Source organism: Bacteroides sp. 3_1_23 (genome assembly GCF_000162555.1).
In the GTDB taxonomy this organism is placed as follows: Bacteria; Bacteroidota; Bacteroidia; order Bacteroidales; family Bacteroidaceae; genus Bacteroides; species Bacteroides ovatus.
In genome coordinates, this window is sequence record NZ_GG774949.1 from 104695 (window position 1) to 162365 (window position 57671).

Sequence of the window (57671 nt, forward strand, 5' to 3'; positions counted from 1 at the left end):
CTTTAACAATAGCACGATATCTTTCGATATCTCTTGCTTTCAGGTAATCAAGTAAGCGACGACGCTTACCTACCAACATTGTTAACGCTCTTTCAGTACTATAATCTTTTCTGTTGAGCTTCATGTGCTCAGTCAGGTGAGAAATACGGTAGGAAAACAATGCCACTTGGGCCTCAGCTGAGCCGGTGTCAGTGTTAGACTTTCCGTACTTTCCGAAGATTTCTTGCTTTTTAGCAGCGTCTAAATACATAATTCTTAGAATTTTAATTGATAAATTATTCTTTTGAGCGTGCAAAGATAGGCATTATCTTTATATCACACAACGATTTACAAGAAAAAATTGCTATCATTGCGCATATTTCTAATCCTATTTTCGTACCTTTGCAGCCAAATAATAGGTATTATATGCAAAATATTCGAAACATTGCAATCATTGCCCATGTTGACCATGGGAAAACAACGCTGGTTGACAAGATGCTATTGGCCGGAAATTTATTCCGCAGCAACCAAAATAGTGGTGAACTTATCCTGGATAACAACGATTTGGAACGTGAACGTGGTATAACGATTCTCTCCAAAAATGTATCCATCAATTACAACGGTACAAAGATTAATATTATTGATACTCCGGGACACAGCGACTTCGGTGGTGAGGTAGAACGTGTATTGAATATGGCCGACGGTTGTATTCTGTTGGTAGACGCCTTTGAAGGTCCGATGCCCCAGACTCGTTTCGTACTGCAAAAGGCACTGGAAATCGGTTTGAAACCTATCGTGGTAGTTAATAAGGTAGATAAACCTAACTGCCGTCCGGAAGAAGTTTACGAAATGGTTTTCGATTTGATGTTCAGCCTGAATGCAACGGAGGACCAACTGGACTTCCCCGTAATCTACGGTTCCGCCAAGAACAACTGGATGAGCACCGACTGGAAGCAACAGACTGACAGTATTACTCCGCTACTGGATTGTATCATCGAAAATATTCCGGCACCCAAACAATTGGAAGGTACTCCCCAGATGTTGATTACTTCTCTGGATTATTCTTCTTATACCGGTCGTATCGCTGTAGGCCGCGTACATCGCGGTACATTAAAAGAAGGTATGAATATAACGCTTGCGAAACGTAACGGTGATATGCTCAAGAGCAAAATCAAAGAGCTCCATGTTTTCGAAGGTTTAGGCCGCGTGAAAACAAACGAAGTTTCTTCCGGTGACATCTGCGCACTGGTAGGTATCGACGGTTTCGAAATTGGAGATACTGTTTGTGATTTCGAGAACCCGGAAGCATTGCCGCCAATCGCAATCGACGAACCGACCATGAGTATGCTGTTTGCTATCAACGATTCTCCTTTCTTCGGTAAAGATGGCAAGTTTGTGACTTCACGTCATATCCACGACCGTCTGATGAAGGAGCTCGACAAGAATCTGGCTCTCCGCGTAAGAAAAAGTGAAGAAGACGGTAAATGGATTGTTTCCGGCCGTGGCGTACTCCACCTTTCTGTATTAATTGAAACAATGCGCCGAGAGGGATATGAATTGCAGGTAGGTCAGCCGCAGGTTATCTTCAGAGAAATCGACGGTGTGAAATGCGAGCCGATTGAAGAACTGACCATCAACGTACCGGAAGAATATTCCAGCAAAATTATAGATATGGTTACTCGCCGTAAAGGTGAAATGGTCAAGATGGAAAATACAGGTGAACGTATCAATCTTGAGTTCAATATGCCTTCACGCGGTATCATCGGTTTGCGTACCAATGTACTGACTGCCTCTGCCGGCGAAGCCATCATGGCACACCGCTTCAAAGAATATCAACCGCACAAAGGAGAAATCGAACGTCGTACGAACGGTTCTATGATTGCTATGGAAAGCGGAACAGCTTTTGCTTATGCCATCGACAAATTGCAGGATCGCGGTAAATTCTTTATCTTCCCGCAGGACGAAGTTTATGCAGGACAAGTAGTAGGCGAACACTCTCATGACAACGACCTGGTTATCAACGTAACCAAATCGAAGAAATTGACGAATATGCGTGCTTCCGGTTCGGATGATAAAGTACGCCTGATTCCACCTATCCAGTTCTCACTTGAAGAAGCACTGGAATATATTAAGGAAGATGAATATGTAGAAGTTACTCCTAAAGCAATGCGTATGCGTAAAGTGATTTTGGACGAAATCGAACGTAAACGTGCAAACAAGAACTAACCATTCTTTCATAATATTATAAAAGAGCCCCCCGGTTAAACGCAGTGTTCAACCGGGGGGCTCTTTTTCCCATAAGTATTACTAATACAACAGTAATCCTACCACACCCGCCAGACAAATCAACAGAATAGGATGAAGATTCCATTTCCATGTAACCAAAAAGGCGGCTGCGAAAATACCGATACTTTTATAGTCTATAAAATTCTCTCTATTCATCATAAGTAATGCAGCCGAAGCAATCAGCGCGACCGACATAGGAAGCAGTCCAGACATAGCCGCTTTAATATACTTATTATCCTTACACTTCGCAAAGAAATAAGAAATGAGCAACACCAAAATAAAAGAAGGCAAGCAAACGGCTACAGTGGCCAACACAGCTCCCCAAACACTTTGTGTTACCGCATAACCTACGTAAGTAGCACTATTTATGCCAATCGGTCCCGGAGTCATCTGCGAAATTGCGACCACATCCGTAAACTGTTGAGGAGTCAGCCAATGATGAAGATCCACTATTTCATGTTGAATCAGGGAAAGCATCGCATATCCACCCCCAAAACCGAACATACCTATTTTAAGATACACCCAAAGTAATTGCCAATATATCATACCTGTTTATTCGCTATTTTTTCTTTCAACCATAATGTATATACCAATCCCCCTATAATTCCGGCCACCACAATATAAATAGGTGATAAGCCGAACTGCCAGATCAACACGGTAGCTATGGCAGGAGCAATCAACTGAAAACACTTCAGTTTCAAAGCTCTAACAGCAGAAATGCAAGGAAACAGAATCAATGCTACCACGGCAGGACGTATTCCATTAAAGATACGAATCATCACTTCATTATCCTGAAACTGTGCAAAAAACATGGCTATCAGCATCATGATAACGAAAGAGGGAAGAATCGTAGCCAATGCACACACCAGGCTACCACCCACCTTATACAACTTATATCCTACAAAAATAGAAATATTCACTGCAAACACACCCGGAAGCGACTGCGTCAAAGCAAACATCTCCATAAATTCTTCTTTATTCATCCATTGCTTGTTAACAATCTCCCGTTCAATCAACGGAATCATGGCATAACCGCCACCAATAGTAAACATTCCAATCTTCGCAAATGTCACGAATAATTTTAAATACTCCAGTACCATCCTTTCTTTCTAATTTTCCGATATTTTGTGTTTATTTTTTAATGAGCCCTTTGGCTGCATCATATCCAATCTGATAACTGCGTCCTTTCACAGTTTTAAAGGAGATAGTCTGATCCGCATACTTTATGACACAGTCGCCTCCTGCATTAGAGCGTACAACAGCTTCTTTCAATTGATGATTCTCCCAGATCACATCCACCTCAAAATTTCCTTTTGCACAGATACCACTGATAGAACCGTCTTTCCATGCATCCGGCAAAGCCGGTAATAATTGAATAAAGCCCATGTGACTTTGGAGCAGCATTTCGATGATTCCCGCTGTCCCACCAAAGTTCCCATCAATTTGGAAAGGCGGATGCGTATCCCACAAATTATCCATGGTTCCGTTCTTCAATAAATTGCCGAATAAAGTATAAGCATGATTACCATCCTGCAAACGCGCCCACTGATTCAACTTCCAACCCATACTCCAACCGGTAGCACCATCACCACGATGCACCAATACCACTTTAGCAGCTTTCGCCAGTTCGGGAGTAGTGACCGGAGAAACAGTATGTCCCGGATGCAGGCCGAACAGATGATTCACATGACGATGTTCATCTTTCGGATCATCAATATCCACCGACCATTCCATCAACTGACCATAACGACCTATTTGATAGGGAACGAGATTGGCAAGCACATGCTCCCATTGCTTACGTTCTTTCTTATCTACACCCAACACTTTACTTGCTTCAATCGCATCCATCAGAATTTCACGCACTACGGCATGCACAAAAGTAGCTCCCTGATCGATAGGACCATGCTCGGGCGAAGTGGACGGAGCAGCCGTATAGGTTCCATCCGGCTTATGCCACAGGTAATCGACTACAAAATCCGCACTACTCTTAATTAGTTCATAGCCGGTTTCTTTCAGAAATTTCAAGTCTCTTGTATAGTCGTAATACTCCCATATATGAGTAGCCAGCCAGGGACCTGCCATCGGATTGAAGTTCCACGACATATCCTGACTTTCCAACGGAGTGGTAAAGCCGAAAATATTGCCGGAGATAGATGCCGTCCATCCTCTTGCTCCGAAATAAGCTTGTGCAGTCTTCTCCCCCGGTTTCACCAGTGTACGGATAAAGTCAATCAACGGAAGCACGCACTCATTCAAGTTGGTAGAACAAGCAGGCCAATAATTCATCTGGATATTGATGTTATTATGATAATCCACACGCCACGGTCCATCGACATTATTGTGCCAAATCCCCTGTAGATTAGCAGGCATATTGCCCGGACGGGAACTGGCAATCAGAAGATAACGTCCAAATTGATAATACAACTCTTCCAGATAATAATCCGGCTGTCCTTTCCGATAATTTTTCAGACGTTGGGAAGTAGGCAGATTCACTCCTTTCACCGCTGGGTTCAGATTCAGCCGAACCCGGTTGAACAGAGTAGCATAATCATTATAATGTTGATTGAATAAAGCTGTATATCCCTGCGCCACTGCATTATTCATCCACTGCTTTGTCGTTTCTTCGGGATTAACGCCTATATATGTTTTCGGATCTTTGAAATCCGGATCAAAGTTAATCTTATAGTCAGTGTCCGCTGTGATATAAAATACAACTTCGTCTGCATCCTTCACCGTCAACTTTCCATCTGCATTAGACAGTGTTCCTCCTTTTGTTTCTGCCTGGATGCGCACAACATACTTCATTCCATTATTATCCAAAGAAGCTGTGTAAACCAGTCCTTTATTTCCATCAGAAACCATGCTGCCGGTAGACAGGGGATTGGGCGCATAACTGAAAACCAGATTTTGTTTCCCCGATTGATCCGCGCTGAAACGTACCACCATTACATTGGCGGGGTAAGAGATAAAAAAATTGCGTTGATAAGCCACACGATCCTTTTTGAATTGTACGACTGCCATAGCCGAATCCAAAGAAAGAATGCGCTTATAATCGCTCATTCCTATCATATTCAGTCCGGTTTCTACATAAAACTCTCCCATTGTAGTAAAGCTACCGAAACGGAAAGGATTTTCTCCGTCAGCTTCATACGACACTTCACTATTGAAGTTCTGTCGCGTTAGCATTTCAGCCTTTTTCTGATCTCCCTCTGTAAATGCTTTGCGTATTTCATCTAAAAGATGGGCCGATTGTTTATTGACATTCCAATAATAGTCCGCACCTTTCGCTGTGTTCGGACCACCGCGCCAAAGCGTTTTTTCATTGAAAGTGATACGTTCGGCTTCCACCGATCCCATAATATTTGCGCCGAGGCTACCGTTACCAATAGGCAATGACTGTGACTCCCAACTGGCATCCAGATTATGTCCGCTTCCTGCTGTTACCGGTTTATTTTCATCTTTCCACAAATCCGGTCTTCCGCCATACCAGGCAGCATATCCCTGCAAAGTATTCGGAGTATCAAACCAGATGGAAAGTCCTTGAGTATAATCTGTTTCTCCCGCATAAAGCCCGGAGGTAAGGAATAGGGAACTAATAAGAAGGAAATAAAAATTCTTCATGGTCGTCGCGTCGTTATTTAAGATTAATAACCTATTTATAGTCTGTACAAAAGTAGTCAAAATATATATCTAATAAAAATAAAACAGAATCTCAACAACCTCTATAATGAGGTAAAATTACATCAAACCATCCGACAGTATTTTTTTCACGACCCAATACCCGACTCTGGCCTCTGAAATCCCTGACAACAACCGATGAGGACAGACAAACGCATCATCAATAATTTCTGCTTCCATATAATAAAAGCAACAGGAAGAATCCTTTTCAAAGGCTTTCGCATATTCCAAAATATGTGTCGATATCAAGAAATGACAATGAAAGAAGCTTTTCAGTAATTCATTGACGGCAACGGAGGCTTCAAACGCATCTTTAGCATTCGTCCCGCGAAACATCTCATCTAATACCACCAAACAGCGTTTTCCGGTCACAGCTTTTTGCATCACTTCTTTAATACGGAGTACTTCCGCCATAAAATGACTTCGTCCGTCCCGCAAAGAATCCGGCAGATTAATAGAGGTATAAATCCCCTCGTAAAGAGGACAAATCATTGATTTCACAGGAACAGGCAAACCGCAATGTGCCAACCAGACAGCCAAGGTCAATGCTTTTAAAGTTGTTGACTTTCCCGCCATATTAGAGCCTGTAAAAATGCATATATTTCCCCGGGACATCTGCCAACTGTTTGGCTGCGCATCTTTCACAAAAGGATGAACGACTCCCTCCACCGAGAAGTCCATTGTCGGTACCATTATCGGCATACAACAGAAGTTCTTCTCTTTTGCCACCCGGTGAGCTGTACGGCAGACATCAAGTAGATATATAACAGACAGAAGTTCCTTCAAAGATAACAACCGAGTACACCGGAACAGATAATCGAATTTGTCTATGACAAAGTTAGATAGTCGTTTTTCCTCATCAGAGGTCTGCTCCAATACTTCCTCCAATTCACTTCCATGGAGAATATTATCAATCATAGCAGCAGATTCTTTCATGAGTTGCGGGGCGCCCTGTGGTAGTTCTGTCGCCCATTCCTTCAGACAATGCAAGAGATGAACCACTAATTTCACCCCTCTGCAGATCACATAACGGGTCGAATCATATCGCACCAGACGGTCGATAACAGTAGCACATGAAAGTAAAATATGAGCTTCCCGTATCTGGTCACGATAAGCCAGGTAATACTCAATAAAATCCAGCTCTTCTTCATTCAAAAGAAGTTCGGGCAAAGCATCCCAGACAATAGCCTCCTGTCTTTTACGGATTTCCCCCAAATCACTTAGCGGATACATAATCCAGTTCAACATCAGCGCTTTTCCTTCTTTTGTCTCTGTTTTGGAAAACAAAGAGAAAAGAAATTGCTCATTATTAGCAGTCTCTGTAATGCTTAGATCCGCATAGGTCTGTTTGTCAGTAGCTAGATATACCATAACCGCCTTTAAAGGTTAGTACTCCTGTTTTGGCAAATATAGGGAAAAGTTTTAAACAAACAGCATTTATTCTCATAGAAAGGCACAGGCATAAACAAAAAAGGCGGTTCGAAATCGAACCGCCTTCCATATTATATCTGATTCTCCAATTAGAGTTTCGGACCAGCAGCAACCAAAGCCTTACCAGCTTCGTTACCAGTAAATTTAGCGAAGTTCTTGATGAAACGTCCAGCCAAATCTTTAGCTTTTTCTTCCCATTGGCAAGCACATTCGTAAGTGTCGCGTGGGTCAAGGATCTTCGGATCAACACCCGGAAGTTCTGTAGGAACAACAAAGTCGAAGAAAGGAATAACCTTAGTAGGAGCTTTGTCAATAGAACCATCAAGGATAGCATCGATGATACCACGAGTATCTTTGATAGAGATACGTTTGCCGGAACCATTCCATCCAGTGTTAACCAAGTATGCTTTAGCACCAGTCATCTCCATCTTCTTAACCAGTTCTTCTGCATATTTAGTCGGATGCAATGACAAGAAAGCAGCACCGAAGCAAGCAGAGAATGTCGGAGTCGGTTCAGTGATACCACGTTCTGTACCAGCCAATTTAGCTGTAAATCCGGACAAGAAGTAGTATTGAGCCTGTTCCGGGTTCAGGATAGATACTGGAGGCAATACACCGAATGCATCAGCAGACAAGAAGATAACTTGTTTTGCGTGAGGACCTTTAGAAACCGGTTTAACGATGTTTTCGATGTGATAGATAGGATAAGAAACACGAGTGTTTTCAGTCACGCTCTTGTCAGTGAAATCAATCTTACCGTTAGCGTCAACAGTTACGTTTTCAAGTAAAGCGTCACGTTTGATAGCATTGTAGATATCCGGTTCACTTTCTTTATCCAGGTTGATAACCTTAGCGTAGCAACCACCTTCGTAGTTGAATACGCCTTCGTTATCCCATCCGTGTTCGTCGTCACCGATCAATTTACGTTTCGGGTCAGTAGACAAAGTAGTCTTACCTGTACCAGACAATCCGAAGAAGATAGCAGAGCTAGTTCCTTCCATATCAGTGTTAGCAGAACAGTGCATAGAAGCGATACCACGAAGCGGGTTCATGTAGTTCATGATAGAGAACATACCTTTCTTCATTTCACCACCGTACCAAGTATTCAGAATTACTTGTTCTTTAGTCTTCAGGTTGAATACTGTAGCAGTTTCAGAGTTCAAGCCCAGTTCTTTGTAGTTGTCAACTTTTGCTTTAGAAGCGTTGAAACATACGAAATCAGGTTCTCCGTAGTTAGCAAGTTCTTCAGCAGTCGGGCGGATGAACATGTTAGTTACGAAGTGAGCCTGCCAAGCTACTTCCATGATGAAACGTACTTTCATACGAGTAGCTTCGTTAGCACCACAGAAAGTATCAACAACGAACAAACGTTTGCCGGAAAGTTGTTTTACAGCTTTAGCTTTCAAGTCAGCCCAAGCTTCTTCAGTACATGGTTTGTTGTCGTTTTTGTAATCTTCAGAAGTCCACCATACAGAATCAGCAGAAGCTTCATTCTTAACGAAGAATTTATCTTTAGGAGAACGACCGGTATAGATACCTGTCATCACGTTCACAGCGCCTAATTCAGTTACTTGACCTTTTTCAAAGCCTTCCAGACTCGGTTTTGTTTCTTCAGCGAACAAAACATCATAAGACGGATTGTGCAAAATCTCGGTCACACCTGTGATGCCGTACTTGCTTAAATCTAAATTTGCCATTTTCTTTGAATTAATTAAAATTGGTATTTTGTTTTCTATCTCTTTTCACCTTAACATGGGGAGCTTTGGATAGCCCCTTGTAAATCCGGCTACAAAAGTAATACTTTCTTTGGAAAGGAAGAAGGTATTAGAGAAATTTTTCCCTAATTGAAACTCTTTTATAAATTCCTAACAATATCTGCAAACTGAATATTGCAATTTGAAAGATTATCGTTTACTTTGCAAGTCAGTATGCTAGCAATGCTGTGAAAATGAGATTAAAATCTGATTAAAATATAATATGAAAGTAATTGATTTTGGCCAAACTAATTCGATTCTAAACCAGTACATATCCGAAATTAGAAATGTAGAAGTTCAGAACGACCGCCTGCGTTTCCGCCGTAACATAGAACGGATCGGAGAAATCATGGCTTATGAAATGAGTAAAGAGTTTAAATACTCGGTAAAGAACATCCAGACACCACTGGGAATCGCTCCGGTCAGTACGCCGGACAACAATTTAGTAATCAGTACGATCCTGCGTGCTGGTCTGCCTTTCCATCAAGGTTTCCTTAGTTATTTTGACGGAGCGGAAAATGCGTTTGTTTCCGCTTACCGCAAATATAAAGATACGCTAAAATTCGATATACACATAGAATATATCGCTTCTCCCCGCATTGATGACAAAACGCTGATTATCACCGACCCTATGTTAGCAACAGGAGGCAGTATGGAACTAAGTTACCAGGCAATGTTGACGAAAGGTCATCCCGCTGAAATTCACGTTGCTTCCATTATTGCCAGCCAAAAGGCCATTGACCATATAAAGAATGTATTTCCTGAAGACAAGACAACCATTTGGTGCGCTGCCATTGATCCGGAAATCAATGAACATTCTTATATTGTTCCGGGATTGGGTGACGCAGGCGACCTTGCCTATGGTGAAAAAGAATAAACGCTTAAAGATTCTTCCGATATTGCTGCGGTGAAACCCCAACCTGTTTCTTAAAGAACGTACCGAAATAAGAGGCATTGGGGAAGCCGAAGGCATTTGAAATCTCCTGAATATCCTTCTGCGTATTTTTAAGTAACGAAATACTCTTACGAATGATCGCTTTGAATACAAGTTCCTGCACGGTATATCCGCAAATACTCTTAGAAACGGCAGAAAGATATTTAGGAGACAAACACAATTTATCCGCATAAAACTCAACGCCGCGTTCCTGCATATAATATTTTTCGATCAACTGGATCAAATGAATAAAGACTTCGTTTTTGCGTCCTCCCACTTCCCGCCCGTCATTAACGAGTTTGCGGTTATAAATGGAACAAATCCTGTACGTCAATGCAAGTAGAAGTAATTTCTGCTCATAAAGTTTAAATGAATTCTCCTCCGACTGCAACACATTGTCCAATAAAGACATATACTTTACTATTTCTTCTTCCTCACCAGTAGACCAGACACAAGAAGGTTCTTCGGGAGTAAGGCGGGAATACATATACATGGAAACAACCAGATTCCCCATAATATCCCGGATAGGTTCTATCTGATAGATCAAAATCTGCACCTCCATGTCTTCCGATTCTTGCAAAACCTGAAACTCGCCATCTTCGGGAATAAACAAACTTTCGCCCGCTTCAGCGAAATGCTTTTTCTGATTAAGCGAAAACTGGAAATTACCCTGGCGGCAAATAACCAGCCCCAGTCCTTTCATTTGGAAAGGTTTCTTCAGTGAGGGTGGAAAATTTACAAATATCCCTTCGGAGCTACATATATTTTTCCCACTTAACAAATCGCGATCAAACTGCAATAAACGATCTTGTCCGCTATCCATCATACTAATATATTAACAGATCATTATCAAAAACGACGCTAAGTTAGCAATTTTCGTTTAGGATAAGGAACAACGAGCACAAATATCATACAAATTAACCCACCATAAATTGTCCATCCCGCCATCTCTTTGAGTGCAGAGAGCGTGGCCTGCACCTGAATACGCCCTTTGGTAGATATAGCAGCCATGTTACGGGCTTCCGTCTCACTCTTTCCCTGATATTTCATACCTTGTACCGTACCAAGGAAGGAAGTGGAAGCATCCGGATTAAGCAGGTCCACATTTTGCGCATAACGGGTTATATAGTGTTGTTGGCGCTCCTGCAAAACATTTGTATAAATTGCTCCGCCAATACTCGGTCCCACAACCATACGCACAGTAAGCATAATACAGATCCAGGTGGAAAGATATTTAAAAGGCATACGTTGATTGGCATAAGCAGCCGTCAGCGCATACAGAATCATCATGCCTGTGGCACGGATGATAACTGCATATTTCAGACGCTCGTAAACTCCTGCTGTCTGTACCTCGAAATACATGAAAACAGCTGATAAAGACAGGAAGAAGAATCCCATCGCAAACAGATACTTAAAATGTAACCCTTTACCTCCCAACACCATAGCAATCACGGCGCCAATAGCATAACCTACCATACACCAACTACCTAATGAAGCATTTTGCAGATTATCGAGATGCATCCCCACTCCTGCAAACACATTGACAAACATAGCACTGGAGTTTATCACCATCAATAATAAGTAAAGTAATGCTCCCATACGTATAGTACGCAGTTTGAACGCATCCAGCAAAACATAAGGCGACCGGCGCGTTACGTCCATATATAGAAAAATTCCCGCAAAAAGAATACTTACAGCTGTCGCCCAACGGATAGATTCGTCATCATACCAGTCGAGCACTTTTCCATAAACCAGCACATACGTGAGACAAGTCAGCGAGATGCAAAATGCAGTGACATTGCCGAACTTACGGAAATTAATAGGAAACCTTCCGGGAAACTTATAATTCGGCATGGTAATAAACAAGAGCAAAATAGAGATCAGGAGAATCCCCATCATAAAGTAATACACATATTTCCACTCATATTCAAAGGACAGCCAAGCCGTCAATGCTGTGCCCGACTGTCCCAGAATCATAAAAAACAGATAAACAGCCGGCTGACTCACACATCTTTCAATGTCCAATTTATTCCAACCGGCAGTATCTTTCGGCTCCAACCCCGGAGTAATATTGCGGGTAGCTTCCATTCCACCCGCATACCAAATGAGTGTGAACAGATTGACCATCATCAGTACCATACGCAAGAAACCCGTCAGAAGACTACAAAGCGCCAACAGAAAAACGCTGTCTGTCTTTGCACAGATATAACTGAATATATACATGAACGCAAACCCGACAATACACATCATCTTCTCCCGCCGCACACACACCAACTGATATAGGAAAGGAGCAAAGGCTGCCATACCAATAGAAGTAACAAAGTTGGCAAACTGGATATGCTCGGATATAATGCCAAGCCCGCTCATCATTTCGGTGCTATTCACCGAATAAACCCCGCCTACCGTAAGAATCGGCAGAAAGAAAAATAACAGAATGATAATACCCAACGGCTTGGGCATCCAACTATAGAAAGGATAATTTTTAGGATAAGAGGGCATCGGACTAATTAAAAATATAAATTAAAAATTATAAGGCACTGTATATAGACAGAAGAGGCGGAGGGATTAGAGTCTGGCTTTCACTACTACCATCATGCCTGCTGCTAATCGTTCGTTATCTTCTTTCGATAAATCGGTGAAATCGATTCGTACGGGAATACGTTGCTGAATCTTCACAAAATTACCTGCCGAATTATCCGTCGGCACTAATGAATATTTAGACCCGGTAGCTCCTGATATAGAGGTGACTTTGCCTTTAAACTCTTTATCGCTAATGGCATCTACTGTGACAAATACTTCCTGTCCGATATGCAGGTTCTCGATTTGTGTCTCCTTATAATTGGCAACGATCCATTTCTGGGTATCGGGAAGAATATAGGTGATGGTCTGCCCTGCCGAAATAAACTGTCCTTCCTCTAATGAGCGACGACCGAGCTTTCCGTCACAAGGAGCTATTACAACCGTATAGGAAAGATTCAACCGAGCCATTTCAAGCGCAGCTGTTGCTCTTTGAATAGCCGCTTCGGTATTCATGCGACGGTAAGACACTTCATCTACACCGGAAAGAGCTGCTTTTTTCTGCCTTTTCGTAGCTTCCAGTTTCTTACGCGTAGCGTCATAATCAGTGACGATCTGCTCTAGTTGGATAGGAGTAGCCGCATTTCGTTTCACGAGGTTCTCATACCGTTTCCGGTCTTTTTCCAGTTTCGTCAACCGTACTTCAATCTCGGCAATAGACGCATCATAAACAGATGCTGTTGTCTGCGTGGTATTGAGTGTTGCATTGATGACTGTCGCACCGGCTTGCGCATCCTTCAAGGCAGCTTCAGCTTCCATTACGCGGATTTTATATTCACGATCATCCAGTATCAGCAAAGTATCTCCTTTATGTACCTCCTGATGTTCTGTAAAGTAGATTTTGTCAATGTAACCTGAGGCACGCAGATTGATAGGAGACACATATTGTTCTATTTGTGCATCGTTACTAGTCTCCGTCTGGCTATAACTCAAAAAAAGGCAGATCACTTCAATCACTCCCCAAACAATAATAGCCACTCCGAGAAGACTGATAGCAATCTGCCAGCGACGAAGTTTCTTCATTTTTTTTGCTTTCTCCTGATGAGTAGCGGAAGGAATGTTATTTTCCATTGTTTCCATATTTATGATTGTTATTTGACTAATGATTCTATTTGTCCGGTCAGTTTAAGCAACATCAGGTTAGTCACCCGATAGTTATAATGTGCGCTGATATAGTTGTTTTGAGCTTCGCTCATCTGCATTTCATCTTGCAGCACTTCCGTCATAGAAGCAATGCCTTCCCGGTAACGGTCGGAAGTGACTGCGTACACATCTTCGGCAAGCAAGTAGTTATCCTTCTGTTTCTTAAAGTTACGCTGATTGTTCATCAGGTCGTTCACAGCATTCAGATATTGAGTTTGCAGATTCTTCCGGGCATCTTCCCATGCCAGTCTTTTGTTCTTTATATCGATCATCGCCTTCTTTATTTTATAGGTTTTATCCAGTCCGTCGAAAATCGGAATACGCAAGGTTAGCCCCACTCCATAGGAACGAAACCATTGATTGGACGGACCGGAGTGAAACCAATGATAACCTTTATCCGTATATGCAGCATATCGCCAGCTGCCTGTCAGACTAAGAGAAGGGATATATCCATTAGCAATGATCTTCTTTTGCCGTTCCGCCAGTTGCACTTGCGATTGTGAGAGTTGAAGTTCATAGATATTTTCCGACAAGCCGGTCAGGGCTACCGTAGTAATGCTATCGGTATTTACCGGTGTCAACGCGATTTCCTTTTCAGCCGGATAATCCATAATGTATTTCAGCATATTCAATTGCTGTTTCATCATTGCTTGTGCATTGTCATATTGCACCTTCAGATTTTCCAAATTGATATTGACTCTTTTCAGATCGACTTCCATAGACATTCCGTTATCGAAGAAAGCCTGTGTAATATCTCTCAATTCTTCCAGACGGGTGATATTTGCTTTTATCAGCATGATTTGTTCGGCCGTGACCTGTCCGAGATAATACATCTTACTGATTTGAAGAATAACATCTTCCCTGGCTTTTCCATAAGACAGACGACTGATTTCTTCCATCACTTTAGCTATGGACATAGAAGTATAAAGAGTCTGATTGAAAAGCGGCATCTGCATTTCCAGTCCTGCATTAGCAGAATGTTGCAGCGTCTGCGTTATATTATAAGGAACACCGTAAGATGATCCGTCTGTGACGGACACCGGAGGATCAAAATTGTTACTATAACCGGCTATCGCATTTATTTGCGGCAACAGCTTCGAACGGTTTTCAGATACGCCATACTTACTTCTTTGTATTTCTTTACGTTTTCCTTCTAGCGACAAGTTATTGTCAATACCAATGCGGAGGCAATCCTCTAATGTCAGAATCTCTACCTCCTGTGTTTTTCCGTTTAACACGAACAAGAAAAAAAAGGAAAAAATGAATAGTAGTCTTTTCATAATATATGCTCTATTATTGGCTACAAATTTAGCAGCTTATAGCATAATGAGACTATCCACAAACTATTTGTTTATATTCATATTTTCCTTTTTCAATGGGTAAATGAATGGACAGTCACTCTCATAGATAAAAACAAGAATCCTCTTTCAACCTATCACCTATATTATCAAACCCTTTATTCATCGTATTTTCAGAATGGTGATAGGTTACTGTTGTAGTTTCAAGGTAGGGAACCTTCCTCCACCCCAAAGCATAATAGCATAAACCCATCGGACGAAGAAAAGTCAGGCATTTGATAGACAAATCTCCACCCTTAGTCGATTTTATTTTTATCTGCTCCAGTATCTACTTAGCTTTGAGATATTAAAACTAATAAAAGCAGTAAGAGAAATGAGAAAAAACATGAAATTGATAGGATTGGCAGTCAGCTTAACATGCTGTGCAGGTTTTATAGATGCACAAGAAGCCAATGAGCTGCAAGAAAGGCAGCAACAAGAAAAGCATCTTCCACGCGAAGTTCTGAATCCAGAGAAGGTAGCAACCCAGATGACTGAGCAAATGAATAAGTTGCTCCAACTGACAGATAAACAATATAAGAAAATATATAAGCTGAACCTGAAAGAGCAAAAAGCATTTTTCAAGGCTATGCAAAATTCGGATGACTATCGCCCACCAATGGGAGAAGGTCCCGGTATGCAGGGAGGACGTCCGCCAATGGGTGGAGGACAACCGCCAATGATGGGAGAAGATGGTTTCCCGGGCAGAATGGGAGGTGGTCCGATGATGAGCAGAGATACCAATTCTGCCGACTCACAAAAGAAAGCCGCAGAAACCAAAGAAAAGAAAATAAAAAAGATTCTGACAAAAGAACAGTATGAGAAATGGCAGGCCGAACAAAATTCCGCACGTAAAAAAGCTTCTCAAAGAAGAATGCACAAAGATAATCATCCTGACAAGGGTCCGGACTTTGAACAAAAAAATCTCTAAAACATCACACTTAATATGTTTCTATGAACAGCGTTTGTTTTTCATAATTTTTTAGTGAATGTAAAGTAGCGGCTCTCTTCGTGAGGAAGAGAGCCGCCCTTATTTGATATGAGTTTGAAAAGTCCCTAAAAAGAAAATCACCTTTGCTGCAACATATCGTGCAGTAAAGGTGATTTTTATAAGATCAAGGCTTTTGAACGACCTCTATTACATTTCGCTTAAGACTTCTTCGCAATCTTGTTTCGCTGCGTCCACGCAAGAACCATAACTCCGATCAGCAACAAAGCCAGTGCTGCATAAGCAATACTTTCTGTAACCTGTATGCTTTGTGGATCAAACCACATTTCGATGGTATGTTCCCCTGCCGGTACATTTATCGCACGCAAGATATAGTCTGCACGGGCAATATCCACCGGCTGGCCATCAATAGTCACCTGCCATCCCGGATAATATATTTCAGAGAAAACAACAACTCCGTCTTTAGGAGTGGAGGCCTTATAAACCAAACGATTTGGCTCGTAACTGGTTAACTGGATGGTAGATAGTGAATCTTTATATCCTTCTGTCACATCTTTCAGCTGTTCTTTAAACTTCACATCCACTACGGCTGTTTCCGTTGGAAGAATATCGTTCAAAGCATCTATTTCTTCATTTGCATTATTTACATACTGCACCTTATCTACGAACCATGCATTACCGTATGCATAAGGATTCATGACAGGAACAGCCTGTCCTTGCTCACCGGCAGGGAAAATGAAGTATTTTGTATTCAGCATATTCAGTACACGGAATTTGGAAGCGTCTACACTGTCCATCTGTCCGCCGGCAGTAGCCACCGCCTGATAGGTTTCCTGCATTTCGGGCATGATATGATGATCTATCATTTCCTGATAGCGACGGAGCTTCGCTGCATGATAGCCACCGACACTTTTATGCCAGTATGCTGTATTGTTTTCATTAAACGTATTACCGGGGAAGCCTATAAAGTTCAACACACGATAATTTAAAGTAGTATCCTGAAGGATCATCTCATCCGCCTGTGTTTTAACAAACGCTTCCGTCTGCTTGGATTTCGGCACAAACTGTTCGTCATTCAAATAGCGTTTATTGACGCTCCACATATCTACCAAACACAAAAGCGCAATGCCAGCCAGTGTGAAAGAAGCTTTCAACTTCCGCTGTTGATATAAGAATAAAAACAGGCAACCAATCACGATAATAAAGAAACTGCGCCATGCATCTGAAGCAACAATAGCTTTACGCATTTCGGTCAGATTGGCTACAATCGGCGCAAGATGTTGAGCACGAGATTCGGCAGGAAGCACCTGCTCCAAAGTAGCTATTTCTTGTGCTGTAACAAAGCTGGAGGAGGAGACTCCCGGAGCAACCGCCAGAATCAACGCAACACCGGCAGTCAATACCAGAGTAGCAATCACGCCTCCGCGATTCTCTTTCAATTTCAACGTATCCGGCTTGTTCAAAATCTCTTTCAAGGCAAAAATCGCTAGCAAAGGAATGGTAAATTCAGCAATCACCAGAATGGAAGAAACAGCGCGGAACTTGTTGTACATCGGAACGTAATCGATAAAGAAGTCCGTCAATCCCATGAAATTCTTTCCCCATGAAAGCAGAATCGAAAAGATAGTAGCTCCCAGCAATGCCCATTTGAGAGGACCTTTCACAATGAAACAACCTAATACGAACAGGAACATCACAAATGCCCCCACATATACCGGACCGGCTGTCCATGGCTGTTCACCGAAGTATTGTCGTGGAAACTGTGAATAAATACCGCTATACATTGGATTGGCCTTTGCCATAGCAACTTCGCTTTGCGACATCGTAGATCCTGATCCTCCCCCCTTTACATTCGGAACCAGCAACGTCAACGTTTCACCGATACCATAACTCCAGTTGGTTATATAATCACGATCCAATCCGCTACTAGTCTGACTGGCAGCAGCTCCCTCCTGCTTCAATTCACTCTTGCCGCGCATCGTCTCCTTACTATATTCATACGTATGATACAGATTGGAAATATTGATGCAGACTCCTACCACGGCAGCCAGTGCTAAAACCCCGCTAGCCTTGAAGAAATGAGGCAATTCTTTCTTTTTGTAAGCATCTTCAAAGTAAGCTCCTACAAAAAACAGAATCACAAACATGAAATAATAGCTCATCTGAATGTGATTCGACTGAATCTGAAGGGCGATGAACAGGGCCGTAACGATTCCGCCCAACAGGTATTTCTTCCGGTAAGCCAGAACGACACCTGCAATCGTAGGTGGTATATAAGCCAATGTCACAAACTTCCAAATATGCCCTGACGGTATCAGAATGAAGAAATAGGAAGAGAATGCCCATATCACTCCGCCTAATCCTGCCAGCCAGGCCGATATTCCAAACGCCCGCAAGAGGATATAGAATCCCAGCATCATGATAAAAGTCAGCACTACATAATCCGGGAGAAAGAGGCGATAAACCTTCTCCACCCCTTTCAGGGACGTTGTCGAGTCGTAACTCGGAGACATCTGATAAGTAGGCATACCTCCAAAAATCGAGTTTGTCCAGCGCGTACGTTCTCCGGTACGCTCGAGATACTCTTTCGATTCTTGTCCTGCACCGACTCCGGCAGCCGTGTCATGCTGAAACAAGATACGACCTTCGATATCAGCCGGAAAAAAATAGGCGAAAGAAAGAATGATAAAAGCCAGAATGGCTATTAAGTCAGGAAGAAACTTTTTCATTTACGATGACACGATTTACTATTTACGATTGAAGTTTGAATATAAAAATAAATACGACCGGACAATCTAACATTTACAATTGATAACAGTGGAATATCGATCTCCCTTATTTATCAATCGTAAATGGTAAATCGTCTAATCGTAAATCAAATTAGTATCTATAATGATCTGCTTTATAAGGTCCGTCCACCGATACACCAATATAAGCGGCCTGTTCGGGAGTCAGCTTAGTCAGTTTCACACCGATCTTTTCAAGATGCAGGCGAGCCACTTCCTCGTCCAGATGCTTCGGCAAGCGATATACATTGATATCATATTTCTTGTTGAACAGTTCTATCTGCGCCAATGTCTGATTGGTAAATGAATTACTCATCACGAATGACGGGTGTCCTGTTGCACATCCCAGATTTACCAGACGACCGTCGGCCAACAAGATAATGCTATGTCCATCCGGGAAATAATAACGGTCTACTTGTGGTTTGATGTTCACACATTTGATGCCCGGATAATGTTTCAAAGCATCTACCTGAATTTCATTATCGAAATGGCCGATGTTGCAAACGATAGCCTGGTCTTTCATTTTCTCCATGTGGTCGATACGGATAATATCGATATTACCTGTCGTAGTCACGAAGATGTTACCTTCCAGACAAGCCTCTTCCATCGTCACTACTTCGAAACCTTCCATTGCAGCCTGCAGTGCACAGATCGGGTCTACCTCCGTCACGAGCACCCGCGCTCCATAAGAACGCATGGAGTGAGAACAGCCTTTACCCACATCACCATAACCGCATACCACTACTACTTTTCCGGCAATCATCACATCTGTTGCACGCTTGATTCCGTCGGCCAACGATTCGCGGCAACCGTACAGATTATCAAACTTAGATTTCGTTACCGAGTCGTTTACATTGAATGCCGGGAACAGCAATTTGCCTTCTTCCTGCATCTGATACAAACGGTGTACGCCTGTCGTAGTCTCTTCAGATACGCCACGCACTTCTTCCGCTACGCGATGCCAGCGAGTACTGTCTTCTGCCAACACTTTCTTCAAGATAGCATTCAGTTCTATTTCATCCTCCGCGTGTACTTCCTTATCCAATACGGCAGCATTATTTTCAGCATCATAACCCACGTGGATCATCATTGTCGCGTCACCGCCATCATCTACAATCACATTCGGTCCCTTGCCGCCGTCAAAGCTCAATGCCTGCAACGTGCACCACCAATAATCGGCAAGAGTCTCGCCCTTCCATGCAAATACCGGTACACCGGCAGCAGCTATCGCAGCAGCAGCATGATCCTGCGTTGAATATATATTACAAGAGCACCAACGTACTTCAGCTCCTAAAGCCACTAATGTTTCAATCAGCACAGCCGTTTGAATGGTCATGTGCAACGACCCCATAATGCGGGCACCTTTTAACGGTTTGGATTCTCCATACTTTTCGCGAAGAGCCATCAGGCCGGGCATTTCTTTTTCTGCCAAATCGATTTCCTTGCGTCCGAAATCAGCAAGTGTAATATCTGCCACCTTATAGGGCAGAGTAGAGAATAATTCTGTAGACATATTGTAAATCATTTATATATAATGGATGCAAAGATAGAACATTCTGATTAGTAGGGCAAAAGTTATCCGTTTTTTTTATATTATAATAACTAGGGAGGCTGTCAGCATCTCGGAATATTGTTTTATATTTGCAACAGATAAAACAACTTCTACAACATTCTAATGAATAATAATGAATCTTCTATGAGAAATTACGAAAACAAAACAAAGGAGGATCTTTTAGAAATAATCGAACAATTAGAGAAGAAAATAGATTTCCTTTCCTCTCATTCTTCAGATTCTTCCTCTCCCTCCAAAGGACGTTTTCGTGATAAATATAGTACCCGGATACTGGATGCTCTTCCTGACATGCTCACCGTCTTCGACCATGACGCCAATATTATAGAGCTTGCTTCTTCTCCGGCAACTAATCACGTAGAAGGTATCAGCCCCAACAATATCACTACCACTAACGTAAAAGACATTCTGCCCAAAGAGGCTTATGAAAGTGTCCGCAAGAATATGGATAAGGTGATTCTCACAGGAGAAAGTTCAACAGCCAGACACGATCTTATGTTGAATGGTGTTTTACATCACTACGAAAACCGTATCTTTCCTTTGGATAAAGAGTATCTGTTGTGTATGTGCCGTGATATATCCCAACAATGGGAGGCGGAACAGACGAATGCCCAGCAACAGAAAGAACTAAAGGCTGCCAGAATCAAAGCGGAAGAGTCGGACCGATTGAAATCTGCTTTTCTGGCAAACATGAGTCATGAAATACGTACCCCGCTCAATGCCATTGTAGGATTCTCCAAACTAATCACTTACGCAACATCTGCAGAAGAGAAGAATCAATATTCGGAAATCATCGAACGAAATTCGGAAATGCTGCTGAATCTATTCAATGATATTCTGGATCTGGCATCACTTGAAGCTGATTCTCTAAAATTCAATATCCGCCCGATCAAATTAATAGATATCTGCCTGCAGCTGGAACAACAATTCTGTCATAAGACGCAAAACGGTGTCAAACTTATTCTGGACGACGTAGATACGGACATGTATACTTCGGGAGACTGGAATCGCATCATACAAATTATAAGTAACTTGCTTAGTAACGCTACGAAGTTTACCCCGAAAGGAGAAATTCATTTCGGCTATCGGGAAAAGGAGGATTTTGTAGAGTTCTACGTTAAAGATAGCGGCATCGGCATTCCGGCAGCAAGAATTGCCACAATTTTCCGGCGCTTTGGAAAGGTCGACGATTTTGTTCAGGGAACAGGATTGGGATTAACTCTTTGCAGAATGTTAGTAGAGAAGATGGGTGGACGTATCTGGTTGCGCTCCCAGGAAGGCCAGGGAAGCAGATTCTATTTTACCCTACCTTTGATTCGTCAATAAAGATCGATTAAGGACACAAATATCTGTGTCCAGGCATGACCTTACATGACTATTTACAATTAAATATAGATATACAGAAAACGCGGCTTGTTGGTAACAAAACCGCGTTTTCCGCATATATCTATGTTTGAAATATATTCATTTATTCCTTAGCAGCCGGAGCACTAAGCATTTCTTTATATTTCACCGGATCATTCAGAATTTTCATCGCTTCCTTCAAACCGTCATCATCCTTCAACTGCTGGATGATATTACCACGTTGGTAATAGTAACGCTTGATAATTTCAGTAGCAATCATCTTCTTTATATCAGATGAGAAATAATCCAAGTCGCGGTCAAGATCATGATTTAACTTCTTCTCAAGTGCCTTGAACTCCTCTGAAGCATCATCCATATACCCTTCAAACTCGGCAGCTTCTTTCAACGTTTTCAGAATTTTCTCGCTTTGCTGGTCATATTTGAAATCAGCTTTCTTCACCAACGCTTTAAAATCATTATAATCGGCATCTGTCACCTCAAACTTCTCCGGAGCAACGATGGTAGGATGTTTCAAACAATACTGAGTTGCATAATCAAAAATCAGATTATCACGTACCAGATAGAAGAGGATATTCGGTAATTTCTCCTGTTTGATAACAATATCCGGCATTACACCACCTCCGTCGCGTACTTCACGTCCGGCAGCCGTATGGAATACCTTAGTCAAACTGTCAGGAATGGTTCCTACACTTCCATCTTCATTACGATGCTTGTAGTCAATAGCCTGTACACAACGTCCACTTGGAATATAATATTTGGAGGTAGTCACTTTCATCGTTCCGCCATAAGGCAAAGAGCGGGGAACCTGTACCAGTCCTTTTCCGAAGGTACGGTTACCAACGATAACGGCACGGTCGAGATCCTGCAGAGAACCTGATAAGATTTCGGAAGCAGAAGCGGTTCCACTATTTACCAATACCGCAATCGGAATATCCAAGTCCAACGGCTCGCGCAATGTCTTATAAGTGTTACTAGCTTGTTTGATTTTCCCTTTGGTCGTTACAATCACCTTTCCACGCGGCAAGAAATAATTCGCAATTTCTACTGCTTCATCCAGCAATCCACCGCCATTACTACGGAGGTCTATCACCAACGAAGTAGCTCCCTGTTTCTTCAAATCCAGAAATGCTTTCTTAAACTCTTTGGAAGGGTTGCCGGAAAAAGTGCTAAGGCTAATGTAACCTACATTATTATCCAATACGGCAGTATAAGGAATCGCCGGATTCTGAATAGACTCACGTACAATCGTGAACTCCATCGGCGTACGTCCACCTTTCTCATTCGGGCGCTCAATCTTTAGCTTAAAACTGGTACCTGCCTGTCCGCGTAACATCTGGCTGACTTCCGCATTATTCTTACCGGCAAGATCCTGTCCGTCAATCTCCATCAGTATATCTCCCGCTTTCAGACCGGCTTTTGCAGCAGGCGTTCCCTCAAAAGGTTCAGAAATCATCGAACGTTTTAGTTTCGTATTATAAGCAATGTAAGAACCCATCCCACCAAATGATCCTTTAATCATCTGCTCCAGTTCACTCTGATCTTCTTCCGGGAAATATTCCGTATAAGGATCCAGCGTATAAAGCATATTATCGATTCCTTCCCGAATCGTTTTATTCGGATCAATGGTATCTACATAGAACATATCCAGTTCTTTCACAATCGCATTAAATATATCCAGATTCTTTGCAATCTGGAAATTACGGTCGTCTCCACTCTTGAAACTAAAGAAAGCAACTGTTGCTATCACCGCTACTGCAACAATAGCTATCTGCCTGTTCAGCAATTTTTTCATACCTCTTTCAATCTAAATGAGTCGTAAAAGTAGCTCAATCCTTTGTTATTCCGCCAGAACCCTGTTAATATTTAACTTAATTTCATCCCAGCGTTCCTGTGATATCGTTGTTCCGATTACCTGAATAACATTTCCCGAGAGAATAGAACCTATTTTTGCACATTTATCCAACGAATATCCGCAAGTCAATCCGTATAAGAATCCGGAAGCAAAATAATCACCGGCACCGGTAGTATCTACCACTTTTTGAACCGAAATGGCCGAAACCTTTATTTCTTCTGTCCCTTTGCGGATATAAGAACCATTTGCCCCGACTTTTACAATAGCAATACTGCATTTCTTGGCAATCACTCTCAAAGCTTCCTCCGGCTCCTTGCCGGTAAAGGCTTTCGCTTCCTCTTCGTTTGCAAAGACAATGTCGACATATTTGTTTATTAACAAGGTGAAGAATTCCAGATCATTAGCCACAATGTTATAACTAGCCATATCGAGACAAATCTGCAAACCGGCTTCTTTAGCCAGTTCAATGGCGTGAAGAATCATTTCGTGGTCCTGAACAAGATAGCCTTCTATAAATAGGTACGCGTAACCTTTAAACATATCCAAGGTCAGTTCCTCTGCTCTCAAAGAAGCCGCTGCTCCCAGATAGGTTCCGAAAGTGCGCTCTCCATCCGGTGAAATAAAAGTGGATGCCACACCGGAAGGCAGTCGATCCGAGGTCAATAATTTGTCTTCAATCTTATTTTTCTGCAGATTTTCACGAAAAAATTCTCCATAATTATCATTTCCCACTTTTCCGATAAACCCTGTTCCAGCACCCAAACAAGCCAGTCCGAGGATGGCATTTCCTGCCGATCCGCCTGTTGCCAAGTGAGTTTTCATCTGTGAAAATTTTGTGTTAATCTGCTGTAACTTAGCGTCATCGATGAGCTGCATGCTTCCTTTGGGTAAACCCATTTCATCCAAAAGAGTATCATCCTTCAGGGTTGCGAGTACGTCTACCAGGGCGTTGCCCAATCCTATTATTTTGTCCATTCCTAATATTTTTTTTGCAAAGATATTGCATATTTCAAAAAAACCTAGTACTTTTGCATCGCAATTGAGAAAAACATTCTTCCTTAGCTCAGTCGGTTAGAGCATCTGACTGTTAATCAGAGGGTCCTTGGTTCAAGTCCAAGAGGAAGAGCAAAAGTTGAAATCTTGATTGCAAACATTCTTCCTTAGCTCAGTCGGTTAGAGCATCTGACTGTTAATCAGAGGGTCCTTGGTTCAAGTCCAAGAGGAAGAGCAAAAAAGAAGCCACCTAGAAGGGTGGCTTTTCTATTTATTCACCTTTCTTATCATCCAAAGGACTAATAATATATCTTGTGGGATTTGGCTCAGAACAACCATATCTCTAAAAGTAGGTACATCATATCGGTACAAAAAGGAATTAAATAGTGATTAACTGGTGTGGTATTGAATCACAACAGAATTGAATAAATTCTCTTATTGGATATTTATTTTCCATTTTTCCATGTCCCCCTTCATCTTTTCTCTGTCTCTCCGATGAATAAGGAATTTGCGGGTGAAGGATAACAACTTCACCATCTCTTCTCCTGTAGCGATTAGTTTCAAAAATTGTTTCAAGGCTTGAAACAATCCGTTTCACACCGAGAAACACTTCGTTTCACTGCTTGAAACACTTTGTTTCTCGGCGTGAAACATCTAGTTTCAAATAGGGTTGAAACTAATTACGAAATAGCTTTACTAATCTTGCTTAATGGTGGAATCTGAAAGTAGCAATTTGACTTGATTCACGATGAAGAGAAGGTGAAGGGGCGGCTATTCACCTGCAAACTCCTTGTTTATCGGCAATACAGAAGAAAAGTGAAGGAGCTGGAAGAATTGAACATGTTATAGAAAAGAGCATCGAATTGTTCAAAACCCATATGGAATGAGTCGAATCGTCTATTCATAGGAAATGATTTTAATTGGGCATTTCTATTTATCCGTTTGCCTATCCAGATTCGTTCCACTTGCTATTTTTATTTCGTTCCATTATAGTGGAACGAAGTAAAAGTAGCTAATTGAGATAATCTGACTAGGCAATAAAGATAATTTGTTTGGGCAATTAAAAAAGTCTTATTGGCACACCTAACGGAGATACGGTGGCGAGGCATGCATTCGTTTAGCTCAAAACTGTGCAGGAACGAACTTTTTTGGTATAGGCTGCCCTAAAGCACATTACCCAAACTTTTAAACTGTTCCCCGATTTTTCAAACTAATCTAAAATTTATCCCCGCTGATTTGCTACTACTCCAAAGACAGCGGTTCAGTTTGAAAACGGCGGCTTAGTCTGAATATTGGGGATTTGGGGATCAGTTTGAGAACAAAGACGAAAGAATAAGGGGAACCTCCCGGATAAATCCATTAGTCCCCCTCTGATACTGGTCGTACCTCATCGTTTCTTGATAAAGGCAAGTAGTTACACATAAATGTAATGTTTTCGACCTTTTAACCGTCAGACACCACTCCGTCCCATTTGACTTGCCTTTAAAGTTTAAATAACATTAGATCTTGGCGAAAAATAGCAAACCACAACCAACTGGCTGCTATAGATTCGCCGTGACACTTCATTTGTTTAATGAAAAAATAGACGAGGCAGTCCTACCGTTTGGATATAAACCACCTCGTCTTGGGGTCTTAGCCGAACCTGTTTATTTCTCTATCTTCATTCATTTCAAATCGGTTTAAATACATAAAAGAAGGAAAGAATACCATAAGAGATGTCCAGCCGGATGATTTCTTGATTGTATGGCGATGCAGCCAAGAAGGGTATTCTCAAGCAAATCACACGATTGCTTTGAGGAGAAAGCGGGCATATCTTTTTTGTTCTTTCCATTTATAACAAATGATGGTTTGCGCCCTTTTACAAACCCTGTATATACAAAAAAAGCGGTAGGGCATTTGCCTATCCGCAAGCGAGGGAGTCGAAGCCCTATACGCACAAACAGGAAATACCCCCCGCATATCGCAAGGAGCATTTTACTGTTTCATGTGCGTATTTGAATTTTCGACTTTTCGCTTGCACAGAAATCTGCTAAACGCTTTTTTTCTTCAAAAACATAAAAACATGTCGATCTACGACAGTGCAAATATAAGAAATTATTAATTCATTCGGTTCTCAATCTCGTTTTTTTTATAAAAAGTCATCTTTGAGAAGCCCTTTATACATTCTTGAAACAAATTTAAGCCGTTGCCAACGTCAATATACTAATCCGTATTCCTTCCACATTCACTAGGCAGGAAGCACATGCCAGAGTAGTAGAACCAGTGGTCAACACATCGTCAACTATCAATATGTGTTTTCCGGCAAGTGTTTCGGGATGCTGAAGCTCGAAGATACCTTCCACATTATCCCGACGTTCAAACACAGATTTACGCGTTTGCGTTTCCGTATTTTTCTTACGCAATATGGATTCTGTATCGATGGGTATTCCTGTTACAGCAGCAATACCACGGGCAATCCACTCACTCTGATTATAACCACGGATTTGCTGTTTTTTCTTATGAAGCGGTATGGGGATTATCACATCAATTTCCTGAAAAAAATGGGAAGACAAAAGTTCGGCAGCCATATACCGCCCCATAATTGCACCTATTTCCTTTTGTCCACCATATTTCAACCGATGAAGAATCAACCGGAAGTCGCTTCCTTTCTCATAAAAGAAAAAAGAAGTAGCCCGTTCCAAAGGGATTTGTCCCCAGAAGAGCCGTTCTACCGGATTATCTTTTCGAAGATGATAATTAGTACGGGGTAGATTGATATTACATACTGTACAGATACATTCTTCACCCTTTGCTAACGGCCGGTCGCAAACAACGCAGCAACGGGGAAATAGCAAAGATAAGAAGGAACTAAGCCAGTCTTTGATAAGAAGTGTGTGTTTCATAATAATAGAAATTTGAAGTTGCAATAGCACCTACATATTCAATGGAGGGACTTCTGCTAGGAGCTTCTGAAAGAAAGGATGAAGATTCCCGTTCGTTGCGATAATATGATGTCCTTCTATGAAATGATCCTCACCATAAAAATCAGTCACCTTTCCTCCCGCCTCCTGAACAATCAGTGCTGCCGCAGAATAATCCCATTTTCCGAGAAATGCTTCCATCCAAGCATCAAAACGCCCAATAGCCACATAGCAGATTGCGGCAGCAGCCGAGCCATTCATTCGAATACCGCCCACTACCCCATAAAGCTGATCGATGAGATGAAGAGCAGTCTGTTTATATTGCAGATGATTATAAGGTAATTCTGTAATGACAAATGCATCTTTGATGTCCTCAACGTTCGACACATGAATTTCTTCACCATTCATAAACGCTTTTCCGCCTTTCCAAGCATAAAAACATTCATCCCGGCAAACTTCATAAACGACACCTAAAAGAAGTTCGGTACGGCTACGTAAAGCGATGGACACACAATAAGGAGCCTCATCATGAATATAATTCGTGGTTCCATCCAAGGGGTCAATCACCCAACAGTAGGGTTCATCCTGATAAGTGGCAGAGCCTTCTTCTGTAATGAATCCCGCTTCAGGCAATAAAGCAGTAAGGGCTTTCACCACTCGCACTTCAGATTCTTTATCCACATAAGACACATAATCGTGTGCATGTTTTTCCACCACACGCTCACGACGGAAGTTCTTTCGTTCTTCTTTCAAAAAATATCCAACTTCTGTAGCAATCCGACATACATCAGCTGTAAGTTGTTTTAAATCTAACATTCTATCTTTCATAATTTAGGCAATCCGCAAATCAATGCCAAAATTATTACTTTTTTTGATAGAAATAAGAGTTTTCCCGGAAAAAGATAAGTAATTCCAAGGTATACTCTATTGAATTACTTTTGCACAGTAAATCTATATTCCGTAACGGAATAATATTTCTCATGAGGACGCAACACACAGGATGGAAATTCAGGATGATGTGGCGTGTCCGGATGATGGATGGTTTCCAATATCAGACCACCATATTTCTGTTGTGGACCACCTTTAGCCACTATCTTTTCTGAAAGCCCGATACCGGTATAGATCAACAAGCCGGGCTCTGTAGTGTAAGTTTCTAATTGACGGCCACTTTGAGGTTCCGTGACAGTTGCAGCATAACGCAAATCTCCGTTATAATCACGAAGTATCCAGTTAGCCGAATAACCACCCATAAGTTTCATGTGTTCATTAGGAGAGGTGACACGTTCTGCAAAGCTATGAGGAGTGCGAAAATCTAAAGGTCCTCCTACTACTGATTCAACCGAAACCGGCACATACCACGGAGTATTTACCGTAACTGAATCCGCATTAATTTGTACGATATGATTTAAAACCGAACCTCCGTCATAACCCTGAAGGTTAAAATAGCAATGTTGCGACATATTAACGATAGTCGGCTGATCGGTAACTGCCTCATATTCTATACGCCAAGTATTGTCCGGAGTCCAGTAATAAGTGACTTTACAGTCCAAATTACCAGGATATCCCTCCTCTCCGTCAGGACTGCAACGAGTAAAAACAATGCCAAGCGTATCAGAACAATTGACCGGCATCGCTTTCCACATGACACGATCAAATCCCTTCACACCGCCGTGCAAATGCCCGGGACGTCCGTTTGGAGATTCATTGCACGAAAGTTGATACCGAACAGAATCAATCATAAAATTCCCGCCGGCAATACGGTTAGCATAACGTCCTAATAAAGCCCCGAAAAACCGCTCGGCTCCAGTCTCATAATCCTTTAGGTTTTCATATCCAAGCACTACATCTGCCATTTTTCCTTCCCGGTCCGGCACCATAATATTCGTCACACGACACCCATAGTCAATGACCTTGAATTGAGCTCCTGAAGCATTAGTCAGGATATATTGAGTAACGGTATCACCACCTTGAGTAACACCATAAAATGCTGTTTTCACTCCAGGAATGACCTCACATTCCGCACAAGCACTAACAAGTACGGCTAAATACAAACAAGCAAAAAATCTATTCATCTGACATTCAATAGTAAAGAATAAATATTTTATCGAATAAACAGCCACAAAAATGCAAATGCAGAAGAAGATAAGATCTCTCTTATTCGTTTGAGCGCAATGCTTATTTGTGTCTCTACTGTTTTTACAGAAATCCCGAGACGTTCGGCAATCTGCCTATAAGAAAGTCCCTCCTTCCGGCTCAAGGAAAATATCTCCCTACATCTCTCCGGAAGCTGTTCAATTGCCCGATTCACCACTTTTGTCAAGGCATCAATGTCAAAACAATCTTTATATTTCCTTTCTTCCAGTTGCTGGTTAAACCAATTCTCTAACAACTGATGCCTGTTTTCCTCATCACGAAGATAGTTTAATACCCGATTTTTGGCAGCCCGGAAAAGATAGGTTTTTATATAGGTTATTTCAATACAATCTTTATTCTCCCATAGTTTGAGAAACACCTCCTGAATAACATCTTCTATGACTGCTACATCATGCGTATAGAAGTTGAGAAAACAACAAAGTTGTTCATAGTATGTATCGTAATAATTTCGAAAGGCTTGAATATCCATCGTTCCCGGAATTGTGTTTATCAGTCTCACAAATCTACAAAAAATAATCTTCTTTCGGAATATATTTTCGTAAAGAGAACCATACCTTCAAAACACTTTCTAATACTAAAACCGAAATTACATTAATTGCACTAAACAAAGATGCTGATAATGAAGCGGATCATACAGATTCTTTCTAAATATAAATCTGTATGAATCCGCGTCCAAATGAGCTTTACAAGATCGTTCAGAATTGTCTTTCTGCAAAAATATTCAGAGCATAAGGATCACTCACCGCTGCCTGCTCAATATATTTCTGTGCCAGCTTCGTATCACCGGTGTAGCGATAAGCCAGCGCTAGTAAATAACTATAATAAGCACTCCTTTGCTGTACGGCACGATCGCAGAAACTTATAAAGAAAGGAGTAGTGGCAAAATAACCCGCATCAACAGTCTTCATGCCTTCTTTCCAATCTTGCAGTTTATAATTGATGAGCATATCCCCCTTGAAAGGCATACCCGTTTCACGATAACAAAGTGCCTGATAAAATGGCAATTCCGGTAAGTTCATATTACTAAAATAATCTACCTCAATACCCGTTATAAAATCAAAATTCTCATTGGCCTTGTCTTCCTGCCCCAAAGATTTCAAACAGATTGCTTCATAATATTTAAATGGAACCAATCTAACGATATTCCACAAACCTGCTCCCAGATTTTGAGGCAGAGTTTGCGCAGCCTTAAAACAATCAACCGCTTCTTGCATTTTATTTTCTTTCATTAATCTACGCCCTTTCAGGAAATAAGCAAACATATACTGTTCTGCTACGGCATGTTCTCCACCTTCAGCCGGGACAAAGTTACGTCCCCTAAGAAGTTCTATTGCCTTATCCTCCTGTCCTGCCATGTTATAAGCTCGTGCCCATTCAAGCATAATATCATCGCGGCTAATTACAGACTTATGATTATTCAGGAAAGAAATACGTTCAATAGGAGCAACTCCTAACTTACCCATTACATAGACCGTTTCAAAAATCAACTGTTCGTCATTCGGCTTCAAGGATAATGCCTGCTTCAATAAGGGTAACACTTCATTTTTACGATCCATGTGTGAATAGTAAGCGACAGCCAGATTTCGTGCAGCACGATAATCAGTACCGGACAAGCCTTCCCAAAGAGCGACTGCCTTCTCATAATGTCCTTTGGCGTAGAGGGCACATCCCAACAGCAACTGCGCCTTCCGACTTCCCTGTTTTGCCCAATGAGACAAACTGTTCATTTCAATTCGCCGACTTGGGAAAGCAATCCCTTCCGTTGCCGAATCATTCGGAGAACCGCCTTTTATATCTGCATATATGGCAGACAGACTAAAAATCAGAGGTTCGTGTGTTTGCAACATCTCTATCAGGGAAACAGTCTCTTTCTGCAGATTAGCGACAAGCAAAGTTTCTATAAGATCGAGACATACCTGATTCTTATCCGTCTGTATCTTTTCCATAAAATCCCGGGCACTAACTTTACCGGTCAACACACCGAAATAACGTGCCAAATGATTAAGTTTATCATTCGCTTCTACAGACAAATATTGACGTTCCGATGCTTTTTTATCTCCCTGCAAATAAGAAGCATATATCATCAACGCATTGGCTACAGCATTATCTTTATGATAAGTAATGGCAGTAGTAAGATGTTGAACAGCCTTGTCATACTCCAGCTTACGTATGTCAAGCATAGCCGCATAAGTCATGGCTGAAGAAACATAAGCACTGCTCCATGCCGCTTTCCGGAAATAATCATAGGATTTCTCCTGCTCATCGAGCGCTAAATAAACATGCCCTAACAAATAGTACAGTTTCCCATTTTCAAGACGCGTATTGAACCGTGTCAACACTTTTTCCGCCCTCAAAAGATATTCCAAAGCCTCACTGTAAAAAGCATTGCGTAATTTTGCTTCTCCTAAAGCGATCAATGCAGGAGCAAAATTCGGATCACGTTCAAGAGCTTCTTTATAATAGCTCTCTCCTTTAGTGGCAGGATCACGGTATTGGTCCACATGCAAACCTTCAAGATACAACAAATGCGGACTTTCAACCTTTTTGATATTCGGCATATCCTGTGTTGTATGAGGAATATTAAAAGTATCGTGTTTCTTCACTGTATAAGACATTAAAACAGTTCCGTCATTAGCGGTGACATCTATTGAATATCCCAACTTCATTCTTACATCCGCAGGTAGCATATATTCTTCTCTGGCTTTGACCGTAGCTTTTCCTGAATACAAAATCTGATTATCACCTTTGACCGTAATCTTCACATTACGAGTCTTGTTCAGTTGCACTTTAATCGTATCCTTGACGTATATAGCTCCTGTCGTGTTCGCAAAATCCGGAACCCCGATTTCTCCGATCGGGAACCAATATTGCGAGAAGGTTTTAGTCTCCATCGGTTCAAGCCATGTAAAGTCCGGCTGATTGTCAGAATAACTGCCTGCCATTAACTCACAATAGGCTCCATCTGTATCTGTGAGAGCATTTTCCCAAGACTGGGACAACTGATTGTAAGCCCATGTGAACATTTTCTTACCGGGTGACACATGATGATCTCCGATGTGTACAACCCCGCATTTCCTGCCCGTATCATAACCGCCAAAGAAATCATACTGTGATGCCGCACTAAAATAAGAGGTAGGCTGAATCGTATTCTTATGTTTGCTTATATCAACTGCACCGTCATAACGAATACCATTAAATATCCCCGCCGCATTTGTTGCAACCGGATAAGTGGTAACCGAACGTTTGTAATGGAAAAACACATGGCTTACATCGTGCGGAAAGAATATCTCATAATTCTTATTCGAAGGTACCGCCACATTCTCCCACCATAAAAACGAATGTCTTAACGGTGTGATATTCGACAACTTGACTCTCGTTTCAAAGATAGACTCACCAGGATTAAGCACAATACCAACCATGCCTTTCATCCGGTCTGTCGGATCATGTTCCGAAACCCAAACAATCACTCCTCCGCCCGGCAGTTTTTCTATCTCATAATCAGTAGGCATAAAAGACGAAGCCCGATGATGAAAAGGCCAGTTAAACTCCAGTCCACCGGAAATCCATGACCCCAATGCACCGATAAGAGCAGGTTTTATGACATGGTTCTTATAGAAAAAATCATATCCATTCGTTTTATCTTTGGCAGCATATATCTTACCACCAATTTCCGGCAATATTTGAAGTTCCAAATATTCATTCTCCAATTTGATTAGTGTATATTCCTTATCCACTTTTTGTTCCCGATTCACTTTCAGAACGATTTTATTAGGATAAGGATTGCCACTCGACCGTTGGTGTACCCGGTTTTCAGCAAACATCGGCAGTTCTTCACGTTCGGGTTCTGTGTATGTCGGAATACTGACTTTACTTACAGACACCTTGACCGATTGCGCTTTCGCGCTTGTAGTAAGAAACAAAATCAGAAATAAAATATTGAAATATTTCATGAATGCATGTATTATTATGATTAAAAAATATCTTTCATTTTACTCTATCCTGACACAACGGACAGATGCTGCCGAAGCACGGTCCAGACCTGTAAAATTAAGATTTGCATTATTATAATAGAAGTAATAAGCTCCTGTTGTCCCCGGATTACTAGTCCATTGATACCCCCGATATTCCTGATAAGCAATTTTATTAGCTCCCCTATCCAGATAGCCTCCTGTCGGGAAGTAAGAAGTTTGCGAACCATCAATCACAAACAGATGCCCGTAATTATTATCACATTCTGTTTTTGAAGTAAAGATAAATCCCTGATAGCAATTCTGATCGGGCACACAATAACCTTCCGGACAGGGGTCATACACTGTCTTTACATTCTTAGTCAAACCGTCTGAATTTCCCCACAGTCCGTTATTCCGCCATTCATTATGCCAGTCATTCGCAGAAAAGATTCTTGTATCAGGATTGGAGATAGTATAACTCACAGTTCCTACTTCGGCAGAAGTGGTTGCATTGGCAGTTAATTCCTTATCACTCACAGTCGTCGCACTCGAACGGACAATATCAAGCGGACGCGGGAACGGATCTTTGCGCCCCCACTGATACCATGCACCATAAGCATTCTGGTCTTTAGGAGTAACAGAAGTTGCACCCAAATTACGATCCATCATTTTGAACGTTCCCCGTTCCTCGTTAATATAGGTAAGATCCGATGCTTCAGTCACCCAAATATGGAAAGACCATACATTCTTGCCCGATGCATCTCGAATAGCCACAAGGGCATTTCCTTTCACGCCGCTTACAGGGACTTTTAAAGTAGTTCCCTCCAATGCAGGAACAGCAGAAAGAACATCTCCTGATGAAGACGAATTCGTTTGTGTCCACAAAACAGCCGCAGACACAGCCTTATCTACCAATTCCCCATTGACATTCACTCTCGGACGATTTTCATAAGTATAATCTCCTGCCAATGAATAATAAGGTGTAACATCTATTTCAAGTGTTCCTGCAGATGCCGTACGATAACAGTTTGCCTTACCATAATACAACGTCACCGGCAACAATTCCATCGGTTTTACAACTCCGGCTTCAATAGTGAAAGCACCCGGAGTTGCTTGTTCGTAAATCCGTCCGGCAGCATCCGTTATGACGAAAGTCAACCCTTTGGTATAATTTACCGCAGGAAGAAATAAAACAAAGTCTGTATGAGCCGAGGGATTATTATCCGTAGAAAGAGGTACGCTTGTATCACAAGTAACCAATGCAGTAGCCGCAGCAGAAGGAGTGGAAGACTTCCGAAGTGATACGATTCCATCCGCTACATTAACATCAGCTATACCCGACACCTGTTCTCCGTCATTACCGCGTACAGCTACAGACTTAACGCTAATTCCCATTAACTGATAATCAGTCAGTTGTATCCGTACTCCACCACACAGATTCTTAAAAGAGAAGGCTTCACCATCAGAGGCTGCCGCCATCGGCAAAGATGATATTTCACTATCGGCATTAAATGCACCCATCCATTTCTGTCCGGCAAGTGCCGAAAAGTCAACAGCAAGTGTCGTACCTTCAAGTTGGCTGCCTGACGCAGCCGACGCCGGATAAACAGCATATCGGATGGCATCATCTACAGAAGTGTCCACCGGGTCAAAAACAGCGGTACGAACACTACTGGCAGTAGTAGTATAAACAGCTCCATTCGGTGTTGAAGTGCCAAACAGCCGTATCTCATCATTTTGGGTCCAAACCACATTCATGGATGCATTAAGCGACGTGCGTGTTGTGGCGGTAACAGCACAAATGGCCGTAATGGATTTTTCTCCTCCTTTTACGGTCGGTTCCGGAGAAAACGCCTCGTCATCAGTTTGCACACAACTACCCAATGATAAACCAATTACCAGAAGAATCAGAATTTTATTTTTTTTCATGGTCTCGCAAATTTAAAATGTTATCATTATTTCCATGTACCTTCCGTATCGCCATTATTCCAGGACGGTCCGGTACCGGTATCTCCTTCCCCCGGGAGAGGTTCAGGATCCGTAGCAGCTTTCAAAACGATTGGTAACCATTTCTCATAATTCGTAGCAGTCAGTCCAGTGAAGGTATCACTACCATTCTGATCGTATAAGGTAGCATTAAATATCAAACGATCGGCCACCACCCGAAGTAAAGTCCGTGGAATAGCCATTTCGACTACATATCCCTTATCGGCTGCCGTATCACCAAAAGTTCCGTGAACCGCACCCTTACAAGTTACTGAAGAATGACTGCATTTAATGGTATATTGAACTGCATCCGGAATAAGAGAGATTTTAAGAGGAGTTCCGGTAGCATCTCCACCCTGAAAAATCAATTCCATGCTGTCGTCTGTAGTCAAGTCTTTATCAAGACGTTCCACCAGACAATATACATTTTCTGCATCATAAGCAAAGCGGAACACGGCTTGTGTAGTGGACACACTTCCGATAAATAGCGCATCACTGACTGCACTCCAATCCGAGTTGTCGGCGTCTATCACCGGTGTCATTCCGGAGGCATTAATCCGATGATTCAGAACAAACTGTCCAATCTGAATACGGGCAGCATCTTTATTCTCGCTATTGACAAAAGTAGCAGGCATGGCAGCTACAAGAGTATGCGGATCAATAATTTCCGTTGCTCCCCAATATCCTTTTCCACTGAATGGCTGATACGTTTCTCCCCATTGGGAAGCCTCTGCGTTACCCACCTGCATGGTAAAGAGAGAAGAAGCATTGTACGACAAGACAGTCTCTCCCGAGGGGAATTGTACCAGATAAGGTGCTGCAGCCTTCTGCACAAAATTGAGTTTACGGTCCGAAGGCCCTACTTCATCTCCGGTCAATGGAGCCGAAGCCCAGTTGTCGGAGCTCCATGCCATTGAAATATGATAAACGTCGCCTTCATCTCTGAAACGTGTTTCTGTAGCTACTGCAATCTTCGTCGAATTATTTAATTCGCGGGCAGAAGGCATCTGATCCGAATAAATTTGTTTGCCCGAACCATCTATAGCCAGTCCGGTCTTTTGACGGATCACCTTTCCAACGACCGTCCATGTCCGCCCATTATCCATAGAGCGCAGCATGGCAGTCCCCGAATCGGCTGTGAGAGGCTCGCTATCCGTAAAATAGACCTGTATTTCACCCGAACGAAGTTGTAATGCATAAGGTTCCCAAGTCGTTCCCTGATAAATAATCTGGGCAGTCGACCAGGTACGTCCATTATCGGAAGAACGCCTCATCATAATGCCATTACTCTGCGGATCGACCCTGTATCCCTGATTCAAGCGAAAGGAAGCGAATGCCAAAATATCCTTATTTGCCAGAACGACTGCATCACATGATGAGAAACAGCGTGTATCACTGGCACCGGAAGTTTGCCGGGCACTTTCGCTCTGAAACAGAGGACTGGATGCATTCTGCCATGTAATCAGATTAGTACTTAAAGCATAATAGACATTCCAAGCCTGTGGTCCCTGCTGGTATAATAGCAAATAGGTCCCATCACCTAATTTCTTGATACGGGGATAAAGAGCATTCACAGCCGACAGTGCCGGACTTTCCAAAGTCAGCAACCGGCGATAGTCTAATTCGAGAGAACTATTCCCCCATTCATCCGCATGAGAGTTCACTGCTACATTTTCACTTTTATTGAGCGACTGAATAGAGGTAATCTCTCCGGTGACCGGTTCAGGGTCAGGATTTGAATTAGGACGCGGATTGGGCCACTCATCCGTTGAGGTATAAGATGTACAAGCAACGAGAAGCCCCATCACTGTTACCAAAAGGTATCTATGAGTTTTTAACTTTTTCATCATATTCATTCTTTTATTTATTCAATCCGTTATCTATCAGTTTGAAGTCATACTTTTTATAAAATCAATTTCTTGTTGACTATAAGGTGTACCATCCAGACGGAATATATCATGAAACCAGATTTCAGGTTCCGGATCTCCGGCCTTGCTCGACCACTGTAAATGGAAATTACACTTTCCTGCTGTCAATCCCCAACTGATGGCACCTACCTTTTCACGCTTAAGAATCGGCATTATTTCTTCAAAAGTTGAACGGGGACGTCCCATATACTCCTGGCAGATAACCGGACGATCAAACTGCTTCATGAAAGCGATGAATTTTTCCATTTCTTCAGGTCCGTAATAACAGTGAAAGGTCATAACGTCACAATTCTCACCCAGAAAACTGATAATCGGCAAATTACTGCGTGTGCCATGTCCTCCGGGATAAATCCATATCGGAGACGACAGCGGTTGCGAGGGATTCACCTCACGCGCCCAACGGAACACTTCGCGCAACAATGGCATACTGTGTGCTTTCTGCTTGAAGTTTTCCGGTTCGTTATATAAACACCACAATAAAATACGATCATCTGCCTTAAAGGTAGTCATCACATCTTTCACGTAACGTTCCAGACGCGGATACGTTGACGGATCATTGACGGATGGCGCTCCGGGACTCTGTATCCATTGAGAGTTATGAACACCCTGTACAGAAGCCGGTTGTACACCGAGTTTCGGACTCTCAAAACGCCCGCCATTCGTAAAGAAAGTGACGATGGCACGCATGCCATGTTTCTGACAAATACCCAGAAATGTATCCAGTCGTTGTTTAAACCCTGCCGGATCCGCTTCCCACACCATATCATGCAGGAATATGCGTACCGTATTGAATCCGAGTTCCCCGGCACGTCCCAACTCCAACTCCATGGTTTTCGGATCAAAAGTCTCCTCTTGCCACATCTCAAACTGATTGATTGCCGTAGCAGTAACGTAGTTGATACCCACCGGCCATTTTTGAGATGCGTACCATGCGTTTGCTTTTTCCGTCGACCATCTTTCAGCCTGTTGGGCGCAGCCGGTTGTTGTCAATAAAAAGAGAATTGTTACAATCAATATATTCAATCTATTCATAAGAAATCAAATTAATTAAGTTGTTAATACCCAGGATTCTGGTCTTTTGTCTGATCCAATGCCATATTATAATTAAATTCATCGGTAGGGATAGGCCACCAGTAGGCTGCATCTCCCACTTCGGATAAAGCCGAAATACGTCCGGCAGCCAAAGCTGCTTCTGCAAGCTTTCCACAACGCTTCAGGTCATTGTAGCGTTTACCTTCAAAAATCGTTTCGTAGCCACGCTCCTGCAACACCAGTGCAAGGAAAGCATCTTTACTTGCATAATCGGCCAGTTTATAGTCTGAAGAAGATGCTTGTGTCGGTTTCTGTCCGTAAGCACGTCGCCGCACCATATTCAATTTTTCCATGGCATCATCGGTAGGAGCTCCTTTCCAGCGACAAACAGCTTCTGCATAATAAAGCAGAATATCAGCATAACGATATACCGGATTGTCATTGGGGGTTGTACTGCTCCCTGTCCATTCCGAGTCTCTGAATTTCGAGCAAATCATACCCGTTTTAGTCAGTGCATTAAGTGTTCCATTCTGCGTTTGTTTATACAATCCGAACTGATAGCGTAAATCATTCTGGTCCCAATTCTGAATAAATTTATTCTTCTGATAATCGGTATAAATTCCTACAGCTCCCATATTCACGAAAGGATTGGGCTTGCAGAGATACATATAGGCGATGGTCGATCCACTATCGCGGTTGAACTTTATATAGAAAATTTCTTCAGAAGTGGCATTAGCCGTATGACCGTAAAGGTCGAGGAAATCATCCGCTTTGCCAACCTCAACCAGAGAATATCGTTTGGATGAAATAATTAAACCGGCTGCTTCAGCCGCCTCTTCATAGCGACCGGCATAAAGACAAGCTTCTGTTTTCAATGCCAATGCGGCATAACGCGAAGGACGTCCGGCAGATTTAGCCACTTCCGGTAGATTGGATGCAGCATAATCAGCCTCATCAATCACAAACTTCCAGATATCAGCTTCCGGAGTACGGGGTTTATTAAAGTCATTCATGTTCTGTTCATCAAAAAAAGGAACGGCGCCCCAATTTCGTGCCAGCCATGAATAGGCGAATGCACGTAGAAAACGTGTTTCCCCGGTGAGGTTGTTATACTCCTGTTGCGAGAGTGGAGTATTACCTATACCGTCAAGAATATTATTGGCAAAACGAATGGCACGATACAACACCGCCCAGCTATCTTTGGAGAAGCCCACCCCACCACTGGTAAGCCCGGTATCATAAGCTGTGGCATAGTTACCTCTTCCAATACAATAATCCGCCAGTCCTTCTTCCAGAACAATCAGATAACGACTGAATCCCGGATCACGACGGAGTTGGAAATAGATGGAATTGATAACACTCTCCACTTCTTTGGCATTCGCCATAAAAGTCGTTGCATCCACTTTCTTCGGATGTTCTTCCAAAGAGCCCATATCTTCACAGGATGTGTTCATTGCCAGTATCATAGCAAAAGCGGCAATATATATCAATAATTTTTTCATAAGACATCAGTTTTTATATGTTAGAAAGTGAGTCGGCATCCAATCGTATAAGTACGGGCACTAGGATAACAATACGAATCTACCCCCTGAATCATCGAGCTTCCGCCACCATTGGCATTTATATCTGGATCCCAGAAAGGGTAGCTCGTAATAGTAAACAGGTTTTGGGCACTCACATAGACACGGGCGCGCTTGATGAATTTGTTACGGGCACAAGGTACATCGTAGGCCAATTCGAGGTTTTTCAGTCTGACGAAGCTGCCGTCATAAACAAACCGGTCGGACATTTTATAGGAAGTCTGGTCGAGATTGGGATATTTTGCGGTAGGATTTTCGGGTGTCCAATGGTTGTAGTACACCTCGCGCAACGTATTCCCGTTATATCCATAATCATAAGCTTGTGCAGCCATACTAAGCGAATATATATCATTACCTATTGAACTCTGGAAGAAAGCGCTTAGCGTAAACCCTTTATAACTGACTGCTGTAGTTAGATTGACCAGAAAATCAGGATTAGGATCACCGATGATGGTCTTGTCTGCTGCTGTGATGGCAGGATCGTCATCCATATTCTTATATACGATATGACCGTTCTCATCGTATCCATCTTCAACATATCCGTAGAAAACATACATTGGCTCACCCACACGCATCAGATTGAGCTGGTCTTTCAGAATGGTGTTATCCAATTCGCCACCGAAAATATCCTTATCTTCCGAAAGGACTAACACTTTGCTGCGATTGAGCGAGAAGTTGACACCCAAATCCCATTTCACAGCACGATCAATAATCCGCCCGTCGAGTTGCAACTCAAAACCCGAGTTACGGATGGAACCGATGTTACGCAGGGCAGTGGTGTATCCACTTGAACGAGGCATCTCTACATTGTTCAACAAATCAGTCGTTTTCTTCCGATAGTAATCTGCAGTCATGCGGAGGCGATTATTAAACAGGGACAGATCAACCCCCACATTAAACTGTGAGGTTGTTTCCCACTTCAAATCACCGGTGTAGGTATCTGACGGAACATACGCCACTGTTGTATTCTTATCGAATACTACATTTTCCGTCCTCAATGTGTTCTGCGTAGAATACGGTGAGATGGCAGTGCTACCGGTCACTCCGTAACTCAAACGGAACTTTAGATCCGAAAGCCACTCTACATCACGCAGAAAAGACTCTTGCGAAAGACGCCAGGCCGCTGCTGCTGAAGGGAAGTATCCCCATTTGTTTCCTTTACTATAACGTGAGGAACCGTCAGCACGAAGACTGGCAGTCAACAGATAGCGATCAGCATAATTATAGTTGACACGTCCCAGAAATGAGAACAAGCGCCAATCTGAATAAGAAGATGTCGGCAGCCCCTTAACGGTAGCTGCATCCATGTCATAGGTTTCGGTCACATCACTCAAGAAGCCTTCGGCCGTACCCGTTCCCGCAGTTTTCGATGTACTCTGTTCGTAAGTAAAACCGCCCATCACACTCAAATGGTGTTTTTTTAGAAAACTCTTATTATAGGTTATGATATTATTACTTGTGATACCGACTGTCTCTCCAAATGTAATAGAGGCAGCTCCTTGTGAATTAGGGTATTGCAATGACTTGTAATAATCTTTGCGGTTCTGGTTATTGTTAACGTTGGCAGACAACTGAATTGAAAGCCCGTCTATCGGTTTTATTGTCAATGAAGCATTTGCCATAATCCGGTTGGCGTACCATTTATTATCCACTTCTTTCACATAAGCCAACGGATTTACCGGTGCAATCGGTTGTGTTTGGAAGTCATTCCAGGTTCCGTCGTCATAATGAGGTGTCGCTGTTGGCGGCAGAATCAGTGTAGAACCGATAACAGACGTTCCCCGGCTACCTCCCTGCGAATTCATCTGATTATGATTGGAGCGGCTGAAAATCAAGTTGCTCGACACGGTGACATATTTTGATATATGATAATTCAGGCTCGAACGGATAGACATACGTTTATAGCCACTTTCCTTCACGATACCTTGCTGATCGAAATAGCTGGCGCCTAACGTTCCCTGAACTTTTTCTGTACCACCAGAGACATTCACAGAGTGGTCGGTAACAAGTGCATTACGAAACAGTTCACGCTGCCAGTTGGTACTATGCCGAGTAGATTTAATCTCTTCATCGGTATATATCGTCGGCTGATTATTAATCGCTGCTTTTTCATTCAGATAGCTCATATATTCCCAAGCATCGAGTAGCTCAAGTTCTTTAGCCAGACTCTGCACACCGAAGCTGGCATTGTATTCCACCGTAATCTTCCCCTCTTTAGCTTGCTTCGTCGTAATCAAGATGACACCATTGGCACCGCGCGAGCCATAGATAGCAGTTGCGGAAGCATCTTTCATCACTTCAACAGATTCGATATCAGCCGTATTAATCAGATTAATGTCACCCGGAAATCCGTTGATAATCCAAAGCGGTTCATTGTCACCCCGAATAGAATTGGAACCACGTACCCTCACTTGTATTCCGGCTCCCGGCTGGCCATTAGTTTGCTGAATCTGTACGCCTGACACGCGTCCCTGTAATGCTGACGCAACAGAAGTATTTGCATATTCAGTAATGATATCGCCTTTGACGGAAGCTATCGAACCGGAAAGGTCCCGTTTACGTTGTACGCCGTAACCTACCACTACTACTTCATCCAATGTCTCTGTATCTTCTTCAAGAACGAAATTCATTGAACGTACTCCGGCCACCACCTTTTTGCTCTGTGGGGCGTAACCTATAAACGTCACATCAATAGTGGCACTTTCTGGTACATTCTGCAACTCAAACTTTCCGTTAAAATCGGTAACCGTACCGTTGGTGGTACCTTTTACCAATACGCTCGCTCCGATGACCGCTTCTCCCTGCTCATCTTTCACCACACCCGAAATCGTCCGGTTGGTCTTCGTCTGCACCTTTTGTAAAACAATCTGTTTGCCTACTATTTCATACGCAATGTCACTTTTATCAAAGGCCTGTTTCAGCACATCCGAAAGATATTGAGAACCTCCTTTCAGGGAAACAATACGTGACAGAGGGATAGAATTATCGAACACAAAAGTATAATCTGTCTGTTTTTCAACAGCTTGTATCAGATTTTTTAAAGAAATCTGCCTGGCAGCGATATTGACTTTAGTCTCTTTCTGCGCCCATAGCGAAGGGCTGGAAAGCAGGCTGCCCAAAACAAGAATGCTACATAATATTTGTTTTAGCTTCAACATTGTAAACTCATTTAAGGTTAAATAAAGGAATTAATTATTACCTTTGTCTGCATAAAGCAAGGCGATACCTGTGCCATCCGTCTGACGGATAGCATACATACGCAGGTTTTGCTCTTCGGACGTGGAAGATGGCACTCTTCTGCGTCCTTTTTTATTCTTCGATTACTTTCTTCCGGTTATGCTCACCTCCTCTCCGTTAATAGTGTATGTAATCGGAGTCACCCGATTAATGATCTCAAGCATCTCTCGCAAAGATTCTGTTTTAATTGTCATCCAATAACGTTTATTTTCCGGTACATCATGCAATTGAATTTTGATGCCATACCATCGTTCCATTTTTTGAACTATTTCCTGCAGATTCTCATTTTCAATTTTCAGCTTGCCCAATCGCCATACGGATTCTACTTCAGCATCGCAAGCCGCCAATTTACACTTCTCCATTTCACGCAAAGGAATAATGGCTTTCTGATTGGGTTTCATATCTGCCAGCAGCTTGTCCGTTAAAGCCGAGACAACCGTCACGTGCCCTCTAAGCAGTACAACTTCCAATTCTGAATGGTCTCCATATCCATTGACATCGAATGCCGTACCATGAACCAACACTTTCACATCACCCACTGATACATCAAACTGTCTCTTACTGTCTCGCACCACATCAAAAAAGGCCTGTCCGTTCAATTTTACAGAACGGCGGTCTTTGGCATAATCCGTAGAATAGGTCAAAGTAGAACCGGAATTCAACCAAACTTTAGTGCCATCCGGCAAACTGACTTCAGCTTTCTGGCCAACAGGAGCTGTAAATGAGACTAATCCTACTTCTTCCTCTTCCGAAACCAGCAGAGAGAGTGAGAAGCCCAACACCAGTGCCAGCATAGCAGCAATTCCCACTGCCCGATACAACAACCGCCGCGTGTACATCTTCACAGGTTTCACCAGATTCAGATTACTCATTATCTTTCCCCACACACGTTCTTTATCAGGAATTACCGGATGTATTCCCGCATGAGCTATCTGCCAGCTCTCGCACAGTTCCTGAAATTCCTGTTCGTGCCCGGCATCAGCATTCCGCCATTCCATGATTTCTTTCTCCTCCTGCGGAGAAGCAGTTCCCAATAGATATTTAGATATGATAATATAAATGTCTTCCATATTTAAATGTGTTTTATAAGCTCTTTTATTAAATAGACCCGTAACTTTTGAATTACCCTGAAAGCATTCGACATTTTTTTCATAACACTCACTAAACAACTCTATTTTTTCTCATTTAATGCATAAGTCAATGACTTTACCCTAAAAAGAAAAATCACCCTTACTACGATATATTTGTAGTAAAGGTGATTTTAGTAAGCTCAAGGCTTTTCGGACTACTTTAACTATAGCCAATTATTAAGGAAGCATCTCAAATTCAGAGCCAACCCTCTTGATTCTTATATAAAATACATATTTTTTCATTCTTCCATTATAATAACCTTACTTCTGAACCACAATTTTCAACTTACAGGTACGTCCATAGAGTAATGCCACACCGTCATAAGTGAGTCCGGTTATGCCAGCTCCCGAATAGGCTGGCCCCTGGCTTCCTACCACTCCTGTAGGAGTAGCTATTTTACATCCTCCGGCAACTAATGCATCCATATCGTTTGCGGCTTCAATAACATGAATGACACCGTATTTGCCCGCCGCAGTAACAAAGGCAATATAAGAACCGTCTTTTATCTGCAAACTACAAGGATCATTCGGATATCCATCAGACGCATTGACTCTTTGCATTAACATATCGGCACCTCCTTTAGCTATACTTTCCAATACATTCAACGCCTCAAAAGTCTTGACGTCCGAAGCCGCGTTCGCCATCATCACATCAATACCAAGATCAGTAACCTTATCATCAGGTATAAGAGTAAACAACGTTTTGTTGGTAGCAACACCTGCCGGTTTGATCCAGTCATTCACATCATAAGCTCTCCCTATCGGCCCTCCACTAATTCTTGATGCACTGACATAAGAGAAACCTCTGTTTTTAACGGCAACAAAGCTCGGATTTCTCCATATATTGATGAAAGCAAAGTCTACACCATTTGCCTTTGAGCCATATCCTTTAATTTCCTTCAGGCTTAATACATGCTTTTGCACACCTTGTACCATTATTCCCTCTATGGAGAAAATATAAGGTTGATCCGGTTCTGTTGAATGTTCCCATTCGGGTGCCATTTCGATATCGTTGAAAACAAGCGCAACATTATTGTCAACACCCTCAAGACCTTCGATATTGATAATCTTTTCCTCTTTCAACCCCTCTATATCTTCTACCACAATCTTGATTCCATTGGTCTCTTTATTGTCTACAACAGTTTTTAGGATAAATTCCATTTCCAACGGATTGCCTGATACCGGAATAGTCGTATATTCCTTCAGGTCACCCAGTACTTTATTACACAACGTATGTTTTATAGACTTAATGCCCACAGCAGAACGAATCACTACAGAAAGAGAAACCTCTTCATCGGGTACTAAAACAGGGAATTCTGATGGTTCGGTGAATATCTGGGATGGAAGTTTGGTTATCTTTTTAATAGGTATTACCTTTTGTGCCGTTTTTGTCAAAACGTCCGTTGATGTTACCAGTATTCCGGCTGCTTCACGCGTATTGACCTTGACATTCAAGTCAAATTCAAGTGTCATATCAGTTTGCAGAGTATCTATCTTTAAACGTTGGCGTTCAGTCGCGTTTATCTCTTCATATTCTCCATTTTCATCCATCTTCAACAAGGTAGCATATATGCTATGTATACCCACAGCAGAAAAACTTTTAGCAGATACAGTCACCGTCGAGTTATACTCCACCACATCTATTTCGGAAGGAGAAGTGAGTTCTACAGTAGGTGGCGGATACGCGTTGTCGTCCGAATAATCAGACTCACTATCACTACAATTTGTCAACAACAAACCCCATGGAAGGGCAAGTATCAGGATCATTATATTTTTGATATATTGCTTCATGACCGTTCATTTTTTATTTTAAAGATTCGATTTGTAATTGAAAACAATGTAAATCTCCGCTTACACTTGTTTCGGTTACCCCCCTAAAAGCCCATTTGTGTGAAGTCAGGACAAATATACAATACTCGGAGTCTCTATTTCTATTTTCCACTTCTACGAAAGAATAGGTATCAGAAGTTAAGTTAGAAGTAATTGCCGACTCAAGATTAGGCAATAACGCACGTTTAACAGTGCCTACCAGAACCGTCTGTTCGTTTACCTTTTTCTTGAAAACGTCGACAGCCGGAGCTATCAGGTCTTCACTATTTAATGATACAGAACAGAAGAGCATATCTATTCCGTTCACTGCTTCTGTTTTTGTTTCAAGATATCTGCAATCGTTTTTTACTACATATTGTGTCATTTCGGAAATAGTAGAAGGAAAAAGAACCGTACTGCCGATTATCTTTTTCTCTCCGTTACTATAGCTGACAGGTACAAACACCGGCACTTTCTTACTCTCTCTAGCAGTCTCCGTACCCGTATTTATGATTGCAGTTTGCCCATAGACAGCGTTCGTCCTGTCCAACAATGCCACTGAATGAACAGTGTTTCTGATAGATGACGCCACCTCTTTATAACTACAAGAGCTAAATAAATTTTGCTCTGACAAGTGCGCATAAACCAATACGTTAGTTGTTCTGAACCGGTTCCATTCCGGAATATTTTCTCCCTTGTTATCCTCATCACTACACGAAACGAACAGGCAAGAGATGACACATATAAATAGCAGATATAGATAGTTTGATTTCATATTCCATTCATTTTATAAATTCAACTTCAGCAAACAAAGCCCTGTGGTCAGATACTTCCGGATTAGATAAAACTTTAAACGACTTCACTTTCCACTTATTCTGTGGAAGTCCGAATATATAATCAATCTTGATTGTCGGCTGATCTGCCGGATAGGTGAATGTATCATCGCAGATTCTCTGCCAGTTCTTCATTACCTCACAAATCACATTAGAGTCGGTCCGGGCATTAAAATCTCCCCCCCAGCAGTGTCGGGGTATCTCCCGTACCAATCCGTTCATTAATCTGTTCAGCCATTGCGCTCCTTATCAGGTCCGTCGAATGATCCAGGTGAGTCGTTCCTATCCTGATTACGTCTGAAGTTCCCGGTTCCTGAATATCTACATATAATAGTGTCCGGGGTTCTTTGGCTCCGTCTATACCTTCAAAAGTTTTGTTATTGATATAAACAAAAGGATATTTTGAAAGGATAGCTACTCCATATTCTCCACCACCAGTATCCATCGCTTTCCCGAATACGGAAAACAATCCCAACTCCGCAGCCAGTTGAGTGGTGAAATCCTGATTTTTATTCCTTTTTGTGTTGTAATCTATCTCTTGCAACATTACAACATCCGGATTGTATTTCCTGATAAATACAGCATACTCCTTCACCGAGTAACCAGTCATCTGTCCGGACATCCGGCAATTATAGCTCATTATTTTAAGAGCCTGCGCATACGTACTTTGATACGCAAAGAAGAAAAGGCATACCCATACAATGGGCTTTAAAAGTGCTTTCATAAATTTGTTTTTGTTATTAGATTAAGTTTACTTATTCAACGGTATATGTATATTCTGATATTTTTTTAAAGCTAACCGGTGTTATGGATTGCATCACCTCCAACACATAGTTCAAATCGTTCCCTTTACAAACGAAGTCGTACGTAAACGAAGCAATCTTTTCGTTTTTAACTGTAATCTCTATATCAAAATGACGCGAGAGTGTTGTAAGCACCTCTTTCAATGATGCATTTCTGAAAATAAGCCGGTTACTCTTCCAACTCGAAGCATCATCGTGATATCTATCAGTTTTTATTTTTATTACATTACTCCTTTTCTCATAAACTGCAGTTTGTCCGGGAAGCATTTGCTGCATAGGCCTGCGGCTTTGCACATGCCCGATATTTATACTTCCTTCGTCGAGTGTAGTTTTGATTACCTTATCCGAAGCGTATGCTTTTACATTGAAACACGTTCCCGTCACTTGTATTTTCACATTCTCGGCAAGTACCTGAAAAGGGGATTTCTTGTTTTCTGCTATCTCAAAATAAGCCTCTCCTTCCAGCGTAACATTCCTGTTGTATTTTGCAAACTGTTCCGGATAGGTCAATTTAGAATCGGCATTTAACCACACCCGGCTACCATCGGGAAGTAATACGAGTAGCTTCTCCCCCCTTACAGCACAGACCTCCCGATAAACAAGGTTTGCCTCATTATGACTTTGATAGAAATTATATCCCACACCTATCACTAGCAAAACAATTGCACAGGCTACCGTCCACTTAAAGAACAATGGCATCCTTATTCTCCTGTTCTTTCGTTTTTCTTCCCGCATCACGGCTTCCTGAATATTCTTATAAATGCGATATTCATCAAAAGGAGGCAATTCTCTGTCGCCCAATTCGAGCTGTTTGCCTTCTATTATCCTCTGAATGTCGTCATCCATATATTTCCCGATGCCGTCAACTACTTCAAAGTCCTGATTTGTATGTTTCTTTTTTGATTTCATATTTCAATATCTATTAGTAATACACACTGTTACAAAAAAGTATTATACAGACTACGTTAAACCGTGTTAATTCAAAAGAACGTTCCATATCAGCAAAAAGTGATAAAACTACATCATACAATAAAGCAACAACAAGCTAAGCTCTCCCACTGTCGCGCGAATCTGCTTCAAAGATTGGCTATATTGAAATTTAATTGTATTGATCGAAAGATTAAGTTTATCAGCTATTTCCTGATTGGAGTATTTTCCCGAAACTTTCATTTCAAAAACCTTGCGGCGTTGCGGCGAAAGTTGCTCAAGAGCTTGCTGTATAATGTTCATTTGTTCTTGCTTAAGGTTTTCATTTTGAGAATTGTCTTCCAATTCCAAAACCATTGAAAGACAATCCTCAAGCAAATAGATATTTTTCTTTGAATCTCTCAACGTATTGAGCAGATCGTTCTTCAACATCGTAAAAAGGTATCTGTTTATAGGTTTTGTTTCGTCGATCTCTTCTTTTTTCAGCCAGAGTTTTAAGAATAAGTTCTGCACGGCATCTTCAGCCAATTCTTTATTCAGCAAATATTTAAATGCCAAAGAAAAGGTCTGCGCCGCATACGTCTTGTATACAATACTAAATGCCAGCTGGTTCCCCTCTTTCAGAGCCTTAACCAAAGCTTGGGCTTCATCCTGTGAGTATTTCTGGGACATCTTAATCATTTTAAATATGAAAATAAAAAGCTTATTATATCAAGTCCTTATTTTCAAATATATTAATTCTTTCTGATATAGCATGATTCGCGAACAACAAATGAAACAGGCCTCTTATTTATTTCACCAGTCTTTGATATTTGCTGAATAAAAAGGTGGAGAAGGATAATAATCCGTCAGTTGTTGAATGAACATCTTTTCGAGTATCCTTCCGATCAGTTGCATTTACCCAACCTTCTTCTATTTCTTTTAATTCATCTTCAAGTTGCTTCTGATCCACCTCTACACCTTCCCCAACCGCTTTGATGAATGTATTGATATACACCTCCCAGCGTTTTGCATAATAATCTCTTATCAGTCCTGCCCACGAACGGCTGGCATAATCGTTCAGGCTTCCTCCCCAAGTCGTAATCAAGTTGCGAGCGTTCTTTTCATAATAGTCTTTCAACTGGGGAGAATCTCCCATCTTCCGTGCATCATCAATCCATTTATCCAGCGAACAGTAAGGATGAAAAGCATTCAGCTTATCCAAATCATGCAATATCTCCTTCATTTTCTCGCCGCAAGCTTTCAAAGCCTGATAGTCTTTAGCTTCAACCATCCTGTCAAACTCCATTTTCACATCAAGAAAGTAGTTTCCAAGCACCTGTCTGCCTACAGTAATCAAATCCAGGCGAAAAGCATCTCTCCGGTCAGAAGGTGCTTCGTTCAGTTTTCTCCAGACCTCTAGTAGTTCAACATTGCTGTACACATTACTTGTCCGTTTTTCACTGTTCTTATTCAATGCAGGGCGATACCCGGGTAAAGTACCCAATGTGCGCGGCACTTGTGCATAAATGTCATTGAATAATCGTTTCCAAGCATCGCGCACAGACTGCGACACGCATCCCACATGCCTGTCAGCCAGACATTCAATCCATTTATTATCATCTACATTCAGGTTCCATGCTTTCTCAAGAATGTATTCGTAGGGAAATTGCATCACATCCAATCCTTCCAGCGTAGAGCCGATTCCTTTAAGGTTGCCTCCACCGTTAATAAGAGCATTCTCAAGTCGTGCGCCACTTTCTTTGACGTTACCTGTCAAAGTCGTGTTTCCCCCGAAATTGCCCAGATAACACCAAATATAGGGCTGATCATGAAAATGCTCTGTTCTTTTCCATAATTCAACATTTTCACAATGATAATCAAGTAATATCATTTTATTCTGTGGCACTCCTGTCAGCAAAGCCTTCATTCGCTCGGAAGTCCATTTATCTTTATCAAAATAAAACATCCATGTCATTTGCATCCATTGGGCTTTGGGATCGGCAGCCGTCAATGTAGCGTACATATCCGAAACTATCTTCCGCAAATATTCGGGTTCGAAACTGGGCGGGTCAACCTCATTGAAAGGATCTAAACCATAAATATGATCGATTCCGAAAAGTTTTTTTTGTTCATCAAGAAATAGCTTCTGAATTTTCGCAAACAAAGCATCGTTAGGGTTCAGAAAATTACAACGGTATGCATCAGCAAAGCCGGCCCATTTGCCCAAATGTTGAATATCGGCCTCGGGATAGAGCCGTTTTAAATCGGCAGGTACATGTCCGGCAAAGGCTGGCAATACAGGCTTCATATTCAATTCACGCTCACGCGCGAGTATTTTTTTCTGCAAGCTTACCTGGTGTTCCAGCCATTCCATCGGCAACGGACCGTTCCAACGATCTATGTTAGCCATCCGATGCCAGGGCAGATACGGCGGTCCCGTGAAGTAAGAGCGTATTTCGATGTCCGACATTCCCATTTTCGACCAGACTTTATACCACACGGCTTCTTGTCCAGTAATTGCCAAAGGCATATTTATACCATTAAGGGCCATCCAGTCAATAAAACGTTCCCATTCTTTCCATTGCCACCAAGGCATCGTGTAACCATACGTGCAGTAATTCAGGAAAAAACGAGTATCCACTCTCGCTTCCGAAATCACCTTCTCACCAACCATCGGCAATTCTTCAGGAATTTCAACGGCTATATCCGCATACCAAGACACTGTAGTGAGACAGTAATATTTCAAGTAATGGTTCAGTCCCATCGCCATTGAATTGGCGTTGTTTCCACCGATTACAATTTTATCTTTTACGGACTCTATTGTAAAGCAGTCTTTCTCTCCTTTTAACTTTTGAAACTGAAAACTCTCGATGTATGACGGTAGCAAACGTTTCAATAATGCTTCCGCAACAGCTACGTCTTTGTCTTTAGCCTGAAGAGCCAACGACATAAGCAGCATAACCAGACACGTGTATACACTTTTTCTTTTCATCCTGATTTATAATTTTATATAGATTTTTCTTTTTAACAAAATATATCCCAACAGCCCATTGCACAACAGGAAAAATACACCGTACATAAATGAACCGAAGTAATTTCCGAATAACGGGTTAAGCAAATTATTGAATACAGCCGTATGGATATGCCAATGCACAAGCAATCCTCCGGCTATGCAGCTAAACACATAAATTACAAGCGGATTCGCTCCAAATGCTTCAAAAAACGAAAACCACTTTTTATTCTGCTTCACATCAATGATATAAAGCAGCAATGCCAATGACAATGCCGCAATCCCACAAGTAAGCAAAACAAACGAAGGAGACCACAAACGTTTATTCAAAGGACAGGCATAGCTTAACAAATAGCCGGCAAACAACAGCGTGGTACCTATAAGGAATAGATTCAGCATCCGGCGGTCATTGTCTTTAATATCGATGATTATCTTTCCGCAAACAAAACCTATCATCACTTGAGACACAGCGGGAATCGTACTAAGTATCCCCTCGGGATCGACAAACTGGCGGCCCTGAAGATACATGTGGTTAGACCCTAAAATAGCCGAATCAATCATCCCGACGATATTATCCGCACTTTTTTCAAATCCGTTTCCAAATAACTGAAATATAAAGTAGACAATCAGCAAAATGATGGCTAATGGCATAAACCGCTTATGTGGTATTGTTACAGCCAATAAGGCTGTAATGCCATAACAAATTCCGAGCCGTTGCATAACTCCCATCAACCGGAGCTGACTCAAATCAAAATAGTTACCACTATCTATTGCTGTTATGAACCACTCCATAACCAGACCAATAAATATTAATAAGAGACTTCTTTTTATGATTTTCGCAATGGCCGGTCGACACTGGAAGTTATACTTACACAAGGAAATGTAGGTCGAAATACCCATCAGGAACATAAACATCGGGAATACCAGATCGGCCGGCGAAAAACCATCCCACTTGGCGTGTGCAAAAGCGGCAAAGTTATACCCGCACTTTCCTGTATTGTTGACCAAGATCATCCCGGCAACAGTAATACCCCGAAGTACATCAAGCGAAAGTAACCGTTTGTTCGGATTCATAATATTTGATTCTTTTAATTACTTATTATATATAAAATAGTCGTTCCGGCAGCTAACACTATCCCTATAAGCGATTCATAAGGTATCAGCTTCAGACGTTCCTTAAAATTGAGTTCGCATACGCCTCCTGTCGCATGAAAGAACGAACCATGTGGCAAATGGTCAAGAACTGTAGCTCCGGAATTAATCATAGCCGCTCCCCAAACTGCAGAAATGCCTATAGCCAATATCGTTTCAGCAAACGAAGAAGAAGCCAGTGTCGCTCCGGCTGTTGTCGATGCGGTAGCCGCCGACATCAACGCGCCTGATATAGGAGCAATCAATGCATCACTAATATGAGCATGATCTAATCCTGTAAGAATCCAGTCTTTCAAAGAAGAGTTCTTTATGATGCCGGCAATAGTCCCGGTTCCTATCAACAGAATAGCTACCACAGACATCTTTTGCAGTCCATATTCTATACTCGGAAGAATGTTTTTCCATTGTTTCATACAGATAGCACCACATAAGCCACCTACCGGCAAAGCTATCAAAGGATCAATATTGATTCCTGCCGCAGGACGTAATGCCAATAAAACAATCGTAACAACAGGAGCAATCAGACTGGTTCTTAACGAGGGCAGATTTCTCTCTTCCTCTTTATCCTCTGTTTGCATCATCATTTTTTTGTTTTTTACCGATTGAGGCATCAGACGGACAATAACGAAAACAGTGAAAAACAAACCGACCACTGCCGGTAAAATATTGGCAAACATTACAGACGATAAATCCGCATTAAAATTTCCGGCTGCTATAATAGTGTTCGGGTTAGGTGATATGATATTTCCACATTTACCTCCCCCGATCATAGCAATAAGCAATACAGATGGAGACAGGTTTAGACGCTTGCCTATCGAAAGAGCCACCGGCGCAACGGTTATCACAGCCACATCAATAAAGACGCCTACCGTACAAAGCAACATCGTTGCGAGTGCCAATGCCATAAATACCCGTTTTTCACCCATTTTGTTTATAATCGCATTGGAGATGACCGTGGTAGCCCCGGTTTGTATTAATATGCCTGACAAGACTCCAGCTGTCAGAATCCGCAATACCGCCGGGGTGACCTCTTTCACCCCTTCGGTCATCACCGTAACGGTCTCATTTAAAGATAGTCCTCCCAACAACCCTCCGACTATCGCTCCGATAATCAGACTGTATGTCGGAGAAAGCTTTCTTATGATTAACAGTATGGATAATGAAAGCCCGATTAATGCGCCTATCGCTGTCATTGAGTATTATTTAGTAAATTGTTTTATGATTCTCACCACCTGTCGCACCGTTCTCTCTATGTTTTCTTTCGTAAACTCCGATCGCATCGCCTCTTCAAGTGTTACCGGAAAAGGTTGAATAGGCAGTACGGCAGTAAACCCCATCCTATTTAGCGCTTCGGTGGCTTCGACCGCTCCCCCCAACGCTATCACCGGAACCTGACATCTCTCACCGACACATAAAACTCCGTCCAGCGCCTTTCCCATACCAGTCTGGCGATCCAGTTTCCCCTCTCCGGTCAGTATCAGGTCTGCCTGTCGGACGACCTCTTCGAAACGAAGCGTTTTCAATATAACTTCTATTCCGGATTGCAATTCTGCATTCAAAAACGGAAGCAGGCCACCTCCCATTCCTCCGGCTGCTCCGGCACCGGGAAACTGCGATATATCCATATTTGTATATTCCTTTATCACCTGTGCATAATGCCGCAACCCATTGTCCAACTCTATCACTTGCAAACTATTTGCCCCTTTTTGGGGAGCATATACATAGGCCGCACCCTCTTTTCCAAAAAATGGATTACTAACATCACAGGCGATCGTAAAGTGACTCTCCTTCAATGCCGGATTCAATTGGGAAATATCTATTTGATAAACTTTTATCAGATTTTCACCGACAGGCTCCAACTCACCGTTTCCGCTATCTAAAAAGCGTGCACCTAAAGCCTTCAGCATACCAATTCCCGCATCATTCGTAGCACTTCCGCCGATACCGATAATGAATTCCCGACACCCGCGTTTTAATGCATCAGCAACCATCTCTCCAACTCCATAAGTCGTAGTCTTCATGGGGTTTCTCCGATTTGAATCAATCAATGGCAGACCGCAGGCCGAGGCCATTTCGATAATAGCCATCGCACCATTGTTTACGATACCATACGATACTTCAATTGGCTTCATGAATGGATCATGCACCCGACATGACACCGTTTGGGCATGAAGGGCAGAGCATAGAGCTTCTGTAGTCCCTTCGCCGCCATCAGCTATGGGGAAACGTATAATCTGACAGTCGGGTAATTCCTCCTGAATCGCTTTTTCGGCAGCTTTCGCTATCTCGAAAGAACCGACCGAACCTTTAAACGAGTCGAATGCCAATACAATCTTTTTCATAAAAGCTATCACTTATTTGTTTTCTCTATTAAACTCAATGCAGCCTCGACCGGATCATCAAACGGAGTCGTACTGTTACTCCAGGGAGATGTAATCCATTGCTCCTCCCATTCTCGGATTTTATTCCGGTCTTTTGTGAAATAGAGCTGTATACGAGGGATATAGTAGTCTTTAATCAGCCCGCTCCAGAAACGAGCAGCATAATCCTCCTGAATACCACCCCAACTTGTAATCAAGCGTTTGGCATTTGCTTCATAAGCATCTTTTTCCTGAAGAGTTGTTCCGCTATTGCGCGCAAGTTCCACCCATTCTTCTAATCGATATAAAGGATGAGAAGCCAATAGCCTGTCAACGTCCATCAACAAATCAACAGTTTGTTGCAGATTACGTTGCGCTGCGAGAACACGATTCTCCGAATCATCTTTCAGGGCCTGCTTATAAAAATTTTCAGCTTTAGCCGCCACATAATACGAAACAAACTCTATGAGGTCGTTTCTGTATAATTCAGAGCTTTTCAGTTCGTCAGCGCAACTAGCATACAAACGTATAGCCTGCAAGTAATCATCACTAAGGTCGATTTTACTAATCCGCCGTTGATCGGGTACTACAGTTTGCCAGGTAAAACGGGGGTATGAATATAAAGAACTATATGCTGTTTTCCGAAAAAGTTTCCAAGCTTCCTCCATGGCATCGGGATATCCTCCATAACGGGCCTCGCAGTATATCTTCATCCAATCGTCCAGGTCGATACTATCCGATGACCATCCCATATCGGCTAACAGTTCGTAAACAACCTCATTGTTTTCGAGTCCTTCAGGGGCAGAACCGAACCCAATCAAGTTACCTTTATTTGCGGCACGTAATGCTTTGACCGAGGAACTAGCATACATGTCCAAGTCTCCTGTCATGGTGTTTTTCCCACCAAAGTTGGGTACATAGCTGAATATCCATTTCTTTCCGTAAAACCCATCATGTACTTTCCATGTCTGCTCGGTGTTCCACACCCATTTCGGATAATCATTGCCCAAATCAATGATAATCATTTTATCATCAGGTACATTGCTTAACAAGGCTTTAAGCGATTCTTTATCCCAGAATGAATGTTGATATCCGAATGTCCATCCCTGTGTAACCCAAACGGCATCCGGGTTTCCGGCTGTAATTGATTTATAGATCGTTTCTCCATACTCGGCCAATAACTTATATTTCGCTTCTTTATCTGCCTTATCGATAGGCAGTTCCATCTCATTAAAACTATCCGAGAGATAATACGTATTTTCTCCAAACTCTTTTTCCCACTCTTCGACAAACAGTTTGCCTATCTCTTCGAAAAAAGGTGAATCCGGTGGCAATACATAGGCGTTGTACTCTTCATCAAAACCACCCCACCGCATGTGCCGGAATTGTGTGTCGGGATGTTTCTGGACGAATCCTTCCGGCACGAAACCTGCAAACGCAGGCGCTATGGGCTGCATACCCAACTCGCGCATACGGGTCAGGATTTGATGCTGCAAAGCGATTTGGTTCTGTTGCCAGGCATCAGATAAGGGACCGTCCCACTTGTTCAGATTGCCCATGCGATGCCAGGGAAGGTGTGCAGGGGCAGTGAAAAACTCACGGATTTCTTCTTTGTTCAATCCCATACGCAGCCATACCCGTTCCGCAATGGCTTCGCTGGCCACGGTAGCCAAGGGCATATTTACACCATAAAGAGCCATCCTGTCAATTTCCTTTTCCCAACGCTCCCAGTCCCAGTAAGGGGTAGTGTAGCCGAATGTACAAACATTAAGGAAATAGCGCAACTCATAAGGGGACACCTGTTCATACAATTCATAATCGGGCCACAGCATCACCGACGTTATGTGTTCACCGCTCCATGTTTTCATACTCTTGCAGGCCTCTTTCATGTACGTATGAAAAGCGTAACAGATAGCAACGGAGCTACTTCCCCTTAAGGTAAGCCGGCCGTCGCTTGCTATCACTTCGAATATATCTTTACCGTCGGATGGTTCGATATATTCAAAGTGGATAGACTGTGCTCTTTCCCCAATCTGACGTTCTATTAACTGTTTGGCGGGGGTGATAATATCCGTCTTAGGCTTGTGGCATGAGCAGAAAAAAAGCGTTGCTGAAATCAGTAAATACTTGATTATTGTATGTATCATAGAAAATCATAAATGTTATAAGTGAGTATCAATATTTTTTCTTTGACGCTTCTTTCACATATTCCAGTTCCGTAATAATCGGTAAATGGTCTGACAAAAGCGACTGAACAGTTTGTG

The 57671-nt window shown here is 42.2% G+C and carries 41 protein-coding genes and 2 tRNA genes (1 of these 43 running past the window's edge); 6 read left to right on the top strand and 37 right to left on the bottom strand.

Annotated elements, in window-relative coordinates; translation table 11 throughout:
• Positions 1 to 250, bottom strand: a 250-nt coding sequence (gene rpsO, locus HMPREF9010_RS23375; protein ID WP_008646369.1) for a 30S ribosomal protein S15, incomplete at its 3' end; no start/stop codon positions are given.
• 155 nt (positions 251 to 405) lie between these two features.
• Between rpsO and typA the strand changes: the two genes are divergently transcribed.
• A complete protein-coding gene (gene typA / locus HMPREF9010_RS23370; protein WP_004302390.1) occupies positions 406 to 2205 on the top strand; it encodes a translational GTPase TypA in 1800 nt (599 codons plus the stop codon).
• Between the two features lie 81 nt (positions 2206 to 2286).
• On the opposite strand, the gene HMPREF9010_RS23365 is transcribed toward typA, so the two are convergent.
• The 5 genes from HMPREF9010_RS23365 to pckA all read right to left on the bottom strand — a co-directional run bounded on the left by HMPREF9010_RS23365 (position 2287) and on the right by pckA (position 9071).
• The gene (locus HMPREF9010_RS23365; protein ID WP_004296410.1) at positions 2287 to 2811 is read right to left on the bottom strand and encodes a chromate transporter; all 525 of its coding nucleotides are present in this window, start codon (positions 2809 to 2811) and stop codon (positions 2287 to 2289) included.
• On the bottom strand, positions 2808 to 3365 hold the full coding sequence (locus tag HMPREF9010_RS23360) for a chromate transporter (RefSeq protein WP_004310700.1): 558 nt from the start codon (positions 3363 to 3365) through the stop codon (positions 2808 to 2810). The genes HMPREF9010_RS23365 and HMPREF9010_RS23360 overlap by 4 nt, the downstream gene beginning before the upstream one ends.
• Positions 3366 to 3396: 31 nt before the next feature.
• Positions 3397 to 5886, bottom strand: a complete 2490-nt coding sequence (locus tag HMPREF9010_RS23355) for a glycosyl hydrolase family 95 catalytic domain-containing protein (RefSeq protein WP_008646370.1) — start codon at positions 5884 to 5886, stop codon at positions 3397 to 3399.
• 117 nt (positions 5887 to 6003) lie between these two features.
• Entirely contained in the window at positions 6004 to 7314 is a 1311-nt protein-coding gene (locus HMPREF9010_RS23350) for a MutS-related protein (protein ID WP_008776968.1), read from the bottom strand.
• Positions 7315 to 7463: 149 nt separating this feature from the next.
• Positions 7464 to 9071: a phosphoenolpyruvate carboxykinase (ATP) gene (gene pckA / locus HMPREF9010_RS23345; RefSeq protein WP_004323800.1), complete on the bottom strand. Its 1608-nt coding sequence runs from the start codon at positions 9069 to 9071 to the stop codon at positions 7464 to 7466.
• A 280-nt stretch (positions 9072 to 9351) separates the two neighbouring features.
• On the opposite strand from pckA, the gene upp reads away from it, so the two are divergent.
• The gene (upp, locus tag HMPREF9010_RS23340) at positions 9352 to 10005 is read left to right on the top strand and encodes a uracil phosphoribosyltransferase (protein WP_004310703.1); all 654 of its coding nucleotides are present in this window, start codon (positions 9352 to 9354) and stop codon (positions 10003 to 10005) included.
• A 4-nt stretch (positions 10006 to 10009) separates the two neighbouring features.
• Here upp and HMPREF9010_RS23335 read toward each other — a convergent pair whose 3' ends face one another.
• From HMPREF9010_RS23335 to HMPREF9010_RS23320, 4 genes are all read right to left on the bottom strand, one after another.
• On the bottom strand, positions 10010 to 10885 hold the full coding sequence (locus HMPREF9010_RS23335; protein WP_032844236.1) for a helix-turn-helix domain-containing protein: 876 nt from the start codon (positions 10883 to 10885) through the stop codon (positions 10010 to 10012).
• Positions 10886 to 10923: 38 nt separating this feature from the next.
• Entirely contained in the window at positions 10924 to 12561 is a 1638-nt protein-coding gene (locus HMPREF9010_RS23330; RefSeq protein WP_032852398.1) for a hypothetical protein, read from the bottom strand.
• Positions 12562 to 12627: 66 nt separating this feature from the next.
• Complete coding sequence (locus HMPREF9010_RS23325) at positions 12628 to 13719, bottom strand: HlyD family secretion protein (protein ID WP_008646374.1); 1092 nt, start codon at positions 13717 to 13719, stop codon at positions 12628 to 12630.
• An 11-nt stretch (positions 13720 to 13730) separates the two neighbouring features.
• Complete coding sequence (locus HMPREF9010_RS23320; RefSeq protein WP_008646375.1) at positions 13731 to 15062, bottom strand: TolC family protein; 1332 nt, start codon at positions 15060 to 15062, stop codon at positions 13731 to 13733.
• Between the two features lie 391 nt (positions 15063 to 15453).
• Between HMPREF9010_RS23320 and HMPREF9010_RS23315 the strand changes: the two genes are divergently transcribed.
• Entirely contained in the window at positions 15454 to 16050 is a 597-nt protein-coding gene (locus HMPREF9010_RS23315) for a hypothetical protein (protein WP_008646377.1), read from the top strand.
• Positions 16051 to 16268: 218 nt separating this feature from the next.
• On the opposite strand, the gene HMPREF9010_RS23310 is transcribed toward HMPREF9010_RS23315, so the two are convergent.
• Together HMPREF9010_RS23310 and ahcY are read right to left on the bottom strand one after the other, a co-directional pair.
• Positions 16269 to 18797: a YfhO family protein gene (locus HMPREF9010_RS23310; protein WP_008646378.1), complete on the bottom strand. Its 2529-nt coding sequence runs from the start codon at positions 18795 to 18797 to the stop codon at positions 16269 to 16271.
• Positions 18798 to 18948: 151 nt separating this feature from the next.
• Complete coding sequence (gene ahcY / locus HMPREF9010_RS23305; RefSeq protein ID WP_004302401.1) at positions 18949 to 20367, bottom strand: adenosylhomocysteinase; 1419 nt, start codon at positions 20365 to 20367, stop codon at positions 18949 to 18951.
• A 183-nt stretch (positions 20368 to 20550) separates the two neighbouring features.
• Here ahcY and HMPREF9010_RS23300 point away from each other — a divergent pair, with 183 nt between their 5' ends.
• Positions 20551 to 21750 (top strand): PAS domain-containing protein, encoded by a 1200-nt coding sequence (locus HMPREF9010_RS23300; protein WP_008646380.1) that lies wholly within the window; start codon positions 20551 to 20553, stop codon positions 21748 to 21750.
• Between the two features lie 142 nt (positions 21751 to 21892).
• Here the strand turns inward: HMPREF9010_RS23300 and HMPREF9010_RS23295 are convergent, their stop codons facing one another.
• Together HMPREF9010_RS23295 and HMPREF9010_RS23290 are read right to left on the bottom strand one after the other, a co-directional pair.
• Complete coding sequence (locus tag HMPREF9010_RS23295; RefSeq protein WP_004310710.1) at positions 21893 to 23581, bottom strand: S41 family peptidase; 1689 nt, start codon at positions 23579 to 23581, stop codon at positions 21893 to 21895.
• 45 nt (positions 23582 to 23626) lie between these two features.
• A complete protein-coding gene (locus HMPREF9010_RS23290) occupies positions 23627 to 24616 on the bottom strand; it encodes an adenosine kinase (protein ID WP_004310711.1) in 990 nt (329 codons plus the stop codon).
• 77 nt (positions 24617 to 24693) lie between these two features.
• Here HMPREF9010_RS23290 and HMPREF9010_RS23285 point away from each other — a divergent pair.
• Positions 24694 to 24767: transfer RNA gene (locus HMPREF9010_RS23285), tRNA-Asn, on the top strand.
• 28 nt (positions 24768 to 24795) lie between these two features.
• Positions 24796 to 24869, top strand: a tRNA-Asn gene (locus HMPREF9010_RS23280).
• Between the two features lie 1942 nt (positions 24870 to 26811).
• Here the strand turns inward: HMPREF9010_RS23280 and HMPREF9010_RS23275 are convergent.
• From HMPREF9010_RS23275 to HMPREF9010_RS23170, 23 genes are all read right to left on the bottom strand, one after another.
• The gene (locus HMPREF9010_RS23275; RefSeq protein WP_008646383.1) at positions 26812 to 27516 is read right to left on the bottom strand and encodes a ComF family protein; all 705 of its coding nucleotides are present in this window, start codon (positions 27514 to 27516) and stop codon (positions 26812 to 26814) included.
• Positions 27517 to 27546: 30 nt separating this feature from the next.
• Positions 27547 to 28350 carry an inositol monophosphatase family protein gene (locus HMPREF9010_RS23270; protein WP_008646385.1) on the bottom strand — a complete coding sequence of 268 codons (804 nt, stop codon included), beginning with the start codon at positions 28348 to 28350 and terminating at the stop codon, positions 27547 to 27549.
• A 116-nt stretch (positions 28351 to 28466) separates the two neighbouring features.
• Complete coding sequence (locus HMPREF9010_RS23265; RefSeq protein ID WP_008646389.1) at positions 28467 to 29606, bottom strand: aldose epimerase family protein; 1140 nt, start codon at positions 29604 to 29606, stop codon at positions 28467 to 28469.
• A gap of 29 nt (positions 29607 to 29635) precedes the next feature.
• A complete protein-coding gene (locus tag HMPREF9010_RS23260; protein WP_032849707.1) occupies positions 29636 to 30157 on the bottom strand; it encodes an RNA polymerase sigma-70 factor in 522 nt (173 codons plus the stop codon).
• A 226-nt stretch (positions 30158 to 30383) separates the two neighbouring features.
• Positions 30384 to 33638, bottom strand: coding sequence for a DUF5107 domain-containing protein (locus HMPREF9010_RS23255; protein WP_008646393.1), 3255 nt, complete (start codon positions 33636 to 33638; stop codon positions 30384 to 30386).
• Positions 33639 to 33677: 39 nt separating this feature from the next.
• Entirely contained in the window at positions 33678 to 35567 is a 1890-nt protein-coding gene (locus tag HMPREF9010_RS23250; protein ID WP_008776976.1) for a hypothetical protein, read from the bottom strand.
• A gap of 26 nt (positions 35568 to 35593) precedes the next feature.
• Positions 35594 to 37471 (bottom strand): hypothetical protein, encoded by a 1878-nt coding sequence (locus HMPREF9010_RS23245; protein WP_083792328.1) that lies wholly within the window; start codon positions 37469 to 37471, stop codon positions 35594 to 35596.
• Between the two features lie 36 nt (positions 37472 to 37507).
• Positions 37508 to 38584 (bottom strand): cellulase family glycosylhydrolase, encoded by a 1077-nt coding sequence (locus HMPREF9010_RS23240; RefSeq protein WP_004317506.1) that lies wholly within the window; start codon positions 38582 to 38584, stop codon positions 37508 to 37510.
• Between the two features lie 23 nt (positions 38585 to 38607).
• Positions 38608 to 40086: a RagB/SusD family nutrient uptake outer membrane protein gene (locus tag HMPREF9010_RS23235; RefSeq protein WP_004317504.1), complete on the bottom strand. Its 1479-nt coding sequence runs from the start codon at positions 40084 to 40086 to the stop codon at positions 38608 to 38610.
• Positions 40087 to 40106: 20 nt separating this feature from the next.
• Entirely contained in the window at positions 40107 to 43322 is a 3216-nt protein-coding gene (locus HMPREF9010_RS23230; protein WP_008646402.1) for a SusC/RagA family TonB-linked outer membrane protein, read from the bottom strand.
• A gap of 162 nt (positions 43323 to 43484) precedes the next feature.
• Entirely contained in the window at positions 43485 to 44471 is a 987-nt protein-coding gene (locus HMPREF9010_RS23225; protein ID WP_008646404.1) for a FecR family protein, read from the bottom strand.
• A 321-nt stretch (positions 44472 to 44792) separates the two neighbouring features.
• On the bottom strand, positions 44793 to 46322 hold the full coding sequence (locus HMPREF9010_RS23220; protein ID WP_008646405.1) for a hypothetical protein: 1530 nt from the start codon (positions 46320 to 46322) through the stop codon (positions 44793 to 44795).
• 13 nt (positions 46323 to 46335) lie between these two features.
• Positions 46336 to 47115 carry a hypothetical protein gene (locus tag HMPREF9010_RS23215; RefSeq protein ID WP_008646406.1) on the bottom strand — a complete coding sequence of 260 codons (780 nt, stop codon included), beginning with the start codon at positions 47113 to 47115 and terminating at the stop codon, positions 46336 to 46338.
• Positions 47116 to 47122: 7 nt separating this feature from the next.
• A complete protein-coding gene (locus HMPREF9010_RS26430) occupies positions 47123 to 47308 on the bottom strand; it encodes an endonuclease/exonuclease/phosphatase family protein (RefSeq protein ID WP_232284300.1) in 186 nt (61 codons plus the stop codon).
• A gap of 34 nt (positions 47309 to 47342) precedes the next feature.
• Entirely contained in the window at positions 47343 to 47897 is a 555-nt protein-coding gene (locus tag HMPREF9010_RS23210) for an endonuclease/exonuclease/phosphatase family protein (protein ID WP_232284301.1), read from the bottom strand.
• A gap of 31 nt (positions 47898 to 47928) precedes the next feature.
• On the bottom strand, positions 47929 to 48885 hold the full coding sequence (locus HMPREF9010_RS23205) for a FecR family protein (protein WP_008646407.1): 957 nt from the start codon (positions 48883 to 48885) through the stop codon (positions 47929 to 47931).
• A 108-nt stretch (positions 48886 to 48993) separates the two neighbouring features.
• Positions 48994 to 49575: an RNA polymerase sigma factor gene (locus tag HMPREF9010_RS23200; protein ID WP_004317492.1), complete on the bottom strand. Its 582-nt coding sequence runs from the start codon at positions 49573 to 49575 to the stop codon at positions 48994 to 48996.
• A 118-nt stretch (positions 49576 to 49693) separates the two neighbouring features.
• Complete coding sequence (locus tag HMPREF9010_RS23195) at positions 49694 to 51877, bottom strand: alpha-N-acetylglucosaminidase (RefSeq protein WP_008646408.1); 2184 nt, start codon at positions 51875 to 51877, stop codon at positions 49694 to 49696.
• A gap of 6 nt (positions 51878 to 51883) precedes the next feature.
• Positions 51884 to 52969, bottom strand: a complete 1086-nt coding sequence (locus HMPREF9010_RS23190) for an acyltransferase family protein (RefSeq protein WP_008646409.1) — start codon at positions 52967 to 52969, stop codon at positions 51884 to 51886.
• A gap of 14 nt (positions 52970 to 52983) precedes the next feature.
• Positions 52984 to 54240, bottom strand: coding sequence for a GntP family permease (locus HMPREF9010_RS23185; RefSeq protein WP_008646410.1), 1257 nt, complete (start codon positions 54238 to 54240; stop codon positions 52984 to 52986).
• Positions 54241 to 54246: 6 nt separating this feature from the next.
• Entirely contained in the window at positions 54247 to 55389 is a 1143-nt protein-coding gene (locus tag HMPREF9010_RS23180; protein ID WP_032852400.1) for a glycerate kinase, read from the bottom strand.
• A gap of 8 nt (positions 55390 to 55397) precedes the next feature.
• Positions 55398 to 57554 (bottom strand): alpha-N-acetylglucosaminidase, encoded by a 2157-nt coding sequence (locus HMPREF9010_RS23175; RefSeq protein ID WP_008646412.1) that lies wholly within the window; start codon positions 57552 to 57554, stop codon positions 55398 to 55400.
• A 28-nt stretch (positions 57555 to 57582) separates the two neighbouring features.
• Positions 57583 to 57671: the 3' end of an endonuclease/exonuclease/phosphatase family protein gene (locus HMPREF9010_RS23170; RefSeq protein WP_004310723.1), read on the bottom strand. Its footprint extends 703 nt past the window's final position; 89 of the gene's 792 nt are visible here — the last part of the coding sequence; its start codon lies beyond the right edge, outside the window — the gene reads right to left on this strand; its stop codon occupies positions 57583 to 57585.

What these genes read in the sequence shown, in the direction of transcription:
- typA (WP_004302390.1), top strand. Translation starts at nt 406, where the DNA reads ATGCAAAATATTCGAAACATTGCAATCATTGCCCATGTTGACCATGGG.
- HMPREF9010_RS23365 (WP_004296410.1), bottom strand. Translation starts at nt 2,811, where the DNA reads ATGATATATTGGCAATTACTTTGGGTGTATCTTAAAATAGGTATGTTC.
- HMPREF9010_RS23360 (WP_004310700.1), bottom strand. Translation starts at nt 3,365, where the DNA reads ATGGTACTGGAGTATTTAAAATTATTCGTGACATTTGCGAAGATTGGA.
- HMPREF9010_RS23355 (WP_008646370.1), bottom strand. Translation starts at nt 5,886, where the DNA reads ATGAAGAATTTTTATTTCCTTCTTATTAGTTCCCTATTCCTTACCTCC.
- HMPREF9010_RS23350 (WP_008776968.1), bottom strand. Translation starts at nt 7,314, where the DNA reads ATGGTATATCTAGCTACTGACAAACAGACCTATGCGGATCTAAGCATT.
- pckA (WP_004323800.1), bottom strand. Translation starts at nt 9,071, where the DNA reads ATGGCAAATTTAGATTTAAGCAAGTACGGCATCACAGGTGTGACCGAG.
- upp (WP_004310703.1), top strand. Translation starts at nt 9,352, where the DNA reads ATGAAAGTAATTGATTTTGGCCAAACTAATTCGATTCTAAACCAGTAC.
- HMPREF9010_RS23335 (WP_032844236.1), bottom strand. Translation starts at nt 10,885, where the DNA reads ATGGATAGCGGACAAGATCGTTTATTGCAGTTTGATCGCGATTTGTTA.
- HMPREF9010_RS23330 (WP_032852398.1), bottom strand. Translation starts at nt 12,561, where the DNA reads ATGCCCTCTTATCCTAAAAATTATCCTTTCTATAGTTGGATGCCCAAG.
- HMPREF9010_RS23325 (WP_008646374.1), bottom strand. Translation starts at nt 13,719, where the DNA reads ATGGAAACAATGGAAAATAACATTCCTTCCGCTACTCATCAGGAGAAA.
- HMPREF9010_RS23320 (WP_008646375.1), bottom strand. Translation starts at nt 15,062, where the DNA reads ATGAAAAGACTACTATTCATTTTTTCCTTTTTTTTCTTGTTCGTGTTA.
- HMPREF9010_RS23315 (WP_008646377.1), top strand. Translation starts at nt 15,454, where the DNA reads ATGAGAAAAAACATGAAATTGATAGGATTGGCAGTCAGCTTAACATGC.
- HMPREF9010_RS23310 (WP_008646378.1), bottom strand. Translation starts at nt 18,797, where the DNA reads ATGAAAAAGTTTCTTCCTGACTTAATAGCCATTCTGGCTTTTATCATT.
- ahcY (WP_004302401.1), bottom strand. Translation starts at nt 20,367, where the DNA reads ATGTCTACAGAATTATTCTCTACTCTGCCCTATAAGGTGGCAGATATT.
- HMPREF9010_RS23300 (WP_008646380.1), top strand. Translation starts at nt 20,551, where the DNA reads ATGAGAAATTACGAAAACAAAACAAAGGAGGATCTTTTAGAAATAATC.
- HMPREF9010_RS23295 (WP_004310710.1), bottom strand. Translation starts at nt 23,581, where the DNA reads ATGAAAAAATTGCTGAACAGGCAGATAGCTATTGTTGCAGTAGCGGTG.
- HMPREF9010_RS23290 (WP_004310711.1), bottom strand. Translation starts at nt 24,616, where the DNA reads ATGGACAAAATAATAGGATTGGGCAACGCCCTGGTAGACGTACTCGCA.
- HMPREF9010_RS23275 (WP_008646383.1), bottom strand. Translation starts at nt 27,516, where the DNA reads ATGAAACACACACTTCTTATCAAAGACTGGCTTAGTTCCTTCTTATCT.
- HMPREF9010_RS23270 (WP_008646385.1), bottom strand. Translation starts at nt 28,350, where the DNA reads ATGTTAGATTTAAAACAACTTACAGCTGATGTATGTCGGATTGCTACA.
- HMPREF9010_RS23265 (WP_008646389.1), bottom strand. Translation starts at nt 29,606, where the DNA reads ATGAATAGATTTTTTGCTTGTTTGTATTTAGCCGTACTTGTTAGTGCT.
- HMPREF9010_RS23260 (WP_032849707.1), bottom strand. Translation starts at nt 30,157, where the DNA reads ATGGATATTCAAGCCTTTCGAAATTATTACGATACATACTATGAACAA.
- HMPREF9010_RS23255 (WP_008646393.1), bottom strand. Translation starts at nt 33,638, where the DNA reads ATGAAATATTTCAATATTTTATTTCTGATTTTGTTTCTTACTACAAGC.
- HMPREF9010_RS23250 (WP_008776976.1), bottom strand. Translation starts at nt 35,567, where the DNA reads ATGAAAAAAAATAAAATTCTGATTCTTCTGGTAATTGGTTTATCATTG.
- HMPREF9010_RS23245 (WP_083792328.1), bottom strand. Translation starts at nt 37,471, where the DNA reads ATGAAAAAGTTAAAAACTCATAGATACCTTTTGGTAACAGTGATGGGG.
- HMPREF9010_RS23240 (WP_004317506.1), bottom strand. Translation starts at nt 38,584, where the DNA reads ATGAATAGATTGAATATATTGATTGTAACAATTCTCTTTTTATTGACA.
- HMPREF9010_RS23235 (WP_004317504.1), bottom strand. Translation starts at nt 40,086, where the DNA reads ATGAAAAAATTATTGATATATATTGCCGCTTTTGCTATGATACTGGCA.
- HMPREF9010_RS23230 (WP_008646402.1), bottom strand. Translation starts at nt 43,322, where the DNA reads ATGTTGAAGCTAAAACAAATATTATGTAGCATTCTTGTTTTGGGCAGC.
- HMPREF9010_RS23225 (WP_008646404.1), bottom strand. Translation starts at nt 44,471, where the DNA reads ATGGAAGACATTTATATTATCATATCTAAATATCTATTGGGAACTGCT.
- HMPREF9010_RS23220 (WP_008646405.1), bottom strand. Translation starts at nt 46,322, where the DNA reads ATGAAGCAATATATCAAAAATATAATGATCCTGATACTTGCCCTTCCA.
- HMPREF9010_RS23215 (WP_008646406.1), bottom strand. Translation starts at nt 47,115, where the DNA reads ATGAAATCAAACTATCTATATCTGCTATTTATATGTGTCATCTCTTGC.
- HMPREF9010_RS26430 (WP_232284300.1), bottom strand. Translation starts at nt 47,308, where the DNA reads ATGAAGAACTGGCAGAGAATCTGCGATGATACATTCACCTATCCGGCA.
- HMPREF9010_RS23210 (WP_232284301.1), bottom strand. Translation starts at nt 47,897, where the DNA reads ATGAAAGCACTTTTAAAGCCCATTGTATGGGTATGCCTTTTCTTCTTT.
- HMPREF9010_RS23205 (WP_008646407.1), bottom strand. Translation starts at nt 48,885, where the DNA reads ATGAAATCAAAAAAGAAACATACAAATCAGGACTTTGAAGTAGTTGAC.
- HMPREF9010_RS23200 (WP_004317492.1), bottom strand. Translation starts at nt 49,575, where the DNA reads ATGTCCCAGAAATACTCACAGGATGAAGCCCAAGCTTTGGTTAAGGCT.
- HMPREF9010_RS23195 (WP_008646408.1), bottom strand. Translation starts at nt 51,877, where the DNA reads ATGAAAAGAAAAAGTGTATACACGTGTCTGGTTATGCTGCTTATGTCG.
- HMPREF9010_RS23190 (WP_008646409.1), bottom strand. Translation starts at nt 52,969, where the DNA reads ATGAATCCGAACAAACGGTTACTTTCGCTTGATGTACTTCGGGGTATT.
- HMPREF9010_RS23185 (WP_008646410.1), bottom strand. Translation starts at nt 54,240, where the DNA reads ATGACAGCGATAGGCGCATTAATCGGGCTTTCATTATCCATACTGTTA.
- HMPREF9010_RS23180 (WP_032852400.1), bottom strand. Translation starts at nt 55,389, where the DNA reads ATGAAAAAGATTGTATTGGCATTCGACTCGTTTAAAGGTTCGGTCGGT.
- HMPREF9010_RS23175 (WP_008646412.1), bottom strand. Translation starts at nt 57,554, where the DNA reads ATGATACATACAATAATCAAGTATTTACTGATTTCAGCAACGCTTTTT.